General features: G+C 70.5%; 47 protein-coding genes and 1 pseudogene (1 of these 48 cut by a window edge). 22 read left to right on the forward strand and 26 right to left on the reverse strand.

The window, feature by feature from the left end:
- A pseudogene (locus ACZ6S0_RS37790) lies at positions 1-220 on the reverse strand (RNA-guided endonuclease TnpB family protein); the annotation flags it as partial.
- Between the two features lie 254 nt (positions 221-474).
- On the opposite strand from ACZ6S0_RS37790, the gene ACZ6S0_RS37795 reads away from it, so the two are divergent.
- From ACZ6S0_RS37795 to ACZ6S0_RS37805, 3 genes are read left to right on the forward strand one after another with little or no spacing between them, the layout of a single operon-like run.
- Positions 475-1152: a DUF998 domain-containing protein gene (locus tag ACZ6S0_RS37795; RefSeq protein WP_465924133.1), complete on the forward strand. Its 678-nt coding sequence runs from the start codon at positions 475-477 to the stop codon at positions 1150-1152.
- A 56-nt stretch (positions 1153-1208) separates the two neighbouring features.
- The gene (locus tag ACZ6S0_RS37800; RefSeq protein WP_465924134.1) at positions 1209-3515 is read left to right on the forward strand and encodes a sensor histidine kinase; all 2307 of its coding nucleotides are present in this window, start codon (positions 1209-1211) and stop codon (positions 3513-3515) included.
- Positions 3512-3886: a DUF742 domain-containing protein gene (locus tag ACZ6S0_RS37805; RefSeq protein ID WP_465924135.1), complete on the forward strand. Its 375-nt coding sequence runs from the start codon at positions 3512-3514 to the stop codon at positions 3884-3886. Before ACZ6S0_RS37800 ends, ACZ6S0_RS37805 begins: the two co-directional genes overlap by 4 nt.
- Before the next feature lie 34 nt (positions 3887-3920).
- Here ACZ6S0_RS37805 and ACZ6S0_RS37810 read toward each other — a convergent pair whose 3' ends face one another.
- The 6 genes from ACZ6S0_RS37810 to ACZ6S0_RS37835 form a co-directional block, all read right to left on the reverse strand.
- Complete coding sequence (locus tag ACZ6S0_RS37810; RefSeq protein ID WP_465924136.1) at positions 3921-4493, reverse strand: GTP-binding protein; 573 nt, start codon at positions 4491-4493, stop codon at positions 3921-3923.
- Complete coding sequence (locus ACZ6S0_RS37815; protein WP_344884856.1) at positions 4474-4836, reverse strand: DUF742 domain-containing protein; 363 nt, start codon at positions 4834-4836, stop codon at positions 4474-4476. Before ACZ6S0_RS37815 ends, ACZ6S0_RS37810 begins: the two co-directional genes overlap by 20 nt.
- Positions 4833-5240 carry a roadblock/LC7 domain-containing protein gene (locus tag ACZ6S0_RS37820; RefSeq protein WP_344884859.1) on the reverse strand — a complete coding sequence of 136 codons (408 nt, stop codon included), beginning with the start codon at positions 5238-5240 and terminating at the stop codon, positions 4833-4835. Before ACZ6S0_RS37820 ends, ACZ6S0_RS37815 begins: the two co-directional genes overlap by 4 nt.
- Positions 5241-5253: 13 nt before the next feature.
- Positions 5254-7347, reverse strand: coding sequence for a sensor histidine kinase (locus tag ACZ6S0_RS37825; protein WP_465924137.1), 2094 nt, complete (start codon positions 7345-7347; stop codon positions 5254-5256).
- A gap of 164 nt (positions 7348-7511) precedes the next feature.
- Entirely contained in the window at positions 7512-8396 is an 885-nt protein-coding gene (locus tag ACZ6S0_RS37830) for a PrsW family intramembrane metalloprotease (protein ID WP_465924138.1), read from the reverse strand.
- A gap of 8 nt (positions 8397-8404) precedes the next feature.
- Complete coding sequence (locus tag ACZ6S0_RS37835; protein WP_465924139.1) at positions 8405-10021, reverse strand: NAD(P)-binding protein; 1617 nt, start codon at positions 10019-10021, stop codon at positions 8405-8407.
- 257 nt (positions 10022-10278) lie between these two features.
- Between ACZ6S0_RS37835 and ACZ6S0_RS37840 the strand changes: the two genes are divergently transcribed.
- The gene (locus ACZ6S0_RS37840) at positions 10279-10956 is read left to right on the forward strand and encodes a hypothetical protein (protein ID WP_465924140.1); all 678 of its coding nucleotides are present in this window, start codon (positions 10279-10281) and stop codon (positions 10954-10956) included.
- An 18-nt stretch (positions 10957-10974) separates the two neighbouring features.
- On the opposite strand, the gene ACZ6S0_RS37845 is transcribed toward ACZ6S0_RS37840, so the two are convergent.
- Complete coding sequence (locus tag ACZ6S0_RS37845) at positions 10975-13011, reverse strand: glycosyltransferase family protein (RefSeq protein ID WP_465924141.1); 2037 nt, start codon at positions 13009-13011, stop codon at positions 10975-10977.
- 54 nt (positions 13012-13065) lie between these two features.
- Entirely contained in the window at positions 13066-14196 is a 1131-nt protein-coding gene (gene wecB / locus ACZ6S0_RS37850) for a non-hydrolyzing UDP-N-acetylglucosamine 2-epimerase (protein WP_465924142.1), read from the reverse strand.
- 55 nt (positions 14197-14251) lie between these two features.
- Here wecB and ACZ6S0_RS37855 point away from each other — a divergent pair, with 55 nt between their 5' ends.
- The 7 genes from ACZ6S0_RS37855 to hisC all read left to right on the forward strand — a co-directional run bounded on the left by ACZ6S0_RS37855 (position 14252) and on the right by hisC (position 23998).
- On the forward strand, positions 14252-15922 hold the full coding sequence (locus ACZ6S0_RS37855; RefSeq protein WP_465924143.1) for a glycosyltransferase family 4 protein: 1671 nt from the start codon (positions 14252-14254) through the stop codon (positions 15920-15922).
- 118 nt (positions 15923-16040) lie between these two features.
- Positions 16041-17303 (forward strand): nucleotide sugar dehydrogenase, encoded by a 1263-nt coding sequence (locus ACZ6S0_RS37860; protein ID WP_465924144.1) that lies wholly within the window; start codon positions 16041-16043, stop codon positions 17301-17303.
- Between the two features lie 19 nt (positions 17304-17322).
- Positions 17323-18411 (forward strand): glycosyltransferase, encoded by a 1089-nt coding sequence (locus ACZ6S0_RS37865; protein ID WP_465924145.1) that lies wholly within the window; start codon positions 17323-17325, stop codon positions 18409-18411.
- Positions 18412-18439: 28 nt separating this feature from the next.
- The gene (locus ACZ6S0_RS37870; protein ID WP_465924146.1) at positions 18440-20230 is read left to right on the forward strand and encodes a DUF4434 domain-containing protein; all 1791 of its coding nucleotides are present in this window, start codon (positions 18440-18442) and stop codon (positions 20228-20230) included.
- An 83-nt stretch (positions 20231-20313) separates the two neighbouring features.
- Positions 20314-20979 carry an NUDIX hydrolase gene (locus ACZ6S0_RS37875; RefSeq protein WP_465924147.1) on the forward strand — a complete coding sequence of 222 codons (666 nt, stop codon included), beginning with the start codon at positions 20314-20316 and terminating at the stop codon, positions 20977-20979.
- 186 nt (positions 20980-21165) lie between these two features.
- A complete protein-coding gene (locus tag ACZ6S0_RS37880) occupies positions 21166-22881 on the forward strand; it encodes a serine/threonine-protein kinase (protein WP_465924148.1) in 1716 nt (571 codons plus the stop codon).
- Between the two features lie 58 nt (positions 22882-22939).
- The gene (gene hisC, locus ACZ6S0_RS37885; RefSeq protein WP_465924149.1) at positions 22940-23998 is read left to right on the forward strand and encodes a histidinol-phosphate transaminase; all 1059 of its coding nucleotides are present in this window, start codon (positions 22940-22942) and stop codon (positions 23996-23998) included.
- 59 nt (positions 23999-24057) lie between these two features.
- Here hisC and ACZ6S0_RS37890 read toward each other — a convergent pair whose 3' ends face one another.
- The 5 genes from ACZ6S0_RS37890 to purD all read right to left on the reverse strand — a co-directional run bounded on the left by ACZ6S0_RS37890 (position 24058) and on the right by purD (position 30462).
- On the reverse strand, positions 24058-24999 hold the full coding sequence (locus ACZ6S0_RS37890; RefSeq protein WP_465924150.1) for an EamA family transporter: 942 nt from the start codon (positions 24997-24999) through the stop codon (positions 24058-24060).
- Positions 25000-25580: 581 nt separating this feature from the next.
- Positions 25581-26870, reverse strand: a complete 1290-nt coding sequence (locus tag ACZ6S0_RS37895; RefSeq protein ID WP_344884905.1) for a GTP cyclohydrolase IIa — start codon at positions 26868-26870, stop codon at positions 25581-25583.
- 201 nt (positions 26871-27071) lie between these two features.
- Positions 27072-28337, reverse strand: a complete 1266-nt coding sequence (murA, locus tag ACZ6S0_RS37900; RefSeq protein ID WP_344884908.1) for a UDP-N-acetylglucosamine 1-carboxyvinyltransferase — start codon at positions 28335-28337, stop codon at positions 27072-27074.
- A 77-nt stretch (positions 28338-28414) separates the two neighbouring features.
- Complete coding sequence (locus ACZ6S0_RS37905; protein WP_465924151.1) at positions 28415-29251, reverse strand: phosphoribosylaminoimidazolesuccinocarboxamide synthase; 837 nt, start codon at positions 29249-29251, stop codon at positions 28415-28417.
- Complete coding sequence (gene purD, locus ACZ6S0_RS37910; protein WP_465924152.1) at positions 29248-30462, reverse strand: phosphoribosylamine--glycine ligase; 1215 nt, start codon at positions 30460-30462, stop codon at positions 29248-29250. The genes ACZ6S0_RS37905 and purD overlap by 4 nt, the downstream gene beginning before the upstream one ends.
- Positions 30463-30897: 435 nt before the next feature.
- Between purD and corA the strand changes: the two genes are divergently transcribed.
- Positions 30898-31929, forward strand: a complete 1032-nt coding sequence (gene corA, locus ACZ6S0_RS37915) for a magnesium/cobalt transporter CorA (RefSeq protein WP_465924153.1) — start codon at positions 30898-30900, stop codon at positions 31927-31929.
- 38 nt (positions 31930-31967) lie between these two features.
- Here the strand turns inward: corA and ACZ6S0_RS37920 are convergent, their stop codons facing one another.
- Positions 31968-32885, reverse strand: a complete 918-nt coding sequence (locus ACZ6S0_RS37920) for a glycerophosphodiester phosphodiesterase family protein (RefSeq protein WP_465924154.1) — start codon at positions 32883-32885, stop codon at positions 31968-31970.
- A gap of 109 nt (positions 32886-32994) precedes the next feature.
- On the opposite strand from ACZ6S0_RS37920, the gene ACZ6S0_RS37925 reads away from it, so the two are divergent.
- Complete coding sequence (locus ACZ6S0_RS37925) at positions 32995-33645, forward strand: GNAT family N-acetyltransferase (protein ID WP_465924155.1); 651 nt, start codon at positions 32995-32997, stop codon at positions 33643-33645.
- 7 nt (positions 33646-33652) lie between these two features.
- On the opposite strand, the gene ACZ6S0_RS37930 is transcribed toward ACZ6S0_RS37925, so the two are convergent.
- The 3 genes from ACZ6S0_RS37930 to fbaA all read right to left on the reverse strand — a co-directional run bounded on the left by ACZ6S0_RS37930 (position 33653) and on the right by fbaA (position 36504).
- Positions 33653-34936 carry an adenylosuccinate synthase gene (locus ACZ6S0_RS37930; RefSeq protein ID WP_465924156.1) on the reverse strand — a complete coding sequence of 428 codons (1284 nt, stop codon included), beginning with the start codon at positions 34934-34936 and terminating at the stop codon, positions 33653-33655.
- A 100-nt stretch (positions 34937-35036) separates the two neighbouring features.
- Positions 35037-35447, reverse strand: coding sequence for a DUF3151 domain-containing protein (locus tag ACZ6S0_RS37935; protein ID WP_465924157.1), 411 nt, complete (start codon positions 35445-35447; stop codon positions 35037-35039).
- Positions 35448-35481: 34 nt separating this feature from the next.
- On the reverse strand, positions 35482-36504 hold the full coding sequence (gene fbaA / locus ACZ6S0_RS37940; RefSeq protein WP_465924158.1) for a class II fructose-bisphosphate aldolase: 1023 nt from the start codon (positions 36502-36504) through the stop codon (positions 35482-35484).
- A gap of 127 nt (positions 36505-36631) precedes the next feature.
- Between fbaA and ACZ6S0_RS37945 the strand changes: the two genes are divergently transcribed.
- Together ACZ6S0_RS37945 and ACZ6S0_RS37950 are read left to right on the forward strand one after the other, a co-directional pair.
- Complete coding sequence (locus tag ACZ6S0_RS37945; protein ID WP_465924159.1) at positions 36632-37345, forward strand: DedA family protein; 714 nt, start codon at positions 36632-36634, stop codon at positions 37343-37345.
- A gap of 83 nt (positions 37346-37428) precedes the next feature.
- Positions 37429-37854: a hypothetical protein gene (locus tag ACZ6S0_RS37950; protein WP_465924160.1), complete on the forward strand. Its 426-nt coding sequence runs from the start codon at positions 37429-37431 to the stop codon at positions 37852-37854.
- Positions 37855-37883: 29 nt separating this feature from the next.
- On the opposite strand, the gene pyrE is transcribed toward ACZ6S0_RS37950, so the two are convergent.
- Together pyrE and ACZ6S0_RS37960 are read right to left on the reverse strand one after the other, a co-directional pair.
- The gene (pyrE, locus tag ACZ6S0_RS37955; RefSeq protein ID WP_465924161.1) at positions 37884-38417 is read right to left on the reverse strand and encodes an orotate phosphoribosyltransferase; all 534 of its coding nucleotides are present in this window, start codon (positions 38415-38417) and stop codon (positions 37884-37886) included.
- Between the two features lie 42 nt (positions 38418-38459).
- Positions 38460-39155, reverse strand: a complete 696-nt coding sequence (locus tag ACZ6S0_RS37960) for a hypothetical protein (RefSeq protein ID WP_465924162.1) — start codon at positions 39153-39155, stop codon at positions 38460-38462.
- Between the two features lie 107 nt (positions 39156-39262).
- On the opposite strand from ACZ6S0_RS37960, the gene ACZ6S0_RS37965 reads away from it, so the two are divergent.
- Both ACZ6S0_RS37965 and ACZ6S0_RS37970 read left to right on the forward strand, forming a co-directional pair.
- On the forward strand, positions 39263-41605 hold the full coding sequence (locus tag ACZ6S0_RS37965) for a sigma-70 family RNA polymerase sigma factor (RefSeq protein ID WP_465924163.1): 2343 nt from the start codon (positions 39263-39265) through the stop codon (positions 41603-41605).
- Between the two features lie 186 nt (positions 41606-41791).
- A complete protein-coding gene (locus tag ACZ6S0_RS37970; RefSeq protein ID WP_465924286.1) occupies positions 41792-43132 on the forward strand; it encodes an NYN domain-containing protein in 1341 nt (446 codons plus the stop codon).
- 196 nt (positions 43133-43328) lie between these two features.
- Here ACZ6S0_RS37970 and ACZ6S0_RS37975 read toward each other — a convergent pair whose 3' ends face one another.
- The 3 genes from ACZ6S0_RS37975 to ACZ6S0_RS37985 form a co-directional block, all read right to left on the reverse strand.
- Complete coding sequence (locus ACZ6S0_RS37975; protein WP_344884954.1) at positions 43329-43958, reverse strand: response regulator; 630 nt, start codon at positions 43956-43958, stop codon at positions 43329-43331.
- A gap of 3 nt (positions 43959-43961) precedes the next feature.
- Entirely contained in the window at positions 43962-48152 is a 4191-nt protein-coding gene (locus ACZ6S0_RS37980) for a HAMP domain-containing protein (protein WP_465924164.1), read from the reverse strand.
- An 81-nt stretch (positions 48153-48233) separates the two neighbouring features.
- Positions 48234-48587 carry a hypothetical protein gene (locus tag ACZ6S0_RS37985; RefSeq protein ID WP_465924165.1) on the reverse strand — a complete coding sequence of 118 codons (354 nt, stop codon included), beginning with the start codon at positions 48585-48587 and terminating at the stop codon, positions 48234-48236.
- A 36-nt stretch (positions 48588-48623) separates the two neighbouring features.
- Here ACZ6S0_RS37985 and ACZ6S0_RS37990 point away from each other — a divergent pair, with 36 nt between their 5' ends.
- Positions 48624-49814, forward strand: coding sequence for a PP2C family protein-serine/threonine phosphatase (locus tag ACZ6S0_RS37990; RefSeq protein WP_465924166.1), 1191 nt, complete (start codon positions 48624-48626; stop codon positions 49812-49814).
- 185 nt (positions 49815-49999) lie between these two features.
- Here the strand turns inward: ACZ6S0_RS37990 and ACZ6S0_RS37995 are convergent, their stop codons facing one another.
- From ACZ6S0_RS37995 to rho, 3 genes are all read right to left on the reverse strand, one after another.
- On the reverse strand, positions 50000-51766 hold the full coding sequence (locus ACZ6S0_RS37995) for a S9 family peptidase (protein WP_465924167.1): 1767 nt from the start codon (positions 51764-51766) through the stop codon (positions 50000-50002).
- 156 nt (positions 51767-51922) lie between these two features.
- Positions 51923-52948, reverse strand: a complete 1026-nt coding sequence (locus ACZ6S0_RS38000; protein ID WP_465924168.1) for a putative RNA methyltransferase — start codon at positions 52946-52948, stop codon at positions 51923-51925.
- A 59-nt stretch (positions 52949-53007) separates the two neighbouring features.
- Positions 53008-54150, reverse strand: a complete 1143-nt coding sequence (rho, locus tag ACZ6S0_RS38005) for a transcription termination factor Rho (RefSeq protein ID WP_465924169.1) — start codon at positions 54148-54150, stop codon at positions 53008-53010.
- 426 nt (positions 54151-54576) lie between these two features.
- On the opposite strand from rho, the gene ACZ6S0_RS38010 reads away from it, so the two are divergent.
- From ACZ6S0_RS38010 to ACZ6S0_RS38025, 4 genes are all read left to right on the forward strand, one after another.
- The gene (locus ACZ6S0_RS38010; protein ID WP_465924170.1) at positions 54577-54720 is read left to right on the forward strand and encodes a hypothetical protein; all 144 of its coding nucleotides are present in this window, start codon (positions 54577-54579) and stop codon (positions 54718-54720) included.
- Between the two features lie 116 nt (positions 54721-54836).
- A complete protein-coding gene (locus ACZ6S0_RS38015; RefSeq protein WP_465924171.1) occupies positions 54837-55577 on the forward strand; it encodes an MBL fold metallo-hydrolase in 741 nt (246 codons plus the stop codon).
- 26 nt (positions 55578-55603) lie between these two features.
- Positions 55604-56497: a TolB family protein gene (locus tag ACZ6S0_RS38020; protein ID WP_465924172.1), complete on the forward strand. Its 894-nt coding sequence runs from the start codon at positions 55604-55606 to the stop codon at positions 56495-56497.
- 7 nt (positions 56498-56504) lie between these two features.
- On the forward strand, positions 56505-56845 hold the 5' portion of the coding sequence (locus tag ACZ6S0_RS38025; protein ID WP_465924173.1) for an NUDIX domain-containing protein. It continues 145 nt past the right edge of the window; 341 of the gene's 486 nt are visible here — the first part of the coding sequence; its start codon is at positions 56505-56507; its stop codon lies beyond the right edge, outside the window.

Genomic DNA, 56845 nt, shown 5'->3' on the forward strand with positions numbered 1-56845 from the left:
CGACCTTCTTGATGACGTGCTGGGCGGGCTGCGCCGACAGGCCCATGTTCTTCAGCTCGCCATAGGTGTGCACCCGAAGGTCGTAGTTGCGGAACACCTTCGTCTCCCACGCGATCCGGGAGACCAGGTTCGCCGCTTCGTTGCACAGGCGCAGCGTGTCCGCCAGCGCCGCTTCCTGGGCGGGCGTGGGGAAAAGCCGCACCTGCACAACGAATTTCACGCTGCGAACTTTACTATTACTAGAACAAACGTGCGGCACCGTAAGTGATTCCTCCCGGACCTGAAGGACCGGGGTTCCTCGCCCGCTGCCGCTGAACCCGCTCGCGCGCCCCTGAGCACCCCGGCTCCTGGGGCGCGGGACCCCAAGGGTTACGGCCCCAGGGTCGGTAGGGGACGGGGGTCAGGGTCGGGTCAGGGACGTATCGGGGCAGGCGCCGGATGCCGGGCACCCCGCGCGACGGCGAGAGTATCCCCATGACCGCGGCAGCCAAGAGGCTCTCCCCCTACATCGCCTGCGCGTCGATCCTGTTCGCAGTGATCGCCGTGGTGGTGGGCCAGCTCGACCCTGACCCTCACCTCGATCCCCTGAACATCACCGTCAGCGAGTACGCCGTGTCCGACCGCGGGGGCGTCACGGAGGTCGCGATGGCGGTGCTCGGGATCGGTTCGCTGGCGTTGCTGGCGGGGCTGCGGGCCGCGGGGGCGCCCGTGCGGGGCTGGCCGGAGCGGTTGCTGATGGTGTGGTCGGGCGCCCTGGTGGTGGCCGCGGTGGTCCCGACCACGCCCATCGGTCACGACCTCGACCTCGCGGGCCAGATCCACCGGTACGTCTCGATCGCCGCCTTCGTCAGCCTGCCCGCGGCCGGTGCGCTGATGGTCCCGCGACTGGCCGCGGACGCGGACTGGAAGCCCGTGGCGCGGGTCGTCGAGTGGGTGGCGCTGGCCGGGGGGTTCGGGCTGCTGGCGATCACGTACGTGGCGCTGCCGGGCGACCGGGTGCTGATCGGGCTCGTCGAGCGGGTGCTGCTGGGCGCCGAGGTGGCGCTGCTGTCGGTGCTGGCGGCCTGGCTGGTACGGCTGGCCTGGCGGCGGAGCACCCCAGAAGCCGCAAATTTCCCGACATATCACAGATTTATCGCTAGTCGATCTTAAAACCATCTGTTTCGGTGCTATTCTCTCCCGCGATCTTCTATCCGGGAGCAGGTACCATGGCATCGGGCAGATCCATCAGATTCAAGATCTCGACCCTGCTCGTCATCCCTTTGGCCTCCCTGATCGCACTCTGGGGCTTCGCCGCGAGCACCACCACGGGTGAGGCTCTCAACCTGCTCAAGGTCGAGACCATCTGGACCGGCATCATCAACAATGCCGACGCGCTGATCTCCGACCTGCAGACCGAGCGCCTGGCCTCGGCCGAGCGGCTCGCCGGCACCGCGAAGGACTCCGGCGCCCTGGCCAAGGCGCGCGACGAGGTCGACGCCGACAACCAGACGCTGCGCAGGCACGCGACGTCCGAGGAGACCCGGGCGGTGCTCACCGCCGACATGGAGTCCCAGCTTCAGACGGTCTTCGAGGCGATCGACCGGCTGAAGGACATCCGGCGCAAGGTGGACGAGGGCCAGCTCACCCCCGGCGGCCTGGTCACCGAGTATGCCAAGATCCCCGACGAGATCCACCTCCTGTACTCCCGGCTGGTGGTCAGCACCGACCTGGATCTGTCACTCCAGGCGCAGGGCCTGATCGCCGCCGACGAGGTACGCGAGCTGCTGGCCCGCGAGCACGCCATCGTCATCGCCTCCAACGGCCGGGCGGACATGCGTGACATGCACCTGCTGGCCGGCATCGACGGCTCCAGGACGTACCTGTTCCCCAAGGCCCTGGCCAACCTCGACACCGAGCTGCGGGCCCCGTTCGAGAAGCTGTACTACTCGCCCCGCTACGTCACCATGGAGAACCTCCTGGAGGCGTACATCAGCGGGCGGCCGCTGGACCTGGACCTCTGGCACGGCATCGCCGACCAGGTGCAGAAGGAGTACCGCGAGGCCGTCTGGAGCACCGGCGACAAGCTGCTGGCCAGGATGGAGCCCGCGGGCACGGCGGTCATCGTGCAGGCCGCGGTCACCGGGGTGCTCGGCCTGGTCGCGGTCGTGTTCTCCGTCGTCGTCTCGATCCGGGTCGGCCGCCGGCTCACCCGCGAGATGGGGGCGCTGCGCCGTACCGCGCTCGACCTGGCCGAGATCCGGCTGCCCGACGTCGTCGCCAAGCTGCGCAGGGGCGAGAGCGTGGACATCGCGGCCGAGGCGCCGCCCATCACCGTCGGCCGGCGCTCGACGAGCGAGGTCGGCGACCTCGCCGCGGCGTTCGACAGCGTGCAGCGCACGGCCGTGGACGCGGCCGTCGGGCAGGCCAGGCTGCGCGAGGGCGTCTCGGAGGCGCTGCGCAACCTGGCCCGGCGCAGCCAGTCGCTGTTGCAGCGCCAGCTCAGGCTGCTCGACGAGATGCAGCACCAGACCGAGGAGCCCGAGGCGCTGGAGCGGCTGTTCAAGCTCGACCACCTGACCACCCGCATGCGCCGCCACGCCGAGGGCCTGGTGCTGCTCTCGGGCGGCTCCGCGGGCCGCAGGTGGCGCGCCGCCATCCCGGTCGAGGACGTGCTCAGCGGCGCCGCGGCCCAGGTCGAGGAGTACACCCGGGTCCGCGTCTACCCGATGCCCGAGTGCGGCGTGTCGGGCTCGGCGGTGGCCGACCTCATGCACCTGTTCGCCGAGCTGATCGAGAACGCGACCACCTTCTCCTCGCCGGGCAACGAGGTCTCCGTGCGCGGCGAGATGGTCGGCAAGGGCTTCGCCGTCGAGATCGAGGACCGCGGCCTGGGCATGGACGAGTCCACGCGCAGGGCACTCAACGAGCGCCTGGCCAGCCCGCCGGACTTCGACCCCGCGCAGACCGAACGGCTGGGCCTGGCGGTGATCGGCATGCTCGCCGGCAGGCACGACGTCAAGGTCACGCTCAAGCCCTCCCCGTACGGGGGCACGACCGCCATCGTGCTCGTGCCGGCCTCGCTGATCGAGCCCATGACGGCCCCGATGCAGGTGGTGGAGTTCGAGTCCGTCTCCGTCTCGGTCATGCGGACGGACCGGGAGGAGAGCACGGAGCCCGGCGAGCTGCCGCGCCGGGTCCGTACCAGCAGGCGGGCCGCCAACGGCGACGGTCGCGGCGGCGCGACGGGTCCCGCGGCCCTGCCGCAGCAGGCGGGCCCCATGGACGAAGCGGCGCCACGGCAACTGCCGCGCCCCGAGCGGCCGACCGCCCTGCCGCACCGCGAGCGGTCCACGGGCCTGCCGCAACGAGACAGGAAGAGCGCTCTGCCGCAGACGCTCCAGCAGGCGCCGACCCCCGCCTCACCGGTCGAGGAGCGTTCACCAGAGGAGACCAGGGCGCTGCTCTCCTCGCTCCAGTCCGGCTGGCAGCGCGGTCGGCAGGACAGTGATCAGGATGGGGGATCTCAATCGTGAGTCGCGAGCACGAGTGGGTCGACGAGGAGGCCGGGCCCGTCGTGCGGCCGTACGCGGTCGCGCGCGGACGCACCAGGTCCGCCTCCTCAGAGGTCGACCTGCTGGCGACCGTCGTCCCGACGGGGGTGCCCGCCCCGGCCAAGGCCGAGCTGGGCGCTCAGCACCGGCGGCTGCTGACCGGCCTGGCGGGGCAGGGCAGGCCGGTCGCCGAGCTGGCCGCGGAGCTCGGCCTGCCCGTCGGCGTCGTACGCGTGCTGCTGGGAGACCTGCTGGAGCACGGCCTGGTGACGGTGCGCCCGCCGCGGGACAAGGCCGCCGCCCCGTCGGAGAGCCTGCTCCGCGAGGTGATCAACGGCCTGCGAGCGCTTTGACCCGTGCCCTTTTCAGCTCTGACCCGTGACGCGGTCAGTTCGCGGAGGTGAGCGTCCTGAGGGAGTGCTCGACCAGCGTGATCATGACCTCCTTGGCCGACGTGCGCCGCCGCACGTCGCAGAGCATGACCGGCACGTCGTCGTCCAGGTCGAGCGCGACGCGCACGTCGTCGACGCTGTGCCGCTCCGCGCCGTCGAAGCAGTTGACGGCCACCACGAACGGCGTGCCGCGCTGCTCGAAGTAGTCGACGGACGGGAAGCAGTCGGTCAGCCGCCGGGTGTCGGCGATCACGACCGCGCCCAGCGCGCCGTAGGACAGCTCGTCCCACATGAACCAGAACCGCTCCTGCCCCGGCGTGCCGAACAGGTAGACGACCAGCCCCTCGCGGATCGTGATGCGGCCGAAGTCCATCGCCACGGTGGTGGTGGTCTTGGACTCGACCCCGTCGGTGTCGTCGACGCCGATGCCGCGGTCGGAGAGCACCTCTTCCGTGCGCAGCGGCTTGATCTCGCTGATCGCCCCGACCAGGGTGGTCTTGCCGACGCCGAACCCCCCCGCGATCAAGATCTTGAGCGCGACGGGGTCCTCAGAGAGCACGGAGTCCATTGATCACTTCCTTGAGAATGCGCTCATTCGACCGCGACCCTCCGGCGGAGGGCGACGTCACCGAGATGAGGCCGTGGTCACGCATGTCACCGAGCAGCACCCGGACGACACCGACGGGCAGGTCGAGCTCGACGGCGAGGTCGGCCACCGAGATCGGACTACGGGCTGCCCGCAGGATGAGTTGTTGTTCCGGCCCCGATCCGTCACCGGGCTCGCCGATGGCGCGCACGGAGGCCACGAGGTCGAACGCGTCTCCGGAGGAACGCGTGCGACCGCGGATCAGAGCATAAGGCCGGACGACGGGTCCCGCCTCCTCATCGAACCACTGCGGGCTATCGCTCATGACGCCCCAGCGCGCGGATTGGTGGAGATGTGCTGGCCCACCCGCTTGACCAGCATCGCCATCTCGTAGGCGATCTGGCCGACGTCCACGTTCGCCTCGGCGATCACGGCCAGGCAGGTGCCTTGGCCCGCCGCGGTGACGAACAGGAACGCCGACTCCATCTCCACAATGGTCTGGCGTACGTCGCCGCCGCCGAAATGACGGCCGGTGCCGCGCGCCAGGCTCTGGAACCCGGCCGCCACCGCGGAAAGGTGCTCGGCGTCCTCCCTGCTCAGTCCTTTGGAATAGCCCACCGCCAGGCCGTCGGTCGACAAGATGACCGCCTGGCGCACCGCCGAGACCCTGCCGGCAAGGTCGTCCAGCAGCCAGTTCAGCTCACCGGTGTTGGTGGTCGGCGCACTCATGCATCCCCCTTAATCATGGCCCCTCCTCAGAGGCTTCTTCTCGGGCGCGTTTCGTTCCCCGCTGGAACGCGGAGAACAGGTCGCGTACCTCGTGGGGAGAGCGTTCGGCCTGTGACTCCGGCTCAGGGGGCGTTTCCTTGAGCTGCGGGGCCAGGCTGGCCTGGCGCACTCGCCTGGGCAGCCCCGCGTGGGTGCCCGAGGTCACGACCGCGAGCGCCTTCTTCCGCGTACGGCCGGGCAGCGCGGCCTGGCCGTCACCGCCGACCGGTTCCTGCGCGCTCGGCTCGTTCACGATCGAACGCGGCGCCAGCACGATGGCCGTGGTGCCCCCGAAGGGCGAGCGGCGCAGCAGCACCCTGATCCCGTGCCGCTCGGCCAGCTTGGCCACCACGAACATCCCCAGCCGGTCGCTGTCGGCCAGGTCGAACTCGGGGGGCGCGGCCAGCAGCGCGTTCAGCCGCGCGTAGTCGGTGGCCGACAGCCCCAGCCCCTTGTCCTCGACCTCGATCGCGTAGCCGTTGCTCACCAGGTCGCCGCGCACCATCACGTGGGTGTCCGGCGGCGAGTAGATGGTGGCGTTCTCGACCAGCTCGGCGACCAGGTGGGTGAGGTCGGCTGCGGCGGTGCCGTCGATCGCGCTGACCGGCATCGACTCCACGGTGACCCTGGTGTAGTCCTCGACCTCGGAGACCGCGGCCCGGACGATGTCGATCACGGGCACCGGCTTGCGCCAGGAGCGTCCTGGGGCGGCGCCGGACAGGACGATCAGGCTCTCGGCGTGCCGCCGCATGCGGGTGGTCAGGTGGTCCAGGCGGAAGAGCTCCTCCAGCCTGTCGGGGTCGTGCGTGCGGCGCTGCATGCCGTCCAGCAGCGCGAGCTGGCGGTGCAGCAGGCCCTGCTTGCGCCGGGCGAGGTTGAGGAAGACCTGGCCGACCCCGCGGCGCAGCGCGGTCTGGCCCACCGCGGCCCGCACAGCGGTGCGCTGCACGGAACCGAAGGCCCTGGCCACGTCGATGATCTCAGCGGAACCGCTCACCCTGATCGCCCTGGCCTCCTTCCGCACGTCGACGTCCTCGCCCCTGCGCAGCCGCGCCACGAGGTCGGGCAGGCGCTCCTGCGACAGCTCGACCGCGGCGGTACGCAGCCCGGCCAGCTCCGCGGCCAGGCGACGACCGAAGCGTACTGAGATGATGATCGACGCGAGCACGGCGATCAAACCGAGGCCGCCCGCGACGGCGATCTCGATCACGGTGGAGGCGGCGGCCTCGGCCGCGCGGGCGGCCAGGGTGGCGGAGGAGTTCGCGCCGAGTTCGTCGAGGCGGGTGGTCAGCCTGTCGACGGTCTCGCGCCAGGCGGCGGCGTCGGGGGGCGGCGCGCCGGTCTTGACGACGCGCGCCTCCATGGTGGCGAAGGTGAGGAACGGCTCGGTGGCGAAGACCTGCTCGTACGGCCTGCGCAGCGCCACTTCGAGCCCGGCCAGGCCGCGCGAGTGCAGGAACTTCCTGGAGGCCGCGTACTCGGTGAAGGCGGTCGCCTCCGGGGCGGTGAACCGCCCGTCGGCCAGGCCGCCGACGACCAGGGCGTGCTCTCTGGCGATGTGCTCCCTGGCCATGCCGATGGCCTGCAACGACGACGCCTGCTGGAAGATCGACAGGTCGGCGACGGGCACCAGGTGGTCGTAGACCGTGAAGAGCGAGTCGATGACGCTGTTGTACTCGTTGAGGCCGGCCAGGCGGGAGGTCAGGCCGTTGTCGATGTTCGCCCTGATCGTGCCGAGGCGGTCAAGAGCGGTGTCGAGGACCTCGAGCGGCAGCCGCAGCTCGCCGTCGACGGCTCCGCCCGCGTCGGCGACGGACTGCCTGAACTCGGCGACGGATCGGTCGGTACGCGCGCGCTGGCCGCCGAGCGCTCCGGAGAGATCACGCTCGGTGAGCGCCTCGGCGGAGCGGACGCGTTCGGCCTGAAGCTGTAATCCCAGGTCGGTGGAGGTGATGCCGAGAGTGCGGTAAAGGGCGTCCGCGCGAAGTAGTGACTGGGCGTCGCCCATGGTGAGGTTGAGGACGAAACCCCAGAGCGCGCTCAGAGACAGGAGGGGTAGCAGTAACAATAGGAAGATCTTGAACCGAATTGACCGGTTTTGCGAGCCCATGTCCCAACCTCGAGTCGGGGGCATTTCCACACCTTGTGTAAATACACCTCCGGAAGATCGCACAGGAGACTAGCACCGTTTATGGTTCCGGCGCAGTGGGAGGAAGGCGTTCATTACCGTGATTATTGGGGCATGGTCTGGCGCTCGCGCCGGGCGGAGGCGAGGGTGCCGTACAGCCACGCGAGCGCGACCAGCGAGATCACGAGGAGTCCCGCCCAGTTCAGCAGCGTGTACACGTGCACCTGCCAGGCCGACACGTGCGGCACCCGGCCGATGCGCAGCAGCTCGAACTGCCAGGGCTTGCCGGTCAGCACCAGCGTGATGGCGATGGCGATGGCGCTCATCGAGTCCCACAGCGCGTGCAGCACCGAGACGCCCAGGTACGTCAGCACGACCGGAGCGGTGAGCCTCCCGCGCGCGGCGAACAGTGCGCCACCGGCGATCGCGGTCCACAGGCCGTGCCCGACCGGCGTCAGGATGCCGCGCAGCACCTCGGTCTCCACGACCTGGCCCAGCGACAGCCCGTCGGCGGTGAACAGCGCGTTGAAGGCGTAGCCCGCGCTCTCGAAGGCGGCGAAGCCGAAGCCGACGGTCGCGCCGAGCACCACGCCGTCCTTGGTCGAGCGCCGCGCCAGCCGCCTGGTGACGAACATCAGGGCGGCCAGCTTGACGCCCTCCTCGATCAGGCCGACGAGCAGGTACATCAGGATCGAGGGCCGGATCAGCCAGCTCTCCAGCAGCGAGGCGCCGAGCACGCCCAGCACGCCGCCCACCACGAACGCCTGGAACAGCGTCTCGACCGTCACGTCCGGCGAGCGGTCCCGGCCGTACGCCCAGACCACGAACGTGACCGGCACCAGGAAGCTGCCGAACAGCACCACCGTCGGCACGAGATTGGAGTTCCCGGTCCATCCGGTGACGGCGACCGTGGCCAGCCAGAGCACCAGCCCGGTCAGGAAGATCCGCAACCACAGCGACTTGAGCGGCGTCCTCACGGGCGTCCGCATCGGCGGCTTCATCGCGACAGCTCCTCCACTGCTCGCACGGCGGCGGCGACGGCGGCCTCCCCGCGGGCCACGGGCTCCGACGCGGATCCGGCGCACGGGCCCGCGTCGGAGCCCGCGATGGCGATCCGCCCGAACGGCCCGCGCGCGGCCTCGGCGGGGAACGGCCCGTCGGGGTAGAACGGGTGCCACGGGCGGCAGTACTCCGGCGCGAGCGCGTGACCCCACCGGTGGACGGTGATGGCCGCGATGTCCCCGCCCGGGTCGAAGCCGACGGGGCCGAGCAGCCGGGCGAGCTGGTCGCGGACCGACCGCTCCAGCGTCTCGTACGGGGTGCGGAACAACTCCCGCCGACCCGCCGCCGAGCCCTCGCCCGGCCCCAGCTCGGACCGGCACGGCGTGGCCAGCAGCCGCACCCCGCCGGGCGGCGTGAACTCGCACCAGCTCCAGTACGCGCCCGTCCACCGCACCCGGCGCACGCCCAGCCGCCGCCAGGCGCCCGCGTCCCGCAACCGCACGGTCGCCGACACCAGCGGCACCCGTACGGCCTCGCGCAGCGCCCGCCGCCGCGCCTCGGGCAGTGCGGGCAGGAGGTACGGGACGACCGCGTTCCAGCAGGCGAGGATCACCGCTCCGGCCTCGACGGTCCGCACCCGGTGGCCGTCGAAGTAGCCGACGCTCGCCGAGCCGGCCCCGTCGCGTACCGACACCACGGGGCTGGAGGGCCGCAGGCGCACGCGTTCGTCCGGCGCGGGAGCCGGGGCCTCGGGGGCGGGGCCGTGCCACTCCCGCCGGACGGTGGGGGAGTTGTACCGCGACGGCTCGTCCCGGCCGAGCCCCAGTCCGCCGAACCCCGGATACCCGGTGCCCCAGGCGTCGATCGCGCCGAACGCCCGGGTGTCGTAGCCCCACTCGGGACACGACATGGTCCGGCAGAACCGCTCGGCGTCCGGATGCGTCCCGCACACCTCGCGCAGGAACTCCGAGTACGTCAGCCCCGCCAGCCGCTCCTGCCTGCCCTCGGCCGAGAGCCCGGGAAACCAGTCGGGCGCGTCGCCGTACAGCGTCAGCAGGTCCCGGCGCGCCTGGGCGGCGATCGGCAGCCGGTCGATCCAGCCGGGGGAGTAGAGCCCGACCAGCGTGTCCGCGCCGAAGCTCTCCGCGTCGCACATCACGGCGTCGGGAGCCGTCCCGCGCCGCAGCGGCCCCGTCCCCGCGTCCCGCCGCTCGCCGCGCCCGCCGTGCTCCTCGCCGTGCTCGCCGTCGCGGTTGTCGAGGACGAGCACGCTCGCCCGGGGACGGCGGCGCAGCCACTCGGCCGCCGCGCCCAGCCCGCCGCGCCCCCCGCCGACCACCACCAGGTCGAAACGCTCCCCGGTCGGCACGGGAGGGCCGGCGTGCTCCCAGAAACGCCCGTCCCGCAGCGCGTGCGGCACGCTGAGCGCCTCTCCGGTGTCCCCGCGGACGGTGAAGGGCGCGGCGCGATCCTGCGCCTCCTGGACGGCCTCGCGGGCCGGTTCCGCGGCCGCCCCGCCCGGCGCGAGCACGCATCCCACGGCGATGCCGTCGAAGAGGTCTCTGCGGGAAATGGGGAGATCCATCCCGAGATCGCGTGCGGTCAAGCTCATGGCGCGATCATCATCAGCCCGGAGAAAAGCCGCACAGCGCCGCGCAGCGCCCGGTGAACATTTTGCGGGCCCTAGGGCGGCTGATGCCGGTTTGGGGCACATATCGCGAGGTGAGAAGGCAGCGGCCGGTGCAATGCGGATGAAGCGGAAATCCCTCGCGAAATCTCTTAATTCCTTGAATAGCGACGTTGCGCGGCCCTCGGCATTCCCTTTCCTCTAGCGTTTGAACAATGCCGCTGAAGTCAAATGGAGAACCCATGCGTAAGGCCGTTTCCGGCATATTTCTCAGCACCCTGGTCATCGCCGGATGCTCATCAGCGGAGGAGAGCCCGGCGCCCGCCGCGGCCTCGACGCCCGTGACGCCGTCGGGGTCCGACACCGCCCGCCTGCGTGCCGCCCTGCTGCCGGTGCCCAAGGGCATGACCGTCGCGTACGGGCCGGAGCTGGGCGCGTTCGGCACGCTCAAGTCCACCCAGCAGGGCCTGGCCGCGGTCCGCCAGGCCAAGCTGCAACATCCCGAGTGCGCGGGCGCCGCCCAGCTCGACGCCGCCAAGCCGGAGGTCGCCAAGTCGCCCGCCGCGGTGATCGCCTTCTCGGCGGCCCGCGGCTCGATCACGCAGGCGGTCGTGTCGCTGCCCACGGCGGCCTTCCCCGCGCCGCTGCCGAAGCAGTGCGCCGCGTACACGGCCGACGTCGGAGGGACGAAGGTCACGTACAAGACGCGCGCGCTGGAGATGCCTGCCAAGGGCGACCAGTCGAGCGCCTACCTCACCACGGCGGCGGGCGACAAGAAGAACGCGCAGATCGGCTCGGTCATGATCAGGCGGGGGACGCTGATCATGAGCATGCTCGTGGTCGGCGAGCGGGTCAAGCCGCAGGGCCTCTACCAGCTCGCCGCCCTCGCCGACCAGAACCTGGCCAGGGTGAGCGGATAGCCCCCGCCGGATCCCGCGTCAGATGAGCACGTGGTCGTCGGGGCGGCCGACGAAGGCGAACTGGGCGTTCCTGGTCAGCTTGATGTGGTCGGCCTGCCAGGTGTGCATCGAGGTGTCGGCGCTGCGCCAGTAGACGAAGTTGAACCGGTCGGCCGAGTAGATCTTGACGCGGTCCTCCTTCAGCCGCCGTACGAGATGGGTGTCCTCACCTCGGGTGATGTCGGCGAACGGGTACGAGTGGAACAGGTCCGCCTTGCCGAGGAACGTGCCGCCCTGCACCAGCCACGAGTACCGGTGCTCCAGGCCGGGCAGCCGGAGCATCGTGGTGTTGCCGCCCTCGAAGTACGCGTAGTGGGCGCCCTTGCCGGTCAGCTCGGCGTCGGTGTAGTCGAACGCCCGCACCAGGTCCGACAGGTAGTGCTCGCCGTAGAGGTTGTCGTCGTCCATCTTGGCGATCAGCTCGCCCTCGGCGGCGGCGATGCCCATGTTCATGCACGCCCCCAGCGTCATCGAGGCGTCGGCGGGCAGCACCACGACGTCGATGAGGCCCGCCATCCGCGCCTTGTCGGCCACCACGACCGGGTCGATGTCGAGGCCGTGCAGCACCATGACGAGCTGCAGCGGCCGGTGGAGCTGCTTGGCCACCGAGGAGATGGCGTGCTCGATCTGCGAGGCGCGGTTGGTGGGCAGCACGACCGAGATCGAGCGCGACCGCGCCGGCACGCGGTGCCCGAGGTTCTGCAGGATCTGGTCGACCCGGTGCGAGAACAGGTGCTTGTCGAACACCTCCCGCATCGCCAGGTGTCCCATCCGCGCCCGCAGCTCGGGGCTGTTGATCAGGTGCAGCACCTGGTTGTACGACTCGATCGGCTCCCGCGCGATGGGCACGAGGTCGCCGAAGGTCTCCTCGACGGCCCGCGACCACCCCGACACCACGGGGGTCGCGCACGCCGACAGCTCGAAGACCCGCCGCGCGCACATGGTCGGCGAGTCCAGCACGGAGTTGACGTTGAGGAAGACCTTGTACATCCGGTACGCGGCCAGCATCTGGTCGTAGGGCAGTTCGCCGACGATGTGCGGGCGGTACTTCTCCGGCCAGGCGTACTTCTCGTCCACCTCGCCGTTGCGCGCGAAGATGTGCAGGCCCAGCTCCCTGACCGGGTCGATCACGGTCTCCATCTGCTCGCGGCGCTCGGGGTGCTTGTCGCGGAAGTACATCCCGGCGAAGACCACGTCGTGCAGGCGGCCCTTGTTCTGCTGGATCGGGTTGTGCACGCGTGGCTGGGCGGCGAACTGCAGCACGTCCACCCGGTCGTGTCCCAGAATTTCCCGATATTTCGGCACCATGTCACCGTCGCAGGTGAACACGTAGTCGAACAGCTTGGCCGTGTCGATGAAGAAGTCGAAGTTCGGCGGGTCCTCCTTGTTCCAGAAGACCGTGGGGATGCCCTCCTGCCTGCACCAGGCCACCAGGTCGCGCAGCGGCTCCTTGGGGGCGTTGGTGCCGGTCATCTGGTAGCGCCAGCGGCCCTGGTTCCCGTGCCAGGCCGACTCGCAGAACAGCAGGTCGGGCCGCTTGTCCGCGAAGATCTCCGGCCAGTCCTTGAGCCCGAACTCGATCTGGTCCCACTCGTAGCGGAAGGCCATCCTGGAGAAGTCGTCGAGGATCACCGCGACCTTCAGCTCCGGCCGGTTCACCGGGCCGCCCGGCCACTTGACCGCCGGCACCTCGACCAGCGGCGGCCGGTGGTTCGCCGTCTCGATCGCCTCGGTGACGGGGGCGGGCGGCTTGGGCGCCTTCTCCCTCGACCTGACCGCCTCGACGATCTTCCCCGGGCTCTTCGCGCCCAGGGCCTCGCCCAGCTTGAACGCGCGCTTGGCCTGGGTGGCCTCCAGCTTCCACGTCGCGTACGCGGCCTTGGCCTCGGCTATCTCCAGCCGTCGGCGCAGCTCCCTGACCTCCGTCTCGAAGCGCTCGACGAGCTTGCGCTCCTCCGGCAGCCAGTTGACGGGGCCGAGCCGCTGGTAGGTGGGCTCGTCGGGGGTTTCGGCCATGGTGGTACGCCTATCGCTCAGCGGAGGTCTGTCATAGTACGGCGGTTTCTGCCGCTATTCCTGGCGTTTGCCGTGAGAGGCGGGAGCGAGGTTGTCCCCCTTGAGCCAGGCGGCGATCACCGTGGCGATGCGCGGCCCCGACTTCCCGTCCCACAGAACCGGCGGCTCGCCGGCCGGCGTGGCGGCGCCGTCGGCCAGCGCCTTCTCCGCCATCGCCGGCAGCAGGGCGGGCGTGACCAGGCGGTTCGTGCCGTGGGTGATCGTGATCGGCCGCTCGGTGTTCGGCCTGACGGTCAGGCAGGGGACCTCCAGCATGGTCGTCTCCTCCTGGACGCCGCCGGAGTCGGTGACGACCAGCGCGGCCCCGCGTACGAGTGAGAGGAAGTCCACATAGCCCAGCGGGTCGATCACCCGGACCGAGTCGCCGTCGACCAGGCCGGCCTCGGCCAGGCGGGCCCTGCCGCGCGGGTGGACCGGCACCACGAGCGGGATCTGCCGTGAGACCGCCAGCACCGCGTCCACCAGCTCTTTCGCGGCCTCGGGGGTGTCCACGTTCGCCGGGCGGTGCAGGGTGCCCACCGCGTAGCGCTCGGGCAGGCCGAACCGGGCCACCACCGGCGCCGGGTCCAGCTTCGGCAGCGCGGAGAACAGGCTGTCGATCATGGGGTTGCCCACCAGGTGCACCTTGGACGGGTGCACGCCCTCGTTCGCCAGGAACGCCAGCGCCTCCGGAGAGGTGGCGAAGAGCAGGTCGGCGAGCGCGTCGGTGACGACCCGGTTGACCTCCTCCGGCATGCCCCGGTCGAACGAGCGCAGCCCGGCCTCCACGTGCGCCGTCGGAACGCCCAGCTTGGCGCAGACCAGGATCGCGGCCAGCGTGGAGTTGACGTCGCCGTAGACCACCACCAGGTCGGGGTCCTGCTCCTGGACGACCTCCTCCAGGCCGACCAGCAGCGCCGCCGTCTGCTTGGCGTGGCTGCCGGAGCCGACACCGAGGTTCGCCACCGGCTCAGGCAGGCCGAGGTCGGCGAAGAAGACGTCCGACATCAGCGCGTCGTAGTGCTGACCTGTGTGGATGATGCCCTGCCGCACGCCGAGCCCGCCGAGTGCCCGCACCACCGGGGCCGCTTTCACGAAATTGGGACGAGCACCCAATACGTGCAGGACCAGGGGGTTCTCCCTCATTGACCTCGCCTTTCATAGCGGAAGGGAAAAACGCTGCCTATGGTACGGTCCCACCGTGGCATCCGACGCCAGTCGTCAAGACTCCCCCAAGGTTTCCGCCAAGTCCGCCCGTGCCGGCGTCGGTGGACTTCTCAAGGGCTTCGTCCAGCATCCGATCATCGTTTCCCGGGTGGTCATGACGAAGGTCAAGTCCGACCCGGTCCGCGTGGCCCAGGCCGCCGCCGAGTCGCTGCCGCCCAGGCTCCGCCCGATCGTGGGCGGCGTCGCATGGCCGGCCGCCCGCAGGGCGCGGCGCATCGTGCGCAAGTTCGGCATGCGCGTGGTCAAGGGCCCGTGGAACGAAGCCAAGGAACACTGGAACGAGGGCCGGATCAGCGAGGCCGCCGCCCTGCTCGAGGCCCACACCAAATATCCGTTCGTCAAGCGCAGGGCCGCCTACTACCGGGGCGAGCTGGCCGCGATCAGCCCAGACCCGATCCCGCCCGGCCCCAAGGTGACCCTCCTCGACCGGGTCGACAACCGGGTGCTGCACGTGGTCACGAACGCGCTGCCGTACACGCAGGCCGGCTACACCGTCCGCACCCACCGCATCGTCACCGCCCAGAAGGCCGCCGGGATCGACCCGCACGTGGTCACGAGCTGGGGCTGGCCGATGCTGCAGGGGCACGCCGACGCCGAGCCGTACGAGGAGCTCGACGGCATCCCCTACCACCGGCTGCTGCCCGACCGGCACGGCGAGATGCCGTTCGAGACGCAGGGGCGCATCACCAGGGCCGCCGACCGGGTCACCAAGCTCGTGACCGAGCTGTGCCCGCAGCTCCTGCACGCCGCCACCGACCACCGCAACGGCTCGATCGCCCACGCCGTGCGCGACAGGACGGGCACGCCGTTCGTCTACGAGGTGCGCGGCTTCCTGGAGGAGACCTGGGCCTCGCGCGACCCCGTCCGGGTCGGCAGCGAGCGGCACGTGCTCCAGCGCGAGCGCGAGGCGTTCCTGATGCGCGAGGCCGACGCGGTCGTCACGCTGGCCGAGACGATGGCCACCGAGATCGTCGAGCGCGGCGTGCCCAGGGAGAAGATCCACCTGGCCCCCAACGCCGTGGACGACTCGCTGCTCTCGGTCCAGTACGACGGCGCCTCGTTCCGTCGCCAGTACGGCATCGCCGACGGCGAGATCGTGGTCGGCTCGGTGTCGAGCATCGTGGCCTACGAGGGCTTCGCCACCCTGCTGCGGGCCGCCGCGCTGCTGCGTGACGCCCGCACTCCCGTACGCGTGCTCATCGTGGGCGACGGCACCGAGCGCGACAACCTCTTGGAGCTGGTCGAGGAGCTGGGCCTGGCGGACGCCGTGCTGCCCGGCCGGGTCGGCCCCGACGAGGCGTTGCAGGCGCAGGACGCCATCGACATCTTCGCCTGCCCGCGCGAGGACTTGCGGGTATGCCGACTTGTTACCCCATTGAAACCCGTCGAGGCGATGGCGCTCGGAAAGCCCGTCGTGCTGAGCGATCTACCTGCGCTGTCCGAGCTGGTGGGCTCCGACGGCGCCGGGCTGCTGGTGCCGCCGGGCGATCCGGAGGCGCTGGCCAGGGCGATCGCCGGGCTCAGTGGAGACCCGGCCAGACGTGCGGCGATGGGCGAGGCGGGACGGGCGGAAGTGTCCGCCAAGCGCACGTGGAGCCGTGTTGCCGAGACTTATCGGGCTCTATACCGGTCTCTCGGGAAATGATGACCATGGTGATGGGTGTCTCTTGTGACGGGTTCGCTCGCATTAGGCGTGAGCCAGGTGGACTTGAGATAACCTTTGCGACCATGAAGTGTTGTTTCCGGCTTTCAAAGGCACGGCCGTGACAGAGATCGACCTGGCTGTCATCGGGCTGGGCTACGTCGGCATGCCGCTCGCCAAAGAGGCGGTCGGCGCCGGCCTGCGCGTCGTCGGCCTCGACGTCGACCCCGAGAAGGTGGCCGCGCTCAACGCCGGGCAGTCCTACATCGACGACCTGACCGACGCCGACCTCGAGAGCATGCTGGCCAACGGGTTCAGCGCCACGCTCGACGAGACCGTGCTGGCCAGGAGCAACACGATCGTCATCTGCGTGCCCACGCCCCTGGACGAGGACCACCGACCCGACCTCTCCGCCGTCGAGGGCGCGACCAAGGCCGTCTCCCGCAACCTCACCGAGGGCACGCTCGTCGTGCTCGAGTCCACCACGTGGCCCGGCACCACCGACGAGGTGGCCCGGCCGATCCTGGAGGTCTCGGGGCTGGTCGCGGGTGAGGGATTCCACCTGGCCTTCTCGCCCGAGCGCATCGACCCGGGCAACGCCAAGTACGGCATGCGCAACACCCCGAAGGTCGTGGGCGGCTACACGCCGACCTGCCGCGACCGGGCGACGGCGTTCTACGGCCAGTTCATCGAGCAGGTGGTGCCGGTCAGCGGCACCCGCGAGGCCGAGATGGCCAAGCTGCTGGAGAACACCTACCGGCACGTCAACATCGCCCTCGTCAACGAGATGGCGATCTTCTGTGACGAGCTGGGGATCGACCTGTGGGAGTCGATCGAGGCGGCCGCCACCAAGCCGTTCGGCTTCCAGAAGTTCCTGCCGGGGCCGGGGGTGGGCGGGCACTGCATCCCGGTCGACCCGTCGTACCTGTCGTACACGGTGCGCAAGCTGGGTTACCCGTTCCGGTTCGTGGAGCTGGCCCAGGAGATCAACGAGCGGATGCCGTCGTACGTGGTGGCTCGCGTGCAGCGCCTGCTCAACAAGCACAAGAAGGCTGTGAACGGCGCCAAGGTGGTCCTGCTCGGCGTCACCTACAAGCCGGACATCGCTGACGAACGGGAGACTCCGGCCCTTCCGGTGGCGCGTGCGCTGCTGGAGCTGGGGGCCGAGCTGTCCTTCGCGGACCCGTACGTCAAGGAGTGGTCGGTCGACGGCACCCCGGTGCCGCGTGAGGAGGATCTCGCCGAGGCCGTGATCAACGCGGACGTGACGTTGCTGCTGCAGCAGCACTCCGCGTTCGACCTCGGGCTGATCGAGTCGAAGGCCCGGCTCGTGCTGGACACCCGCGGCGTCCTCGCCGAGGGTGAACGCGTCAAGCGGCTGTAGCGACGGAGGGCTGCGCGCAGTGCACGTGCTCGTCATGACGGTGGTGCATAACCCCGAGGACGCGAGGATTCTGCATAGGCAGATCCGGGCCCTTGTGGACGCTGGTCATGAGGTCACGTATGCCGCGTCGTTCACCGCGCACGGCGTCGTCCCCAGACCGTGGGTCACCGGGGTGGATCTGCCGCGCGCGGCGCAGCGCAAGCGGGTGGCGGGCGTGCTGGCCGCCCGCCGGTTGTTCAAGCGCATGCGCGACAAGGTCGACCTCGTCCTCATCCACGACCCCGAGCTGCTGTTCGCCGTGTGGGGCGTCCGCAACCGGCCGCCGGTCGTGTGGGACGTGCACGAGGACACCCCCGCCACGCTCTCGCTCAAGCCCTGGCTGCCGTCGCCGCTGCGACCGCCCGTGCGGTTCCTGGCCCGGATGCTGGAGGGCACCGCCGAGCGGTACCTGCACCTGCTGCTGGCCGAGACGGCGTACGCGGGGCGGTTCAAGCACGCCCACCTGATCGTGCCGAACGAGACCTGGGTGCCCGACTCCGTGACGCCGCCGGGCGACGACCGGGTGGTCTACCTCGGGTGGCTGTCCAGGGCGCGGGGCGTGTTCGAGGCGGTCGAGGTGGCCAAGCTGCTGCAGCCGTACCGGGTGGCGGTGGAGCTGATCGGGTACGCCGACCCGCAGAGCCGTCCGATGCTCAACCAGGCCGTCACCGAGGGTCTGCTGGAGTGGCGCGACTTCATGCCCAACGACGAGGCGCTCAAGCGGCTCGACGGGGCGCTGGCGGGCCTGTCACTGCTGCACGACGAGCCGAACTACCGGCACTCGATGCCGACGAAGATCGTGGAGTACATGGCGCACGGCATCCCCGTCATCACGACGCCGTCGCCGCGCGCGGTCGAGTTGGTCGAGCGCTACGACAGCGGCGTGGTGGTCCCCTGGGAGGATCCCAAGGCGGTCGCGCAGGCCGTGCTGACCCTGCGGGACGACGTACGCGAGCGGCGGGCGCAGGGCGCACGGGGGTACGCGGCGGCCCGCGCGAACCACCACTGGCCGAACTCCGCAAGGCGGTTCGTCACACAACTGGAGTCCTGGGCCGGGGTCAAGCCGTAACCACGAGGGCGGGAAAGGTTTCCTGAACGTGCGCTGGCTCTTCCTGGTCGTGGGTGCCGCCATCCTGGCCGCCGTCGCGGCCGTGATCATCGTGCTGCCCTCCGGCGAGCCCGAACCCACGGCGGCCAGGTCGGCGACGCCCAAGCCGTCGAGCACCGAGCCGACGCCGAAGGTGAGCGAGTTCTCCGACCCCTGTGGAACGTTCGACACCGGGGAGACCGCCCCGTACGCCGTCTCCGGCTACTGGATCACCCCCAAGTCGAACCCCTGCACCTGGCGCAAGCAACTGCAGGAGATCCACCGCGTCGGCGGCGACACGATCATCAGGATCGGCTACGGCCTGCAGTTCCGCACCGTCTCCGACTCCGGCGAGGTGCTGGCCAAGGACGGCACGGTCGACTCGCTCTACAAGGCGTGCAAGGAAGACGGCCTGACCTGCTACGAGGCCGCTGAGCGGGACTTACGGGCGGCCAACCCGGGCAATCGGATCGGCCGCACGTACGTCTACCGGACCGACGAGTCGTTCGGGCCCGACCTGTTCCGGTGCCCTCAGATGGAGCACCCGATCGCGGTCGGCGAGCGAATCTACTTCCGGCTCATCACCCAGGCTGACGGCTCCGACGACGCCACCTGTGACTTCAGCGGCAAGGCCGCGTCGTACGACATGATCCTGGTGGCCGGTTCGAGCAACGACAGCCTGCGCGAGTTGCTCGGCCTGGCCGACCAGTTCGGCATGCGCGTCTTCCCTGCGCTGCCGCTCGCCCCGCGCGACTCGAAGACGCCGATCAGGGCCGAGACGCGCCACCTCGGCACGCTCACCACCCTGACCAGGCGCATCCTTCAGGACTACGGTGTGCGGTTCGCCGGGCGCGACTCGCTCGGCGGCGTGTACCAGCCGTTCGAGGTCCAGATGTCGGACACCCTGGCCACGAACCCGACCTTGGCGGTCTACGCCGACCAGCACACGATCGTCGAGCAGGAGCTGGGCAAGCCGATCCTGATCAGCCCCTACCTGGACGCGCGCAAGAGGGTGGCCTTCGGGCAGACGCCCGCACAGGTGGCCGAGGGCTTCAAGGCGCTGGTGAAGACCGGCGTCGGCATCATCGCGCCGCAGGACAGCCGGGGGACGGGCAAGGTCGGGCTGTTCTGGCCCGACGAGCGTGACAGCGAGGTGGACGAGCGGCTGCGGCCGGTGGTGGGCGAGTCGACGTACGACACGGCGTACCACGGGTCGACGCGCGACTACTACCGCGAGATGGCCGCGGCCCGGCAGGAGATGATCGACTCCGGTTACCGCGTGCAGCTCTGGGCGAACGTGGAGGCGTTCGAGCCGTCGGGCGAGCGGCCGTGCGCACCGCAGGGGACGCGGGGCAAGACGGACAAGGAGCGGTTGGACCAGGCGATCACGATGGCCGGCCGGTACGTCCAGAAGATCGTCTCCTACATGTGGAGCGACTTCATGACCTGTGGCGATCCGTCGCTCGAGAAGGAGATTCTCGCGGACTGGCGGCGGCCGATCGCGGTGGACGCGATCCGGCGCCCGCGCGACATCCAGGACGGCCTGGAAGTACGCGGCTACAACCTCAAGGGCGCCACCATCTCCGTCGAATGGTCGGGGGGAACCAAGGAGATGGCGGTCGCGGACGTGGGCTGGCTGGACGAGGACCCGTTCCAGGAGGAGCTGCCGGACGGGATGGCCACGGCGTGGGTGCCGTTCGACTGGTCGCAGGTGCCGGCGGGGGAGTGGGTGAAGATCGGCGTCAAGGTGCCCTCGGGGCAGACGGCGACGGAGCCCCTGCACGTACGCATCCTCACGTAGCCGTGGCATACGTGTACATGGGCGTATACCGGCGTTGACGTACGGTTCGCTGCTGACGTACGACTGCGTGTAACGTGCCTGCCATGGTCCCGAGCATCCCGGTCAGTGTCGACCTGGTCGTGCTCACTGTGCGTAACCAGGCGTTGAGCGCTCTTGTATGGCGTCGCGACAATCCGCCGTTCCTGCGCCGCTGGTCGCTTCCCGGCGGTTTCATCCACCTCGACGAAGACCTGCCGGCCGCCGCCCACCGCATCCTCTCCGAACGGGCCGGCCTGCCCGGTGCTCCGGTGCACCTGGAGCAGCTCCAGACGTACGGCTATCCCGACCGCGACCCCCGCCAGCGCGTGCTGAGCGTCGCCTACCTCGGGCTCGCCCCCGACCTGCCGGCCTCGGAGAAGGCCCACATGAGCTGGCAGTCGATCGGCTCGCTCACCGTCATGGCCTTCGACCACCGGCGCATCATGCTCGACGGCATCGAGCGGGCGCGCGGCAAGCTGGAGTACACCCCGCTCGGGGCGGCCTTCTGCCCGCCGGAGTTCACGGTGGCAGACCTGCGCCGCGTCTACGAGATCGTCTGGGGCCGTGTCCTCGATCCGCGAAACTTCCACCGCAAGGTCACCAAGGCCGAGGGCTTCCTGCTGGAGACGGGCGGCACGACGACGAGAGACGGGGGCCGCCCCGCCAAGCTCTACCGCAGGGGCCCCGCCGAGCTGCTCCACCCCCCGATGCTCCGCAGCCTCAAGGAGTGACCCCGGCCCTGGTCCACCGACGGGCCGGGATGAGCGGTCTCGAAGAGTGACTCCGTTTCACGAATCCGTGACTCTTGTCCGGGTTCGCGCCTAATATCTGATCTATCTGAAATGCCGGTGCTCCGCCGGAGCCGAGGACAGGAGACGACGGATGCCAGGAGACCAGCAGACGCGTCTGCAAGCACGGTGACGTTGCTCGCGGGCCGCTACCACCTGCTGACCCAGCTCGGCCGGGGCGGCATGGGCACGGTCTGGCGGGCGATGGACGAGCTGCTCCAGCAGGAGGTGGCCGTCAAGGAAGTACGGCTCCCGCCCGACCTCGACGAGGCCGAGCGCGCTGAGCTGGCCGGGCGTACGATGCGCGAGGCGCGGGCGGCGGCGGCCTTACGCGCGCACCCGTCCATCGTGACCGTGCACGACGTGGTCCTCGACGACGGCCGCCCATGGATCGTCATGGAGTTGGTCCGCGGCCGTTCGCTCGACGGGGTCATCCGCGACGACGGGCCGCTGCCGCCGCCCAGGGTCGCCGAGATCGGGCTGCGCATGATCGACGCCCTCGCCGCGGCGCACGCGTCGGGCATCCTGCACCGCGACGTCAAGCCCGCCAACGTCATGCTCACCGACGACGGGCGGGTGCTGCTGACCGACTTCGGCATCGCGACCATCGCGGGCGACGCCGCGATCACCCAGACGGGGCTGCTGACCGGTTCCCCCGGCTACATCGCCCCTGAGCGGCTGCGCGGCGAGGACGACGGCCCGCCGGCGGACCTGTGGTCGCTCGGCGCCACGCTGTACGCGGCGGTGGAGGGCAGCCCGCCGTTCGCCCGGCACAACGAGGCCGCCGTGCTGGCGGCCGTGCTCATGCAGGAGCCCGCCCCGTACCGGCTGGCCGGGCCGCTCGCGCCCGTGCTGGCCGCGATCCTGGACAAGGATCCGGCGACCCGCTGCTCGCCCGCGGAGGCGGTCGCGCGGTTGGCGGTCGTCGCACAGGGCGGCCACGCGACGGGCGCGACGGGCGCGACGGGCGCGACGGGCGCGACCGGCGCGCCCCTCGGACCGTTCGTGAGCGGCGCCGCGCTCCAGCAGTCCGCGAGTGGTGCGGCGTTCCAGCAGCCCGTGAGTGGTGCGGCGTTCCAGCAGGCCGCGAGCGGTGCGGCGCTCCGGCAGCCCGTGCCCGTGACCGGTGCGCCGCTCGGACCGGCGCACACCGCGCCGGGGTGGAGACGACGCCGCCGCACCAAGGTCATCACGGGATCCGCCCTCGCGCTCGTGCTGGTCGTGGCGGCCGGGGTGGTGGTCGTGCCCCGCCTGTTCCCGAACGTCGTCCGCCTGATCGGCTACGCGATCGCCCCGCCCAGCGTCTACACCCCGTCGCCGATGTTCACCGGACTGCCGGCCCAGCCGTCGCCCGGACAGCCGCTCATCGGCGAGTTCGAGGCGTGCGACCTGCTGACCAACACACAGGTGCGCTCGCTCTTCGGCCACTCGCTGAAACGCCGGTGGCTGTTGGAAGGGAGCTGCACCTGGAGCGGCACGGACTACGTGATGGTGACCCTGACGACGTTCCGGTCGCCGAGCGCGTCGATCACCACCATGTCGCACAAGTTCACCGTCGACTACATGAAGGACGAGCCCAAGCGCAATCCCGGGACCAAGGTGCGCGAGGGCCCCGACGTGGGCGACGACGGCGGCGCCTACAGCCACACCCGTGAGATGGGCAAGGCGCTCTACGGTTTCGCGCTGTACGAGACGAAGGTCGCCTTCCCGATGTCGAACGTCTCCGTGTCGATCGACGTCCGCTCGCGGCGGTCCGGGTACGGCACCGCCGACAAGATCGCCCAGCTCGTCGAGGCGGCACTGAACAAGCGCCGCCAGCCGGCCGGGATCACCGGGACCGGGTGACCGGCGCGCGGCGGGACCGGGTGATGCTTCGCCGCGCGACGCCTCTTATGGTGAGGGCATGCCTCGTTTCCGCCAGATTCTCGACACCATGACCGCCTACTCGCCGGGCAAGGCGGTCGCCGCTCCCGACGGGCGGTCGTACAAGCTGTCCTCCAACGAGTCCCCCTACGACCCGCTCCCCTCCGTGGTCGAGGCCATCGCCGAGGGCGCGCGGCAGATCAACCGCTACCCCGACCCCGGCTCAGTTAAGCTGACCGAGGCCATCGCCGAGCGCTTCGGCGTGCCCGTCGGGCACATCGCGCTCGGCGCCGGGTCGGTCACCGTGGCGCAGCAGCTCTTCGAGACGGTGGGCGAGCCGGGCGCCGAGGTCGTGTACGCGTGGCGGTCGTTCGAGGCGTATCCGCTGCTGGCCGACCTGGCCGGGGTGAAGTCGGTCACGGTGCCGCTGGCGGGCGAGGACCACGACCTGGACGGCATGGCCGAGGCGATCAACGACCGGACCCGCCTGGTGTTCGTGTGCACCCCCAACAACCCCACGGGCACCGCCATCCATCGGGGCGCGCTGGAGGCGTTCCTCGACCGGGTGCCGGAGCACGTGCTGGTGGTGCTGGACGAGGCGTACCACGAATACGTACGCGACGAGGACGTCCCCGACGGCCTCACCCTCTACCGCGACCGCACGAACGTCGCCGTCCTGCGGACCTTCTCCAAGGCGTACGGGCTGGCGGGCCTGCGCGTCGGCTACCTGATCGCGCAGGAGCCGGTCGCCACGACCGTGCGCAAGACGATCGTCCCGTTCGCCGTCAACCACCTCGCCCAGGTCGCCGCGATCGCCTCGCTGCAGGCCGAGGACGAGTTGCTGGAGCGGGTCGAGCGGGTGGTCAAGGAGCGCACCCGGGTGCGCGAGGCGCTGATCGCGCAGGGCTGGACGGTGCCGCCCACCGAGGCGAACTTCGTCTGGCTCCGGCTCGGCGAGCGCACCCTCGACTTCGCCGCCGCCTGCGCCACGGAGGGTGTGGCCGTGCGGCCGTTCGCGCCGGAGGGCGTACGCGTGTCGATCGGCTCGCCCGAGGCCAACGACGCCTTCCTCGCCTGCGCCGCCGCCTTCCCCCACTAGCGAGCGGGGCGCTCGCATCCCTCCGGCCCGCGCGCCGGGGGGACTCGCGGGCGACGGGGTCAGGTGGCCCCGACCTCCTCGGGGACGGGCACCCGGTACTTCGCGCGCCGTTCGGTCGACACCACGAGGGCGACGCCCACCAGGATCACCAGGCCGCCGAGCACGATCTGCACCGTCACGTGCTCGTTCACCACGAGCACGCCCAGGATCACGGCGACGACGGGGTTGACGTAGGCGTACGTCGAGACCAGCGAGATCGGCGCGTTGCCCAGCAGCCACGTGTACGCGGTGAACCCGACCAGCGACCCCACCAGCACCAGGTAGGCGATCGCCGCCCACGAGCGCCCGGACACGGCGGCGAAGTCGAGTCGCTCCCCGACGGACGCGCCGACCACGGCCAGCCCCGCGCCGCCGACCAGCATCTCGATCGCGCTGGCCGTCCACACGTTGGCGGGCATGGGGATGCGTCCCGACAGGAACGAGCCGACCGACCACGACAGCGACGCGAGCAGGATCACCACGATGCCCGTCGTGCCGGCCGCCTCGCCGCCGCCGTTCAGCGACAACGCCGCCACCCCGCCGAACCCGACCAGCACCCCGGTCACCGTCAGCACCGCCGGCCGGTCTCTGGCCACGATCCTGAACACCACCAGCCACAGCGGCACGGACGCCACGAGCAGCGCGGCCAGGCCGCTGGAGATGTGCTGCTCGGCCACCGCGACCATGCCGTTTCCGCCGGTCAGCAGCAGGAGCCCGACCAGCGCCGCGCCGCCGAACTGGCGCAGGGACATCCGGAACGGCGCCAGACCCTTCCTGATCAGCAGGAAACCGGCGAGCAGCAAGGCGGCCGTCACGAACCGGAGCGCGCCGTGGAGCAGCGGCGGCATGGTCTCGATGGTGATCTTGATGCCGAGATAGGTCGAGCCCCACACCACGTAGACGATCGCCAAGGCGCTCCAGACCATGAGGGGGGAACGACCGTCAGTAGCGTTTGCGCTCATGGGTCATGACTGTACAGGTGAGGCCCGACAAAAGGCCCACGAGTATCAGACGTTGGACTATGGCGGGATTTGAGCGACATGTAGGCCCACCGCTCGCCGTCGCGCCCGCCGCTCGGCGGTCACGCTGACGGCGTCGGCGCCCGGCGCCGCATCAGGGAGACCGCTCACCGGTGGAACGCGCTCTCACGGCCCTCACAGCCCCGCGCAGCCCCATGCTGGCCCTCGGACACATGAGTCATTTCCCCAACGCCCCGGCAAGCTGCCCGAAACCCATCAGATCTCTACCACCAGCCCACAGCGTTGCTCGAAACAGCGTGGAACCCACCAGAACCATTCATCAAGAACGCCGTCACCTCAACGCACCCATGCGGAGAACCGGCGCCGGAAGAATTTGGTGCCCCCGTCCGAATCCCATCGATCGGGGGCGTCCGTGAACATACCCTCATCTACACGGGTCAACCAATTAGTTCACAAGAGTCAACGCGCAAGTTCGCGAACCTGACACCTTCCGTCAATGCCGAAGCCACGCCGAGGTGGCCCGCCGCGTGGACAGCGGCGGGCCTCCCCGGAAAAACGCCAGGTCAGCGGGGGCCCAGCTTCTCCACGATCAGCCGGTAGAGCTGCCGGGGCCGCCCGGGCTGCGGCGTACGGTTAGGCGGAAGCGGCCACGCGAGTCCCTCGTCAACCAACGTGCGCAGCAACCGCCGGGCCGTACGAGGCGTGACCCCCAGCATCTTGCCCGCGCCCTCGGCGTCGACCACCGTGTCTCCGCCTTCGAGCTTGGCCGCCAGCCTGGCCAGTACCTCCACCCCCTTCGGCTTCAGTGAGTTGGCCCCGGTCGGTGGCATCCGCGGGGCCGGGATGAGTGCCCGCCCCTCGCGGTCCACCGCGAAGCCCTGTGCCTGCTTGCCCGCCTGCGTGCGGGCCAGCGCGGCTCTCGCGTGTGACTCGGCGTCGTGCGTCGTTCGCCCCATTCCCACGCCGACCTCGACCGCCAGCCCCAACTCGTCCCTGATCCTGGCCGCGAACGGCAACACCCTGAACCCGTCGGTGGCCGCCGCGATCGAGCCCCTGGTGGCGGTCACCAGGTAGCTGTGATCGTCGATGGGCCAGACGGTGGCGTTGATCCGGTTCGCCTCCTGGACCAAGAGCCGGTGCAGCGACAGTCGCAACTCGTCGCGCCAGTAGCGGGGCGCGGCGCGGCGCACGGGTTCGCGCAGCGTCGGCACCTCCACCAGTACGACGGTGAGTTGCGACTCCTCCAGCCGGTGGTGCGCTCCGAGCAGCGCCGCGGTGTGCAGCGCCGTACGGACCGCCGCCGACGTCGGCCTGATCCTGATGACCGGCACGCCCGCGGTGTGCAGGCGTTCGGCCACCGCGGGCAGGCATGTCAGCGCTCCCGTGGTCGTGCCCTGCCGGGCCAGGCGTTCGTGGAAGGCCGCGATCGTGCCGGTGGCACCCGGCTCGTCGCGGTTGTGCACGTCCGCGGCGGGGATGCCGAGATCCGTGTACGCCTCCTCCACATCCGCCCTGCTGACCACGTCGATGCTGACCCTCTGTGGATCCAACCGGGTGTCGAGCGCCGCTTTCGCCAGCGCCGCCACCAGTGCTGCTCCGCCGAGTTGCACGTACGTCGCGGGCATCGTCAGCACGCCAGAACGCCTGGCCAGGTCATAGGGGACCGGGCTGGCGAACAGACATGCGTCGACACCGGGACCGAGCCGCGTCACCTTGTCGGGCGCCTCCTGCTCATCGCGGTAAGCGGCCGCGACCAGGCGACACGGCAGCGGTGCCGCTGCGTGACCCATCAGCATGACTCGCTCGACCAGGTCGTGGGGTCCGACCACGCCGATGGTGAGGTCCGGTGTCATAGCGCCCGGGCGTGACACTCGGGGAGTTTCTTCGGCCCTCTCGACCAATGTTCGTCCCATCCTGCCGTCCGTTGCAGTGTTCTCTTTTGGAACGATCGCTCGCGGGGGCCGTAATGTCACGCCCGACTTTTCCGGAAAGCCGTTCTGGTTGACCGTCCGACAAGATGTCTTAGCAGCTCAACGAGGTATTTCTCGGGTCTTTTAGTGGTCAGAAATCTCTCGTGTAATGTCCGCGCCGAGCGCACGCATTCGCGCCGCGAGATGCGCGTGGCCGCGGTCGATGAGGTATCCCGAGTCGATCACGGTCTCGCCCTCGGCGGCCAGGCCGGCGAGGACGAGCGCGATCCCGGAGCGCAGATCGTGGGCCGTCACCTGAGTGCCCGTCAGCGGGGTGCGGCCGCGGACGATCGCCCGGCTGCCGTCGACCTCCACGTTCGCGCCCATCTTGTTCAGCTCTCCGGCCAGGGCGAACCGGCCGTCGAAGATGCGCTCGTGGATGTAGCTGGTGCCCTCGGCCAGGGCGGCGACGGTCATCATCGGCGACTGCAGGTCGGTGGCGAAGCCCGGATAGGTGTCGGTGATGATGTTGATCGGCCGCAGCGGGCCCTCGCGGCGTACGTGCAGCACGGCGCCCTGCCGGTGGAACTCGACGCCCATCTGCTCCAGCTTGTAGCGCACCACGCCCAGGTCGAGGCCGGTGCCGACGAGGCTCAGCTCGCCCCCGGTGAGCGCCGCGGCCATCGCGAAGACGCCCGCGTCGAGCCGGTCGGGCATCACGGTGTGCTCGACCGCGTGCAGCTCGTCGACGCCCTCCACGGTGATGAACCCGGTGCCGCCGCCGCTGATGCGCGCGCCCATCTTGGTGAGCATGTCGATGACGTCGAGCACCTCGGGCTCCAGGGCCGCGTTCTCGATCACGGTGGTGCCCTTGGCCAGGGCGGCGGCCATGATGAGGTTTTCTGTGCCGGTGTGGGAGGGGGTGTCGAGGTAGAGGGTGGCGCCGGTCAGCCCGGACGCCTTGACGTGGATGACGGTCTCGCCCTCGTCCACGATCGCGCCCAGGCGCTTGTAGCCCAGGTAGTGGAAGTCGAGGTTGCGGCTGCCGAGGTTGCAGCCCCCGACGCCCTCCACGATCGCCTCGCCGAGGCGGTGCAGCAGGGCGGGGGTGAACAGCACCGATCCGCGGAAGCGCCGGGCGATCTCGGCGGGCAGGACGGGGCTGTTCACCCTGGAGGCGTCGATGACCAGCGTGCGCTCGGACTCGTGCAGCTCGACGTACGCGCCGATCGCCTCGGCCAGCTCGACCGCGCGGCGGACGTCTTCGATGATCGGCACGTTGCGCAGGACGGTGCGGCCCTTCGCGGCGAGCAGAGCCGCACCGATCATGGGAAGCACGGCGTTCTTCGCGCCCTGGATGAACGCGGTTCCACGCAGTGCGTTGCCACCGCGTACGCGGTAACGGACCATTCGTGCGGCTCCTTGGAATCAACGGTGGGGCTCGATCGGGCCAACAGTAGTCGCTAACACCAGATGACCCAGCCGAATCATCCGCTAAAGGGAACCCCCGTGACGCGCTCATATGCTTCTAGGTATCGCTGCCTGGTGCGCTCGACCACGTGGTCGGGGAGCCTGGGTGGGGGGTTTCCGGAGGATTTGTCCCATCCAGATTCGGGCGATAGCAGCCAATCGCGTACATATTGCTTGTCAAAAGAAAGCTGCGAACGGCCGGGCTGCCATTCGTCGGCCGGCCAGAAGCGCGAGGAGTCGGACGTCAGCACCTCGTCGCCCAACGTCAGCACGCCGTCGGAGTCCCAGCCCAGCTCGATCTTCGTGTCGGCGACGATGATGCCTCGCCCGGCGGCCAGGTCCGCGCCGCGCCGGTAGACGGCGAGCGTGATCTCCCTGAGCCGCTCGGCGGTCTCCGCGCCGACCTCCGCCACGACCTGCTCGTACGAGATCGGCTCGTCGTGCTGCCCCGCCGGCGCCTTCGAGGACGGCGTGAAGATCGGCTCGGGCAGCCGCGAACCGTCCTCGAGCCCCTCCGGCAGCGGCACGCCGGAGACGGCGCCGGTGGCGCGATATTCGTTCAGCCCGCCGCCCGTCAGGTAGCCCCTGGCCACGCACTCGACCTGGACCATCCGCAGCGGCCTGACCACCACGCTGCGCAGGTCGTCGCCGCGCGCCGCGACGTGGTTGGGCACGACGTCCTTGAGCTGGTCGAACCACCACAGCGACATCTGCGTGAGTATGGCCCCCTTGTCGGGGATGTCGGGCTCCAGGACGTAGTCGAAGGCGGAGATCCGGTCGGAGGCCACCATCAGCAGCAGGCCGTCGCCGGTCTCGTAGAGGTCGCGTACCTTGCCGGAGTGCACGTGCTTCATCGGGCGATGTCCGTTCGGTGGTGGGAGCCGCGCAGGCCGATCCGGCCGACGAGGTCGTAGGCGGCCCGGCGCGCGCTCTCCTGGTCGGGCCCGTGGCCCACCACGTCGAGCACCCGCCCGCCGGCCGACACCACGTCGTCGCCCGACCGCCTGGTGCCGGCGTGGATCACGTAGGCGTGCTCGGTCTCCTCGGGCCCGGTGATCACGTCGCCCTTCACGGGAGCCTCCGGATAGCCCTCGGAGGCGATCACCACGGTCACGGCGGAGCCCTCCTTGAAGACCGGGTCGAGCCCCAGTTCGCCGGTCGCGCACGCCATGAGCAGCCCGCCCAGCGGCGTCTCCAGCCGGTCGAGCAGCACCTGTGCCTCCGGGTCGCCGAAGCGCGCGTTGAACTCGACCACCTTCGGCCCCTTCGTGGTCAGCGCCAGCCCCACGTAGAGCACCCCCTGGTACGGCAGCCCGCGCCGGGTCAGCTCCCCGATCGTGGGATGCACGACCTCCCGCATGACCTGCTCGGTCAGCCCGTCGGGTGCCCACGTCAGCGGCGTGTAGGCGCCCATGCCGCCGGTGTTGGGACCCTCGTCGCCGTCGTGGGCGCGCTTGAAGTCCTGGGCGAGTTGCAGCGGCACGGCCGTGCTGCCGTCGCACAGCGCGAACAGCGACACCTCGGGCCCGTCGAGGAACTCCTCGATCACCACCCGCTCGCAGGACAGCGCGTGCGCCAGCGCCTGGGCGCGGTCGCCGGTGACGACGACGCCCTTGCCCGCCGCCAGGCCGTCGTCCTTGACCACGTAGGGGGCGCCGAACTCGTCGAGCGCCGCCGCGGCCTCCTCCTCGGTGACGCACGTCCTCGACCGTGCGGTGGGCACGTCGGCGGCCTGCATGACCTCCTTGGCGAACGCCTTGGAGCCCTCGATCATGGCGGCGTCGCGGGACGGCCCGAAGCAGGCGAAGCCCGCCTCGCGCACCGCGTCGCTCACCCCCGCCACCAGCGGCGCCTCCGGCCCGACCACGACCAGGTCGACCCGTAGCCGCTCGGCCAGCGCGGCCACCTGCCCGGGGTCGAGCGGGTTGACGGGGTGAACGGTCGCGACCCGCTCGATGCCAGGATTGCCTGGCGCGCAGTGGAGGTCGGTGACCTGGGGATCGAGGCTGAGCGAACGACACAGGGCGTGCTCACGCCCTCCGGAACCAATGACTAGAACGCGCACGCGGTCCATTGTCGCAGGCCCCCCGGCGTGTGCAGGCTCCGGTGGCCAGGACGGCGGATGCCGGAACAGGCGGCAGACTTTTGTGGAGTTCTACGGGAGCCGTCGGGCGCTGACCGAGTATCGTCGGATAGGTTCACCCGCCTGTGGTAAGTTAGGGCGGCTTTGCGGCGTCTCTAGTGATTGGAGGTGGTCCGGGATGAAACCTGGTGATCCCAGCAGTACGTGCTCCGACACGTACAGCCTGCGTACCCCCGACCACTCCAATCCGGCAGCCTGATCGTGCCTCCGCGCTTTTGTGTTGATTGAGGTGACTTCTTCGCGCGTGGAGTGCGCCCGGTCGGGCGGAAAGGGACTCCCATGCGCTCGTCCACCCTTTTCCGTCGTATCAACCGACACCCCGTACCCTCGCGCGCCCCGCGCCAGCTCGTGAAGCCGGTGCGTGAGGTGCACGTGCCCCCGGGTGACTCCGTCGTCGAGTTCGGCGCCTACGTCCAGGGCAAGAAGGTCTCCGCCGCCGGCATCGTCGAGGCGGTCGACCTCGTACGCGAGCACAACAAGAGCGCCGACGGCGCCAACGCCTTCGTCTGGGTGGGGTTGCACGAGCCGGCCGCCCCCGAGGTCGAGTGGCTCTCCGAGGTCTTCGGCCTGCACCCGCTGGCCGTCGAGGACGCCGTCAAGGCGCACCAGCGGCCCAAGGTCGAGCGGTTCGGCGAGTCGCTGTTCATGGTGCTCAAGACCGTCGCCTACCTCGACCACGACGAGCTGACCGCCACCAGTGAGATCATCGCGACCGGCGAGATCATGGTGTTCCTCGGCGTGGACTTCGTGGTGACGGTGCGGCACGGCGAGCACTGCCCGCTCACCATCGTCCGCGAGCGCCTCGAGGACAAGCCGAAGCTGATGAACCGCGGGCCCGCTGGTGTCCTGCACGCGATCTCCGACCACGTGGTCGACCAGTACCTGCAGGTGGCCGACCTCATGCAGCTCGAGCTGGAAGAGGTCGAGGCCACGGTGTTCGCGGACGTCAGCTCCCGCGACATCAACCGGATCTACCAGCTCAAGCGCGAGATGCTGGAGATGAAGCGGGCCGTCATGCCGTTGCAGTCGCCCATGGCGGCGCTGCCCCAGCGGCGGGTCATCCCCTCGGAGATGCGCGAATACTTCCGCGACGTCGGCGACCACCTGTCGCGCGTGTGCGAGCAGGTGGACTCGTCCAACGAGCTGTGCAGCTCGATCCTGCAGGCCGCGCTCGCCCGCTCGAACGCCCTGGCCAACGAGGACATGCGCAAGATCTCCTCGTGGGTGGCCATCCTGGCGGTGCCCACGATGATCGCCGGGGTCTACGGCATGAACTTCGACTTCATGCCGGAGACCAAGCAGGTGTGGGGCTACCCGGCGGTCCTCGCCCTGATGATCACCGTCTGCGTGCTGCTGCACCGCGGCTTCCGCCGCAACGGCTGGCTCTAGCCCGCCCGCGCTCCTAAAGCGTCTCGTCGTGAGGCCGCTCAGACGCCGACCGGCCTGAGCGGGCTCACGGGCTCGGGCAGGTCGAGGCCCCGCTCGCGCCACACCTCCCGCATCCGGTCGGGGTAGTCGGTGACGATCCCGGCCACCCCCAGGTCCAGCATCCGGCCCGCCAGGGCGGGCTCGTTGACGGTCCACACCACCACGTCGAGCCCGGCCGCCGTGGCCTGTGCCATCAGCGACTCGTCCACCATTGCGTGCTCGGGCGAGAGCGTGGTGGCCCCGGCCGCGCGCGCGGCGGCGGGCACGTCGGCGTCGATCCCGGTGTCGACGCCGTCGTTCCAGTGCAGGGTGTCCAGCTCGATGAGCGCGAAGCGGCGGGTGCCCGGGGCCAGCTCGGCGGCGTGCGTGATGACGCGCCAGTCGAAGCTGAGGATGGCGGCGTTGCCGAGCCGGCCGTGCCGGTCCAGCTCTTCGACGACCAGCTCGGTGAAGAGCCGGGGATCGGCGGTCAGCTCCGGCCTGGTCGGGTCGGACTTCAGCTCGATGTGCAGGCGTACGCTCTCGGCCTCGTACGCGTTCACCAGGCCGAGCACCGCGCCGAGCGTCGGCATGCGGGTCTCGGGCATGGGCACCTGGGTCGGCGCGAAGGGGTCGTCGGGGTGGCGCGGCAGGCGTACGCCGACGTCGAGCATGCGGAGCTGCGCCAGCGTCAGGGTGTTGATCGCCTTGCCGACGTAGGGGAAGAGCGGGTCGCCCGCGTGCACCGGTCGCCGGTCGGCGCTCGTGACGGCGGAGACCGTGAGGTCGTGCGTGAGCACGAGGCGGCGGTCGGCGGTGAGCGCGACGTCGAGCTCGAGTGCGTGGACGCCCAGCTCCATCGTGCGGCTCATACCGGGCAGGGTGTTTTCCGGCCAGAGGCCCCGTGCCCCCCGGTGACCATGAATCTCAACGCGCACAACCGGGACACTACCTGGCGCGGGGCGCCTCTAGGCAGTGCCACGCCGTGTCCTTTTTATCCTGCTACGCGCCGTCGTGTGGTTCTGGGCAGACAATAGGCTGTTCTCCATGATGGAGGTTCTCAAAACAGCCCATTACCCGACAGTTCGGGCATGGGTTGAAGGGTGGGTCATCTCCCGCAACGCCCCCCGGCCCGTACGCGAGCCGTGGGGCCTGCGCGTGGACGTCGGCCTGCCCGGCCACGTCGCCCGTCACGTCGTCTCCGCCCCGACGCCCGAGGTCCTCCGCCGCCTGACCGCCAGGCTCACCACCCCGGGCACCTGGCTCAAGCTCTGCGCACCGGCCGAGGCCGTCGTCCCGCTGCTGCCGACCCGCTGGGCCGTGCAGGACCCGGAGTTCATGATGACCGCGTCCCTGCTCGGCCGCACCCCGCCGGCGGCGCCGCCCGGCTACACGCCGGCCGTCACCACCAGGGCGGGCGTCACGGTGGTCCGGCTGCTGACCGCGGCGGGTGAGGTGGCCGCGCGGGGACAGTTCGCGGTCGCGGGCACGACGGCGGTCGTGGACCAGGTGGAGACGGCGGGCGACCACCGCCGCCGCGGCCTCGGCACCGTCGTCATGACGACGATCGCCGCCACGGCCGCCTCGATGGGGGCGCGCACGGGCGTCCTGGTCGCCACCGCCCAGGGCCGGGCCCTGTACGAGACGGTCGGCTGGACGCTGCACACCCCCATGACGGCGGCCGTACTCCAGCAGTGAGGGGCGGTCAGACCAGCGGGCGCACCACGATGGTCTGGTCGCGCCCAGGGCCCACCCCGATGGCCGAGATCGGCGCCCCGCTCATCTCCTCCAGGGTCCGCACGTACGCCTGCGCGTTCGGCGGCAGGTCCTCGAACGACTTGGCGCTGGTGATGTCCTCCTGCCAGCCGGGGAACTCCTCGTAGATCGGCTTGGCGTGGTGGAAGTCGGTCTGCGTCATGGGGATCTCGTCGTGCCGCACCCCGTCCACGTCGTAGGCCACGCACACCGGGATCCGCTCCAGCCCGGACAGCACGTCGAGCTTGGTCAGGAAGTAGTCGGTGACGCCGTTGACGCGGGTGGCGTAGCGGGCGATCACCGCGTCGAACCAGCCGCAGCGGCGGTTGCGGCCGGTCGTGACGCCGTACTCGCCGCCGGTCTGGCGCAGCCACTCGCCCATCTCGTCCGTCAGCTCGGTCGGGAACGGGCCCGAGCCGACCCGCGTGGTGTACGCCTTCAGAATGCCGATGATCTTGGTGAGCCGGTTCGGCGGGATGCCGGCGCCGGCGCACGCCCCGCCCGCCGTGGGCGAGGAGGAGGTGACGAACGGGTACGTGCCGTGGTCGATGTCGAGCAGCGTGCCCTGCCCGCCCTCCAGCAGCACGAACTTCTCCTCGTCCAGCGCCTTCGACAGCACCAGCGAGGTGTCGGCGATGTGCGGCTTGAGCCGCTCGGCGTAGGCGAGGTACTCATCGAGCACCGCCGCCGGGTCGATGCCGCGCCGGTTGTAGACCTTGGTCAGCACCTGGTTCTTCTCGGTCAGCGCGACCTCGATCTTCTTCTCCAGGATGCCCGGGTCGAGCAGGTCCTGGACGCGCACGCCCATACGGGCGATCTTGTCGCCGTACGCCGGGCCGATGCCGCGGCCGGTGGTGCCGATCCTGGCCTTGCCCAGGTAGCGTTCGGTCACCTTGTCGAGCGCCTTGTGGTGCGGCATGATCAGGTGCGCGTTCGACGAGATCAGCAGCCGCTCCGCGGAGATGCCCCGCTCGGCCAGCCCGTCGATCTCGCCGAGCAGCACACCCGGGTCGATCACCACGCCGTTGCCGATGACCGGCACCACCTCCGGCGACAGGATCCCGGTCGGCAGCAGATGCAGCGCGTATTTCTGGTCACCGATGACCACGGTGTGACCCGCGTTGTTGCCGCCCTGATAACGGACGACATAGTCGACGTCGCCACCGAGCAGGTCGGTGGCCTTGCCCTTGCCCTCATCGCCCCACTGGGCACCAACGAGAACGGCAGCCGGCATGGTTCAGTCTCCCGAGCACACAAACGAAAACCCCTGGCGCAAGCGCGACAGGGGCTCTTGCGTGGAGAGACTACCCGAACGTGTCTATTCGTCCCAAGGGTTAACCCTTGGTCAGCGCGTCGTAACCGGTTTCCGAACTGTCCTTGAGGAACTGCAGGCACCGCTCGGCCTCGTCCTTCTCGCCGATGGACTGGGCGGCCCTGGACAGCGCGTACAGGCAGCGCAGGAAGCCCTGGTTCGGCTCGTGCTCCCAGGGCACGGGCCCGTGTCCCTTCCAGCCGTTGCGACGGAGCTGGTCGAGCCCGCGGTGGTAGCCCGTACGGGCGAAGGCGTAGGACGTCACGGCGTGCCCCTGGGCGAAGTACTCCTCCGCCAGCACGGCCCACGCCCCCGGGTAGGCGGGGAATCGGGCTGCCACGTCGGAGGCCTTGGCGCCGGATTCCAGCGCCTGCCTGGCCTCGGGCAGATCCGGCAGGTGAGTCGGGGGCGGCCCGGCGAGAAGGTTATCCATAGGACAAGTCATACCCGCCGAGCCGCACACGTGGCTAGGAGATCTTCGTTCCGGCGCTCTTGAGGCTCTGGCACGCCTCCACGACGCGGGCCGCCATCCCCGCCTCGGCCGTCTTGCCGTACGAGCGCGGGTCGTAGACCTTCTTGTTGCCGACGTCGCCGTCCACCTTGAGCACGCCGTCGTAGTTCTTGAACATGTGGTCGGCGATCGGCCGGGTGAAGGCGTACTGGGTGTCGGTGTCGACGTTCATCTTGACGACGCCGTAGGAGATGGCCTCGTGGATCTCCTCGAGCAGCGAGCCGGAGCCGCCGTGGAAGACCAGGTCGAACGGCTTGTCCTGGCCGTATTTCGCGCCCACCGCGTCCTGGATCTCCTTCAGCACGCCCGGCCGCAGCTTGACGTGGCCCGGCTTGTAGACGCCGTGCACGTTGCCGAACGTGGCGGCCAGCATGTAGCGGCCCCTGTCGCCGATGCCCACGGCCTCGGCGGTGGCCAGCGCGTCCTCGGCCGTCGTGTAGAGCTTCTCGTTGATCTCGCCGACGACGCCGTCCTCCTCGCCGCCGACCACGCCGATCTCCATCTCCATGATGATCCGCGCCCTGGCGCACTTCTCCAGGAGCTCCTTGGCGATCTCCAGGTTCTCCTCGAGCGGCACGGCCGAGCCGTCCCACATGTGCGACTGGAAGAGCGGGTCGAGGCCCTTGGCGACCCGCTCCAGCGAGATGTCGAGCAGCGGCCGCATGAAGCCGTCGAGCTTGTCCTTCGGGCAGTGGTCGGTGTGCAACGCGATCGTGACGGGATATCCGGCCGCCACCACCCTCGCGTACTCCGCCAGCGCCGTGGCGCCGGTGACCATGTCCTTGACCGTGGCGCCCGAGAGGAACTCCGCGCCGCCGGTGGAGACCTGCACGATGCCGTCGCTCTCGGCCTCGGCGAAGCCACGCAGGGCGGCGTTCAGCGTCTGCGAGGAGGTCACATTGATCGCGGGGTAGGCGAATCCGCCGGCCTTGGCCCGGTCGATCATCTCAGCGTAGACCTCTGGAGTCGCAATAGGCATGTTTCATCTCCCTGAGAAGTTACGTCTTCGCGCCAGGCCCAGTATCTCGGGTCACTACCCGCTGGGGTAGAGACAACGCGTGCTCAATGGTCCCGTCGCGCATCTCCGCTCCAGGTAGGCTCTCCGGGTGGACTGGCTTTGGAATCTCCTCGACCCGACGTGGTGGCTCACGATTCTCGGTGCTTTCGCCACCATCGGCGTTCTCGCGATCATCTTCGCGGAGACGGGTCTGTTGCTCGGGTTCTTCCTGCCCGGTGACTCGCTGCTGGTGGCCGCGGGGATTTTCAGCTCGGCGTCGGTGGCCGGGGGAATGGGCATCGAACCGCTCTCGTTCCCCGTGCTGTTGATCGGCACGCCGTTGTGCGCGATCGGCGGGGCCCAGCTCGGCCATTTCCTCGGGGCGCGATTCGGCCGCAGGCTCTTCGACAAACCCGACTCGCGGTTGTTCAAGAGAGAGCACGTGGTCAGGGCCGAGGAGTTCTTCGAGAAGTTCGGTCCCGCCAAAGCGGTGATTCTGGCGAGGTTCGTGCCGATCGTCCGTACGTTCATGAATCCCGTCGCGGGCGTGCTCGAGATGACCCCCAAGCGTTTCCTGCTGTGGAACGTCGTCGGCGGCCTCGTCTGGGTCGAGAGCCTCCTCCTGCTCGGCCATTTCCTCGGCGGCCAGGTCGACCCCAAGCAGATCGACAGGTACATCCTGCCGGGCGTCTTCCTGATCGTGCTGATCTCGCTGATCCCCATCTTCGTCGAGGCGATCAAGCACCGCCGGTCCGGCAAGCGGCTCCCCGAGCCCAACGGCAAGCACCACCGCGTGCCGTCGAGCTGGGACGGCCAGTCCTGACGCGGAGCTGACCCCGCGGTCACGGGAACGGCGAAGCGCCAACGGGTACGCTGCCCCCTGTGGGACGCCACAGGTCAGCTCCGATGGGGTTCGGCCGACTTGCGCTCGCCGTCGTGGCCGCAGGGGCCGTGGTGACGCTCCTGGTCATCGGTGGCCGCGCGCTGATCGGCCCGCTCGGCGCGGCCGAGCGTGAGCCCGTCCCCACCCCCACCGCCGCGTCCACGGCAGGGTCCACAGCGGGGTCCACAGGGGAGGCCACGGCGCAGGCGCCGACCGTACGCATCGAGTGCCTCGCCGAGACCTGCCCTCTCGTCACGGTCCGCGTGCCGGGCGGCGACGTGCTGCAGTACCGCGAGATGAGCAGGGGCGAGGAGGTCAGCTACTTCGAGCCGGAACTCGACGTCGTGCTCAGCGACGCCGGCACCGTACGCGTCACCGAGAACGGCGAGCCGCGCCCCCAGGGCGAGCACGGCGCCCGCGAAGCCTTCACCGCACGCGCCCCCGGCTGACCACCCCGCGCACGCTTGCCGCCGCGCCTTTACAGCCCGAGGTCCCGCTGCGTGTACGCGGTGCGGTATTCGAGGCCCTCGGCGACGAGCCGCTCCGTGGCGCCCCGGTCGACGATGGTCGCCACGGCCACCACCTCGGCCCCCGCCTCGCGCAGCGCCTCCACGGCCGTCAGGGGTGAGGAGCCCGTGGTGGAGGTGTCCTCGACCACCAGCACCCGGCGGCCCTTGACCTCCGGTCCCTCGATCCGCCGCTGCATGCCGTGCGCCTTCTGCGTCTTGCGCACCACGAACGCGTCCAGCACCCGCCCGCGCGCCGCCGCCGCGTGCACCATCGCGACGGCCACCGGGTCGGCCCCCAGCGTGAGCCCGCCCACCGCCTCGTAGTCGAGGTCGGCCGTCAGGTCCAGCATCACGCTGCCGACGAGCGGCGCGGCCACGCCGTCGAGCGTGATCCGCCGCAGGTCGAAGTAGAAGTCGGCCTCCTTGCCCGAGGACAGGATGACCTTGCCGTGGATGATGGCCTTCAGCTTGATCTCGGCCAGCAGGGTGTCGTGATCCGTCATGGTCCCAAGCTTAGGGCCGCCCCGGGTCCGGGCCTCTGGGCGTCACGGGTCCTGGCCCAGCGTCCTGAGCAGGGCCAGGGCCTGCCCGTACGCCCTGGGCAGCGGGCGCACCCGTACCCGTGGCCGGTGCCCGTACAGGATGTTCGCGGACCGCAGCCGCGCCATTCTGGGCGGCAGCCGTTCGTCCATCCTGGTCACCGCGCCCACCCGGACCGGCCCCAGCAGCGCCAGCGTCTCGTCCCCGGGGAATGCCCCGCGCAGCGCGGTGGCCAGGTTGAGCACCGCCGCCAGCCGATCGGTCAGGTCCTCGGCCGGCGGCGAGGGCTCGGCCACCACCAGGCCCATCCCCGCGACCGTCCCCCGGTAGAGCTGCGCCAGCCTGGTACGCAGGTACGCCGCCGTGCCCAGCCCCGTCAGCGGATCCACGCAGTGCAGCTCCCCGATCGGCGCGAAGCTGTGCTCGGCCCACCCCGCCGCGAACGAGCGCAGCGCCGCGAACGGCGGCCCGCCCGCCCCCGCCACGGCGAACAGCGCCGCCAGGTCGTTCATGCCCTCCGCGACACCGACCCCCGCCCCCGCCCGCGCGGAACCCAGCGCCCAGCACGCCTGCGCCAGGTCGCAGCCGCCGCTCACCGCCTTGGCCACCACGTCCACCTCGGGCGTCCACCAGTCGTCGGCGAGCGACCAGCCCGCCGCCAAACTCCTGCCGCGCCAGCGCGACAGCACGTCCCTCTCCATCGGTCCTCCATCGGAACTCCCCGCAGTAAAGACGCGGGCGCGGTTTAGTCATGACGGTGAATGCGGAATGATTGCGCCTGGCAACCCCGCGTAATCGTGAGGTCACTATGGGTGTCGAATCTCCGCAAAGCGATGCAGACCTGCTTCAGGCCGTCAGAGGGGGCAATGCGGCTGCCTACGGGGAGCTCTACGAGCGCCACGTCGCCGCGGCCCGCGCGCTCGCCCGGCAACTCGCCAGGGGAGCGGAGGTCGAGGACGTGGTGGCGGAGTCGTTCACCAAGATCCTCGATCTGGTGGGCAGGGGCGGCGGGCCCGACTCCGGCTTCCGCACCTACCTGCTCACCGTCGTGCGGCGCACGGTCTACGACCGCTCCAGGGTCGAGAGCCGCCAGGTGACCACGGGCGAGATCGAGCTGTACGACCCGGGGGCGCCCTTCGTCGATCCCGCGCTCGTCGGGCTGGAGAAGTCGCTGATCGCCAGGGCCTACCTGTCGCTGCCCGAGCGCTGGCGGGCGGTGCTCTGGCACACCGAGGTCGAGCGGGCCAAGCCGGCCGACGTGGCGCCGCTGCTGGGGCTGTCGGCCAACGGCGTGGCCGCGCTGGCCTACCGGGCGAGGGAGGGGCTGCGGCAGGCGTACCTGCAGATGCACCTGGGCGTCGCGCCGCAGCACGAGTGCCGTCCCGTGCTGGGCAAGATGGGCGCCTACGTACGCGGCGGGCTGGCCAGGCGCGACTCCAAAGAGGTGGACGAGCACGTCAGCACGTGCGAGGAGTGCCACGGGGTGCTGCTCGAACTGACCGACGTCAACCGAGGGCTGCGGGTCATGGTGGGGCCGCTGATAGCGGGGCCGCTGTTCGGCGGCTACGCGGCGGCGCTGGCCAAGGCGGCGGCCGGGGGCAGCGGCGCGGGCGGGGCGCTGCGGGTGTTCGGCCGGTTGCGGCGGGTGCCCCGGCAGCAGCAGGCGGTCGTGGCCGGCGGCACGGCGGTGGCGGTGGCCGCGACGGTGGCGTTCCTGCTGGTCTCCGACGAGCAGCCGATCAGGACACCGCCGCCCGTGGCCTCGCCGGTCACGCAACCGCCCGCCTCGTCGGCTCCGGAGCCCGTGCCGGTGCCGGTGCCGAGTCAGCCGCCGGCGCAGGCGCCGCCGGTCCACACGGACGAACCGGGCAAGGCGAAGCTGCGGGCCACGATCGACGCGCTCGGCGCCCTCGTACGCGCCCGGCCCGGCATCGTCGCCGTCCGCCTGCGCAACTACGGCGAGGGCCCCAGCGAGAAGCTGGCCGCGCTCGTGGACCTGCCGCCCGGCGTGACCCTCGTCCCGACCGTACGGAACGGTCCGGGCGCCGCCGTCCACGCGCCCGTGGGCACGGTCGACGGCTGGTCCTGCCGCCCCACGAAGAGCGGGGCGCGGTGCGCGCGGGAGCCGCTGGAGGCGGGGCAGGGCACGGCGGTGTTCCTGCGGGTGCTGGTGGCCGACGAGGCGCCGCAGGGCGCGGGCCCGGCCGTCCGTGTCGCGTCGGGGGCGCTGCGGGTGCGGGCGCGGGCCGAGCAGGGCGTACGCACGACGGGCGCACCCGCCAGGTTCGCCACCGACGGGAAGGTGGTGGTCAGGGCCGTCGGCAACGCCCTGCTGAGCTGCCCGGAGGAGCGGGCGGGCTGCCAGGAGGCCAGGCGCCGACAGGGCGCGCAGCGCGACAACGACCTGTGGCCGATGACCGCCCTCGACCAGGACGGCCGGCCCGAGACCGAGTCCTCCAGCGGGGCCGCGCTGTCCCTGCCGAAGGGCAGCGAGGTCGTGTGGGCGGGGCTCTACTGGTCGGCGGCCACCGAGAAGGCCGGGCCGATCAAGCTCAGGCCGCCGGGGCGGCGCGAATACCTGACCGTCCAGCCCAGCCAGGTGACGGTGCGCGAGCTGCCGCTGGGCCCCGCCTACCAGGCGTTCGCCGACGTGAGCGACCTGGTCGGCGACGTACGCAGGAACGGCACCTGGTGGGCCGCCGACGCGCCCATGGAGGAGGGGGTCTCGCGCCATGCCGGGTGGAGCCTGGTGCTGATCGTCACCGATCCGTCCGAGCCGTACAGCCAGGCCGTGGTGCTCGACACGGCGGCCGTGGTCGGCGGCCGGTCGCGGCGGGTGTGGGTCCCGCTGGGCGGTCTGAGCCCGGCCGCCGCTCCCGCCAGGGCCGAGCTGGTCACCTGGGAGGGCGACGCCGACCTCGGGGGCGACAAGGTCTCGCTCGGGTCGGGCGCGCTCACCCCGGCCGGCGGCGACCGCGAGCATTCGAACGTCTTCGACGGGTCGTCCAACGGCGTGGCCGAGCTGACGTTCGGCGTCGACGTCGACACGGTCAGCGCGGAGCTGGGGGTCGATCCGGGGCTGACGATCGTGACGGACAAGGACGTCGTCCTGTTCGGGGCGGTCGCGCTGAGCGTACGGGCCCGATCGTGACGACAAACAGGACAAAATGGTACGGTCTGCCTGAACAGTCGGGCATGACGCCGAGCGGTTGCCGAATCGTCGGGATTAACCCCCGAGCGATCACCTGCTTTCATTACCCTGAGAGAGGGCCGCCGAGTCCGGTCTCTGACGGTGCAGAGCCAGCAAGGTCGGACCACCAGGAAAGGGGCGGTGTCAGTGGATCGCTGTGCGCTGTTCGTGGACGCTGGCTATCTGCTGGCTGATGGAGCGATGGCCGTGCACGGCACGCGTCATCGCGAGGCGGTTTCCTGGGACTATCCAGGGTTGCTGCAGCTCATGACCGGCCTGTCACGCGAACGCACCGGCCTGCCGCTGCTGCGGTGCTACTGGTACGAAGCGACGGTCGAGGGCCGCCGCACGCCGGAGCACGACGCGCTGGCCGACATACCGGGCCTCAAACTCCGGCTGTCCCGCATCAGGCCGGGCCGCCGCGAGGGCGTCGACGCGCAGGTCCACCGCGACCTGATGACCCTCGCGCGCAACAACGCCATCTGCGACGCGGTCGTGGTCAGCGGCGACGAGGACCTGGCGCAGGTCGTGTGCGACGCCCAGGACCTCGGCATCAGGGTGAGCGTCATCCACATCGCGACCGACGGCGGCTGGGCCGTCGCGCGGTCGCTGCGGCAGGAGTGCGACGACCTGGTGGAGCTGGGGGCGGTCCACCTGCGGCCGTACGTCAACCTGGTGACCGGCGTCGCCGAATCCTCCAACGGGCATCACCACCAGCCCATCAGCAACGGGCAGGCCGCCCACTCGCTGACCCCCGCGCAGCCGTCCCTGCCGCCCACCGCCCTGCCTACCGCCCTGCCCAACTCGCTGCCCGCGTCGTTGCCGCCGACTCCCGCCGCCGGGGGCGGGCACGCGGCCGGGCCGCCGTCCGGGCCGAACAGCCTGCCGTCGCCCGCCACCGGCGGACACTCGCAGAACGGGTCGTCCCCGAACGGGCCCGCGCTCAACGGGCCCGTCCTGAACGGGCCCGCGTTGAACGGGCCCGCCTCGGGGCGCGGCCAGTCGTCCACGCCGCCGGCGCTGCCGACGTACCCCGGCTACCAGCCCGAGCCGCAGCCCCCGGCCCAGCCGCCGCCCGCCGCCCCGGTCACCGGGCCCATCCAGGCGCAGCCTCCGTCGAGCCCGAACCTGGGCCAGTTCGCCGCGCCGCCGAGCGGGTCCTACCAGCCTTCGCAGCTCGGGCCGTACACGGGGCCGCAGGCCGCCCCGGTCTCGCCGCCCCCCGCCGCCACGGCGGGCGCCACGACGCTGGCCGACGCCGTCAAGGCCGCCCACCGCGAGGGCCACGACTTCGGCGAGTCGGTGGCCCGCGACGCCCCCGCACTGTGGCTGGAGGCGGTGCTCGCCAGGAAGCCCCGCATGCCGTCGGATCTGGAGGCCCGGCTGCTCCAGGGCTCTTCGCTGCCGATCGACTTCCTGCTCCACGACGAGGTACGCCACGCCCTGCGCCGCGGCTTCTGGGACGCTTTGGAACGCGCCCGCCACTGACCCCCAGCCTCTCACCACCACCTCGTAGCCTCTTCCATCGAGGCCCCTCCTCCGGCCGCCGCGGCCGTCGAGCCTTCCACCCGCTGAGCCTTCCACCCCACGCCGCCCAGCCGCCGCGTCGGCCTGCCCAGGGCATCCCGGTCACGCCGCGCGGGGACCGTCCCGGCAAGGCCACCCTCGCAGGACCGGCGTCAGGTCAGGAGAGCGCGTCGAAGCCCGCGCGCAGGTGGGTGACGCGGTCGGTCAGGTCGGCCAGGGGGACGGCCAGCGCCGGATCCTGCGACTTGCGGGCCAGCTCTCTGACCCGCGCCAGCTCGTCCTCGACCGCCGTCAGCCGCCGCGACAGCTCCGGCAGCACCGACGCGTGGTCGCCGGCCCCGGGCGGCAGCTCACCGGTGAGCCGGTCACGCAGCATCGACGCCTGCTCGGCCAGGCGTTTGTTCATGTTGTACAGCTCCGCGAACACCGACACCTTCGCCCGCAGCACCCACGGGTCGAACGGCTTGGTCAGATAGTCCACCGCGCCCGCCGCGTAGCCGCGGAAGGCGTAGTCGGGCGCGCTGTCGACCACGGTCAGGAAGATGATCGGGATGTTGCGCGTACGCTCACGCCGCTTGATGTGGGCGGCCGTCTCGAACCCATCCATGCCGGGCATCCGCACGTCCAGCAGGATGAGCGCGAACTCGGTGTTGAGCAGCGCCTTGAGCGCCTCCTCGCCCGACCGGGCGCGCACCGGCACCAGGTCGAGCGAGCTGAGGATGGCTTCGAGGGCGATCAGATTTTCCTCGCGGTCATCGACGAGGAGAATCTTGGCACGATCCGGCATCGATCACGACCCTCCGGCTGGTGGGGCTGACGAGTCGGACGCGGAGCCCCGCCCGCGGCTGAGCCAGCCGCGCAGGCGTTCGAGCAGGCGGTCCACGTCGACCGGCTTGGGCACGTAGTCGGAGGCGCCGGACGCGATGCTCTTCTCCCTGTCGCCCCGCATGACCTTGGCGGTCAGCGCGATGATCGGCAGGTCGGCGAACTGGGGCATGCGACGGATGGCCGACGTCGTGGCCCAGCCGTCCATCTCCGGCATCATGATGTCCATCAGCACGAGCGCGACATCCTCGTTCCGTTCGAGCTGTTCGATACCCTCCCGCCCGTTTTCAGCGTAGACGACCGTGGAGCCATGGCGTTCCAGCACGCTCGTCAGCGCGAAGACGTTGCGGATGTCGTCGTCCACGATCAGGATCTTGGCGCCGTTGAGCGGGTCGTCGCCCTGCCACTGGCTGGGCGTCTCGACCGGCGGCTCGACCAGCTCGGGCATCGGCAGGTCGAGCGGCATCGGCGGCTCGGGCGCGGTGGCGGCCGGGTGTTCGTCCGACGGCTGGGTCATGAGCTGGCGGCGCGTCGCCACCCCGCCGTCGGTCGCGGCCAGCGGGCCGGTGTAGGAGGCCGGCAGGTAGAGCGTGAACGAGCTGCCCCTGCCCAGCTCGCTGTCCACGTGGATCTCGCCGCCGAGCAGCCGGGCGATGTCGCGGCAGATGGCCAGGCCGAGGCCGGTGCCGCCGTATTTCCTGCTCGTGGTGCCGTCGGCCTGGCGGAACGCCTCGAAGATGACGTCGCGCTTGTCGGGCGCGATGCCGATGCCGGTGTCGATCACCTGGAACGCCAGCAGGTCGTCGGCGCCGTGCAGGGTGTCGTCGTCGAAGTCGACCCCGGCGGGCGGCGTCGAGACCCGCAGCTTCACCTCGCCGCGCGGCGTGAACTTCACCGCGTTGGACAGCAGGTTGCGCAGCACCTGCTGCAGGCGCTGCTCGTCGGCCCGCAGCTCCTGCGGCACGTCGGGCTCGACCTCGACGGTGAACGCCAGCCCCTTGTCCTGCGCCAGCGGCGCGAACGCGGCCTCCAGCAGGTCGACCATCTTCGGCAGCGACACCTGGATCGGGTGGATGTCCATCCGGCCCGCCTCGACCTTCGACAGGTCGAGCATGTCGTTGATGAGCTGGAGCAGCGCCGAGCCCGCGCTGTGGATCGTCCGGGCGAACTCGACCTGCTGCGAGGTCAGGTTGCCCTCGGCGTTCTCGGTCAGCAGCTTGGCCAGCACCAGCAGGCTGTTGAGCGGGGTGCGCAGCTCGTGCGACATGTTCGCGAGGAACTCGGACTTGTAGCGCGAGGACACCGCGAGCTGCTCGGCGCGCTCCTCCAGCGTGCGGCGGGCCTGCTCGATCTGGAAGTTCTGGATCTCGATCGCGCGGTTCTGCTTGGCCAGCAGCGCCGCCTTGTCCTCCAGCTCGGCGTTGGACCTGCGCAGCTCCTCCTGCTGGCGCTGCAGCTCGTCGGAGCGCTCCTGCAGCTCGCGGGTGAGCCGCTGCGACTCGGTCAGCAGGTCTTCTGTGCGGGAGTTGGCGATGATCGTGTTCATCGTGACGCCGATGGTCTCGACGAGCTGGGTCAGGAAGTCGAGGTGCACCTCCCCGAACGGCGTGAACGAGGCCAGCTCGAGCACACCGAGCACCCGGTTCTCGAACAGGATCGGCAGCACCACGATCTGCGCCGGCGTGGAGCGGCTGAGCCCGCTGTCGATGGTGATGAACTGCGGCGGCACGTCGTCGAGCACGATGTGCCGGCCCTCGGCCGCCGCCTGCCCGACGATGCCCTCGCCGATCGCGAAGCGCGGGCGCGGCCCCCGGTCGGGGCGTACGCCGTAGCCGCCGATCAGGATCAGCTCGTGGTCGCCCTCGGGGTCGATGCTGTAGAAGGCGCCGTAGCGGGCCGACACCAGCGGGGTCAGCTCGCTCATCGTCAGCTTGGCCACTTCCAGCAGGTCGCGGTGGCCCTGCATGAGCCGGGAGATGCGGGCCAGGTTCGACTTGAGCCAGTCTTGCTCCTGGTTGGCCTGCGTGGTCTCGCGCAGGCTGCTCACCATCGAGTTGATGTTGTCCTTCAGCTCGGCCAGCTCGCCCTGCGCCTCGATGGCGATGGAGCGGGTCAGGTCGCCGCGCGCCACGGCGCTGGTCACGGTCGCGATGGCGCGGATCTGCGTGGTGAGGCTGCCCGCCAGCTCGTTGACGCTCTCGGTGAGCCGCTTCCACGTGCCCTCGACGCCCTCGACCCGGGCCTGACCGCCGAGCTGGCCGTCGGAGCCCACCTCGCGGGCGACTCGGGTGACCTCGGAGGCGAAGGACGAGAGCTGGTCGACCATCCGGTTGACGGTGGTCTTGAGCGCCAGGATCTCGCCCTGCGCGTTCACGTCGATCTTGCGGGTCAGGTCGCCGTTGGCGACCGCGGTGGTCACCTCGGCGATGTTGCGTACCTGGTAGGTCAGGTTGTTGGCCATGGAGTTGACGTTGTCGGTGAGGTCCTTCCAGACACCCGACACGCCCTTCACCCTCGCCTGGCCGCCGAGCTGCCCCTGCGTGCCGACCTCGCGGGCGACTCGGGTCACCTCGTCGGCGAAGGACGAGAGCTGGTCGACCATCGTGTTGAGGGTGTCCTTCAGTTGAAGGATCTCGCCCTGCGCGTCAACGGTGATCTTCTTCGACAGGTTGCCCTGGGCCACCGCGGACGACACGGCCGCGATCTGGCGCACCTGCGAGGTCAGGTTGTTGGCCATCGAGTTGACGTTGTCGGTGAGGTCCTTCCAGACCCCCGACACCCCGCGCACCTGCGCCTGGCCGCCGAGTTGGCCCTCGGTGCCGACCTCGCGGGCGACCCTGGTCACCTCGGAGGCGAACGAGGAGAGCTGCTCGACCATCGTGTTCATGGTCGACTTCAGCTCGAGGATCTCGCCCTGGGCGTCGACGTCGATCTTGCGGGTGAGGTCGCCGTTGGCCACGGCCGTGGTGACCTGGGCGATGTTGCGTACCTGGTAGGTGAGGTTGTTGGCCATGGAGTTGACGTTGTCGGTGAGGTCCTTCCAGACGCCCGACACGCCCTTCACCTCGGCCCGGCCGCCCAGCTTGCCCTCGGTGCCCACTTCGCGGGCGACTCGGGTGACCTCGTCGGCGAAGGACGAGAGCTGGTCGACCATCGTGTTGAGGGTGTCCTTCAGTTGGAGGATCTCGCCCTGCGCGTCAACGGTGATCTTCTTTGACAAATTGCCCTGGGCCACCGCCGTCGCCACGGTCGCGATGCTGCGTACCTGCGAGGTGAGGTTGTTGGCCATGAAGTTGACGTTGTCGGTGAGGTCTTTCCAGACGCCCGACACGCCGGTCACCTGCGCCTGGCCGCCGAGCTGCCCCTCGGTGCCGACCTCGCGGGCGACCCGGGTGACCTCTTCCGCGAAGCCGGAGAGCTGGTCGACCATCGTGTTGACGGTGTTCTTCAGCTCGAACATCTCGCCCACGGCGTCGACCGTCACCTTGCGGCTCAGGTCGCCCTTGGCCACCGCGGTGGTCACCACCGCGATGTCGCGCACCTGCGCCGCCACGCGGGAGGACATCGTGTTGACGGCCTCGGTGAGGTCGCGCCAGCTTCCCGACATGCCGCGCAGGTTGGCGCTGCCGCCCAGCCTGCCTTCGGTGCCCGCCTCGCGGGCGACCCTCGTGACCTCGGAGTTGAACAGCGCGAGCTGGTCGACCATGCCGTTGATGGCCTTGCCCAGCCGCCGCACCTCGCCGCGCGCCGAGCGGTCGAGGTCGATGCGGCGCGACAGGTCGCCCTTGGCGACCGCGTCGATGACGTCGGCGGCCCCGCTGACCGGGCTCACCAGGGCGTCGATCAGGATGTTGACCGACTCGACGCTCTCCGCCCACGCGCCGACCCCCGGCCCTGGCGTCAGCCGCTCCCCGAAGCGGCCTTCCTTGACGACTTCCTTGCGTACGCGGACCAGCTCGTTCGCCAGGTGCTCGCGACGGTCGGCCACCTCGTTCAACAGCAGCCGCACCTCGCTGAGGATGCCGGGCGGCGCGTGGGGCACCCGACGCCGGAAGTCGCCGTCACGCCAAGAGAAGAGAGTCTCCAGGATGGGAACGAGATCCGACTCGGTGTACGTCCTCTCCTCGGGGCTTGGCGCGGCCTGGGCCGTGGTCATGGGGCCTCCTTCACTCGCGGCTGCCTCCGGCGAGTGATTCAAGTCTGTCACGATGAGTAGCTCGTAGTCCTGTCCTTGGATTTACCCCAAGTCAGCGGGAAGTGTGGTAGGCACGTTGGGATGACTGCTTCTCCCCATGCGGTGCTCGCTGCGACGTTCGCGCCGGGCGATACCGCTGTGACGGCTGCGATGAGGTTCACGCGCGAGGTGATGACCGCGTGGGCCACCGGTGGTCTGCTCCACGCCGCCGAGCAGGCCGCCGGAGATCTCGCCGAGCAGGTCGCTGACGAGCCGTTTGAGGTGATTTGGAAGCATTTTGGGGACGCAGTCCAGGTGGAGTTGCGCCAGCGGTACCTCTCCCAGGGCGATCCAAAAGCTCCTTCCGTGAACGTCGAAGAGTGGGGAGTCACCTTCGCGGGCGATTCCCGTGTCCATTGGGCTAGGCTCACGCTACCTGGCTCCCCCGATCGGGTGGCAGCCGAATGGCTGGAGGAGAGCAGCAGAGGGCCGCACTGGCTGGGGTTCCTGGCCGACGCGAGCGACCTGCTCGCGGGCACCCTCGACCCCGACATGGTGCCGGCGATCATCGCCCAGGTCGTGGTGCCCCGGCTGTCGAGCTGGTGCGCCGTCTACACGTCCGACCACTCCGGCCCGCCGCGCCTGGTCTACCTCTGGCACGCCGACGAGGCCAGGATCGACGGCCTGCGCGAGCAGCTCACCGGGATGGACGTCGGCGCCGCCGACACCCGCGTCACCTCCACCATCCACCTGGCCGAGTCGCAGGTGCTGGCCGTGCCGCTGATGGCCAGGGGCCGCAGCCTGGGCATGATGTGCCTGGGCCGGGCCGACCGCTTCCCCGACGAGGTCATCCAGTTCGCCGAGGACATCGGCAGACGTGCCGCGCTGGCCATGGACAACGCCCGCCTCTACGCCCAGCAGGCCGCCGCCAACCGCGCGCTCCAGCGCAGCCTGCTCCCGCCCCACGAGCCCGAGGTCCCCGGCCTCGACTACGGCGTCATCTACGAGCCCGCGGGCGAGGCCAACGAGGTCGGCGGCGACTTCTACGACCTGTTCAAGGCGGGCGACGACTCGTGGCGGTTCGCGATCGGCGACGTCTGCGGCACCGGCCCCGAGGCCGCCGCCGTGACCGGCCTGGCCCGCCACACGCTGCGCCTGCTGGCCAGGGAGGGCTACGGCGTGGCGGCCGTGCTCGGCCGGCTCAACCAGGCGATCTTGGAGGAGGGCGAGCGGGCGAGGTTCCTCACGCTGCTGCACGGCGACATCACGCACGTCACCGGCGGCCTGGAGGTGCGCCTGGTGTCGGCCGGGCACCCCGAGGCGCTGCGGCTCAAGCCCAACGGCAAGGTCGAGGCCGTGACCACGCCGCAGTCGCTGCTCGGCGTCTTCCACGAGGTCTTCTTCGAGGCAGACACCATCCGCCTCGACCACGGCGACGTGCTGCTGGCCGTGACCGACGGGGTGACCGAGCGCCGTTCGGGCGGGCGGCTGCTGGACGACGACGGCGGCCTGGCCAAGCTGCTGGCCGAGTGCGCGGGGCTGTCGGCCAGGGCCGTGGCCGAGCGCATCCGCCGTGGCGCGGCCGACTTCGCCTCCGAGCCGAGCGCCGACGACCTGGCGATCCTCGTGTTGCGGGCCCGCTAGGCGGGGCGCGCGGGCGCGCTCGGACACGGCGGACGTCACGATCGTCGGTGGTGCCGTCGAGGGCTCACGGGGGTGCTCGTCAAGGCGCGTCTTTCCGGCCGGGTACAGGTGGCCGGAATGGTGACAGCCGAACGGGCTGACGGTCAAGAGCGTTCGTCAGGGAAATTCTTACAGGTTGTCAACCCTCAGGGTGAACCCACGTGCTTGCGCGCGAAGTCGAGCTGGAGCGTCGTCTGCGTGATGCGTTCGGAGACCACGAGCGGGCCGCTGACGGCGTCGTAGGTGTAGACCTCGTGCTCGCGGCCGTGCTCGGCCAGCATGGCCACGTACTTCTCGATCTGGCGCAGCGGTGAGCGCGTGTCGTTCTCGCCGGCGAGGATCAGCACCGGGCTCTTGATCTGGTCGACGTACGTGATCGGGGAGCTGGCCGCGTACCGGTCGGGCTGCTCGTCGGGGGAGCCGCCGAGCAGCGCGCGATGGTAGGCGCGCAGGCTCTCCGCCTCGTCCTCGTACGAGGTGCGGTGGCAGGCGATCGGCACCGCGGCGATGCCGCACGCCCACAGGCCGGGCTGGGTGCCGAGGCCCAGGAGCGTGAGGTAGCCGCCCCACGCCGCGCCCGCCAGCACGGTCCTGACCGGGTCGACCATGCCCTGGTCGACCACCCACTGCCGGACGGCCGCCACGTCGGCCAGCTCGATGTGCCCCACCTCGTCGTGCAGGGCGTTGCGCCAGGCCGAGCCGTAACCGGTCGAGCCCCGGTAGTTGACCCGGACCACCGCGAACCCGGCGTCCACCCAGGCCGCGACCTCCGGCGAGAAGGCGTCGCGGTCGTGCGCCGCCGGGCCGCCGTGCAGCAGGAACACCGCCGGGTGCGGGGTCGTGCCCACCTCGGGCTTGGAGACCAGCGCGTGGATGCGGCCGCCCTCGCCCTCGACGTCGATGTCCTGAACGGGGACGCTCGGCGGGGCGGGCGGGCCGCCCGAGTTGACCACGACCTGGCCGCTGCTCGACCGGACGATCGGCGGGTGGGAGGCGCTCGACCAGGCGTACTCGACATGGCCGCCGGGCCGGGGCGCGGCCTCCTCGATCACCCCGTGGGGCGTGTCGATGAGGGTCAGGCCGCCGCCGGCGAGGTCGTAGCGGTGCAGGAAGCTGCGGGCGCGGTCGTCGCGCAGGATGAGCAGGGCGCGGCCGTCGTCGTACCACTCGGCGGCTAAGTCCCCCGAGTCGCGCAGCCAGATCTCGCGCTGCTCGCCGGTGGCCGGGTCCCAGACGATGGGCTCGTGCCGCCGGCGGCGCTCGTGCAGGGCCAGCAGGCGGCGGTCGCCCACGACGGGGGCGAAGCTGAGGCCGGTAACGCCCTTGCCGGGGCCGTCATACAGCTCGCCCACCGTGTTGCCGTTCTGGCGGACGACGCGCAGCGCGGGGTGCCGGAAGTCGCCGTACTCGCCGTGGTTGATCGCGACGAGGGAGCCGTCGAGCGACATGTCGGCCACCCAGGCGGCCTCCGTGTGCTCGTACAGGGTCTCGGTGGGTTCGCCGGGGCGGACGAGGTGGATGCGGAACTTGCCCTCGCTGGCGAGGCTGAGCGCCGCGACGCCGGTCGTGGACAGCGAGATGCCGCCCGGCTGGCCCGGCGGCAGGTCGGGCGCGACCAGCTCGGCCGGGCCGCCCGTGAAGCGCTGGCGCCACCATCCGCCGAACTCGTCGCCGTCGGTGTCGGCGAACCAGTAGATCCACTGGCCGCCGGGGTCGATCGCGGCGAACGCGGTGCCCTTGGGCCGGTCGGTGACCTGGCGGGTGGCTCCCGTCACCCGGTCCCAGGCGTAGACCTCCCACTTGCCGGTCGCGTTGGAGCGGTAGATGGTGCGGTTCGGGGCCTGGCGCGCCCAGGACGGCAGCGTCGTGCGCGACGCCCGGAACCTGGCCTGCCAGCGTTCCTCCGCCTTCATCCCGCGCGCCCCCTCCCTTTGATGTCCCGCTTGATGTCCCGCGCCTCCTGGCCCGGGATGTCGTCCAGTATTGCGCCTGCGCCGGGGAAATGCTCCGAGAATGTGGGGGAATTTCGGGCTAAATACCCCATCAGTAACACCAGCCGCACTTGTCCGTCAAGGAACAGAGCTTGATCGAGACGTCGGCTCGTAGATAGATAGGTGAAACGCCGCGTGCGTTACTACTTTTTGCTGCCTTTTCGCGACGTTTCGGGAGACAAACGTGGCAATTCGCTCATCCAGCGTAGTTGCCTCGTTATGCCATGCATTCGGGCCCATCCCGACGACCTCCGCGATGTCGTCATGTCCCAGCTCCATTTCGAACGCGATCGAGCGCCGCTCGGACTCCGTGAACCCCTCCAGGCTGCGGGCCACCCGGCGCTCCTTCTCCTCGTCCACGGAGAGCAGCCCCAGCTCCTCGACCAGCGGACTCAGGTGCTCGGGAGCGGGGGTGACGACCACCGCCACGCCTCCAGGCCGCAGGATCCGCCGGAACTCGGGGCCGTTCCTGGGCGCGAACACGTCGATCACCACGTCGGCCACCCCGCTCCTGATCGGCAGCGGTCGCCACACGTCGGCCACGAACGCCCCTGCCCTGGGATGCACCCGCGCCGCCCGGCGCACAGCGTGCTTCGACACATCGAACGCCATCCCGATGCCATCGTTCACCGCGTTGAGCGCGGCCACCAGATAATGCCCGGTGCCCGCGCCGGCGTCGACGATCAGCGCGGCCCTGCCCTCCGCGTCACGACCCTCGACGATTCCCGGCTCCCGCCCGGGAATTCGTGATCCCGCGCCGCAACCGGTTTCCAGTCCCGCCCCACGGTACGCCCTCAACTCGCCGCCGTCATTGGTTTCGGTAGAGGACTCATGTTTTCCTGGAACGATCTGAGCCCCCACGGCGTCGGCCACGGCGTCGGCCAGTGGCGCGTAGTGGCCCCGGTCGAGGAAGGCGGCCCGCGCGGCCACCATGGCGGGGCTGTCGGCGGTGCCGGGAGGCCGGGATCCGACGAGCAGGCTCACGTATCCCTGCTTGGCCACGTCGAAGGAGTGCCCGTTCGCGCACCGCAGCGCGGTTTCGTCCAGCCGCACGTCGGCTCGGCAGACGGGGCAGATGAGGAACTCGACGATGTCGGCCAGCATGCGGCCATTCTCGTGCACCGGCGTACGACCGGTGCGGGCGGCCCGATCGGGCGGCCCGGTCACGCGGCCTTCGCCTCCATGAGGAACGCGGCGTTGGAGGGGGTGGAGCGAAGCCTGTCCACGAGCACCTGCAGACCCTGCTGCTTCTCCAGCGTCGTGAGCATGCGGCGCAGCCGCCAGACCACCTGCCGCTCGTCGGCGTGCAGCAGGATCTCCTCGCGCCGGGTGCCCGACGCGTCGAGGTCGACGGCGGGGAACAGCCGGCGCTCGGCCAGTTCGCGGGTCAGGTGCACTTCCATGTTCCCCGTGCCCTTGAACTCCTCGTACAGGCTGTTGTCCATCCGCGAGCCCGTGTCCACGAGCGCGGTGGCGATGATGGTGAGCGAGCCGCCGCCCTCCACGTTGCGGGCGGCGCCGAAGAACCGCTTGGGCGGGTAGAGCGCGCCGGCGTCGATGCCGCCCGTGAGCACGCGCCCGCCGCTCGGCGCCGTGTTGCTGTACGCCCGCCCCAGCCGCGTCAGCGAGTCGAGCAGCAGCACCACGTCGCGGCCCGACTCCACGAGCCGCTTGGCGCGCTCGACGGCCAGCTCCGCGACGGCGGTGTGGTCGCGGTCGGGGTGGTCGAAGGTCGAGGAGAAGACCTCGCCCGCGACGTTGGCGCGCATCTCGGTGACCTCCTCGGGCCGCTCGCCCACCAGCACCACCATGAGGTGCACCTCGGGGTGGTTGCGGGCGATCCCGGCGGCCAGCGCCTGGAGGACCATGGTCTTGCCGGCCTTGGGCGGCGCCACGATGAGTCCGCGCTGCCCCTTGCCGATGGGCGCGAACAGGTCGATGACGCGGGTGCTGAGCGACTCGGTCTCGATGTTGAGCCGCTCGGCCGGATGTACGGGCGTGAGGTCGCCGAAGTGCGGCCGCCCGCGCCATTCGGCCGAGCCGTTGACCGACTCGACGCCGACCAGCTTGTTCCCGGCGAACGACGCGACCACGTGGTCACCGGTACGCAGGCCGTGGTGGCGTACCTGGTCGGGCGGCAGGCGTACGTCGCCGGGGGCGGGCAGGTGTTCCGCCCGGATGAACGCGGACTTGTCGCGTACGTCCACGAGGCCGCTGACCTGGCGGACGGCGGCGCGCTGTTCCTGAGGAACGGTGGCACGCTGAGGAACGGCGGCACGGTGTTCCTGAATGGTTTGCACAGACATGGTGAGCCCCTTGAGGGAAATGCGCCGGACCGGCGAAGGCCGGGCGCGGGTGACGAAAGAGGGCCGGGCCGCTCACTCGCGAGTCCTCGCGAAGAAGTGAGAGGTGTGGCCTCGGAAGAGGTGGATCTGCGGAGCTGACGCTCAACGCTTGGTGGGAAGATACCACACGATCCGACCTATGAAACGCCTAGCCCTCTTGGACTATTCCCGGGTTGTTCTCGTGTCTTTGCCCGCGCGGGAGGGTGCAGGGGTGACAATGTTCTTCTCGGCACCGTACTGCGAGGAAAATTACCGCGCCCGGTCCGTCGAGCGACACACAACCCCCATCGGCGCAGCGTCGTCGTGTCAAGTGGCATGCAGGGCCCCTGCAACTCGGTGAGGGTTCCATAGGGACGTACAGAGAAAGACTCCTTGGGGGAGCACCGAATGAAGACCGTCAACCACTGCCCGCGGTGCCACCACGAGCTGGACGAGGGCCCGATCATGTACCGGTGCGCGCACTGCTGCCGCGCCGTCTACGCCGCCGACCTCGAGAACGAGTACGTTCCGCGGCAGCCGGTCGCCGCCTGACCGCCTCCCCGTCCCCGCCCTCCTCGCCGCCCTGCCTGCCCGCCTGCCCGCCGTCCGTGGGCCTTCCTGCCGTCCGTGGGCCGAGGTGCGTGGTGCGGAGGGCCTAGGCTGGCGGGGTGCCGCATCAACCGATCAGGGTGTCCGGCGTCGAGGTGACGCCGCTGTGCGACGCCGTCGGGCCCATGGGCCCGGCGATCCGCCGCCCGCCGGCCGAGATGTTCGCCGGCTCCGGGCTCCGCGACGAGCCCTGGATCCTGCACTTCCACTGTTACCTGATCCGCGACGCCGCCGACCGGCTGACCCTGGTCGACACCGGCATCGGCGGCGTGGACTCGCCGGCGTCGAGCTGGGCGCCCGTGCCGGGGACGCTGACGGGCGAGCTGGCCGCCGCGGGCGTCACTCCCGCCGAGATCGGCACCGTCGTCCTCACCCACCTGCACAGCGACCACGCCTCGGGCGCGGTGGCCGACGGCAGGCCGGTGTTCGGCAACGCCCGCCACGTGCTCCAGCGGGCCGAGCTGGACGCCGCCGGCGGCCCGATGCTCGACGAGGTCGTCGCCGTGATCAAGGATCACCTCCACGTCGTCGAGGGTGACGCGGAGGTGGCCCCCGGCGTCCACGTACGCTTCGCGCCCGGGCACACCCCTGGTCACCAGATCGCCAGGGTCGGCGAGCTGGCCATGACCGGCGACCTGGTCCTGCACCCGGTGCAGCTCGACGATCCGGCCATCCGCTACGTCTACGACGACGACCAGGAGGCCGCCGCGCGGACCAGGACCGAGGTGCTGGCCGCGCTCAGGGCCGAACGCGCGATTCTGGCAACGGCCCACTTCAGCGAGCCGTTCCTGCGTCTGTGATCCCGGTTGGGGCAACATGGCCTTCCATGAGGATTCGTGTTGCGACCGGTGTCGCGCTCGGCGTCGTCCTGGCCGTGCCGCCGGCGGTGTCCGCCGCGTCGACCAGGCCGACCCAGAAGGCGACGCCCGCGCTGTCCGGCGCCGCCGTCTATGCCAGCGGCTCCGGCGACCGGCTCAGCAGGTACGCGGACGGCGAGTGGAGCACGCTCGTCAAGTCGGAGGCCATGGCCCAGTACACCGTCTCGCCCGACGGCCAGAAGGTGGCCTGGGTGTCGTCGGGCGGCCGGCTGCAGATCAGGCAGGGCGGCCGGACCATGACGCTCGTGAGCGGCCTGCAGGCCGGCACACCGTGTCTCACCCCGGTCTGGTCCGCCGACTCGGCGAAGGTGGCCTACCCGCAGAGCGGCGGCACGATCATGTCCGTCAAGGCCGACGGCACGGGCGCGCCGCACCGGCTGGGCACGTCGCCGGGCGTGTGTCACCTGGCCTGGTCGGCGGACGGCCGCTACCTGGCGGGCTACACCGGCGAGGCCAACGCCCTCCACCGGCTCGACACCAGGACCGCCGAGTCGGCCCCCGCCAAGGGCGTCAAGTGGATCACCCACGTGCAGAGCCTGTCGCCGAACGGTCGCCACGCCATCGTCGAGTTCCCGCAGCAGCCCGGCGCGCTGGGCGACGGCACCTGGCCCACCGCGTTCAAGCCGGTCGTCCTGGACATGGTGACGGGCAAGAGGCGTACGCCCGCGGTCAAGGGGCGGCTGCTGGGCGCGCTCTACCTGGCCGACGGGCGCATGGTCGTACGCGTCGCGGGAGAGGAGCACAACACGCTGGTCGTGCTCGGCACCGACGGGAAGGAGCTCCAGCGCGTCGCCGAGCCCGCCAGGGCGAAGAAGCAGGCGCTGCTGCAGGTTCTGCCATAGTGCCGGGGTGAACGATGATTTCTGGGCCACGGTCAACCGGGTGATCGCGGGGGCGGCGGCGTACATCACGGACGAGCGCGGCCGGGTGCTGCTGGTCGATCCCAACTACCGGGAGCACTGGTCGTTCCCCGGCGGCGTGATCGACGCGGGCGAGCATCCCGCGCAGGCGTGTGCCAGGGAGGTCGCCGAGGAGGTCGGGCTCACGGTCGAGGTCGGCAGGCTGCTGACCGTCGCCTGGGTCGACCCGCAGCCGGCCGTGCCCCATCCGGTGGTCAACTTCGTCTTCGACTGCGGCGTGATCTCGTCGGGCACCCCCATCACGCTGCAGACGGAGGAGCTCGACGACTA

The organism is Nonomuraea sp. NPDC051298, assembly GCF_055586305.1.

Excerpts from the sequence above, each read along its gene's own strand:
- ACZ6S0_RS37820 (WP_344884859.1), bottom strand. The coding sequence starts at position 5,240 with ATGAGTGCGCCGACCACCAACACCGGTGAGCTGAACTGGCTGCTGGAC.
- ACZ6S0_RS37845 (WP_465924141.1), bottom strand. The coding sequence starts at position 13,011 with ATGGCCGAAACCCCCGACGAGCCCACCTACCAGCGGCTCGGCCCCGTC.
- wecB (WP_465924142.1), bottom strand. The coding sequence starts at position 14,196 with ATGAGGGAGAACCCCCTGGTCCTGCACGTATTGGGTGCTCGTCCCAAT.
- ACZ6S0_RS37795 (WP_465924133.1), top strand. The coding sequence starts at position 475 with ATGACCGCGGCAGCCAAGAGGCTCTCCCCCTACATCGCCTGCGCGTCG.
- ACZ6S0_RS38010 (WP_465924170.1), top strand. The coding sequence starts at position 54,577 with ATGAAGACCGTCAACCACTGCCCGCGGTGCCACCACGAGCTGGACGAG.
- ACZ6S0_RS37975 (WP_344884954.1), bottom strand. The coding sequence starts at position 43,958 with ATGCCGGATCGTGCCAAGATTCTCCTCGTCGATGACCGCGAGGAAAAT.
- hisC (WP_465924149.1), top strand. The coding sequence starts at position 22,940 with ATGCCTCGTTTCCGCCAGATTCTCGACACCATGACCGCCTACTCGCCG.
- ACZ6S0_RS37985 (WP_465924165.1), bottom strand. The coding sequence starts at position 48,587 with ATGGACACGGGAATCGCCCGCGAAGGTGACTCCCCACTCTTCGACGTT.
- ACZ6S0_RS37995 (WP_465924167.1), bottom strand. The coding sequence starts at position 51,766 with ATGAAGGCGGAGGAACGCTGGCAGGCCAGGTTCCGGGCGTCGCGCACG.
- ACZ6S0_RS37895 (WP_344884905.1), bottom strand. The coding sequence starts at position 26,870 with ATGACACCGGACCTCACCATCGGCGTGGTCGGACCCCACGACCTGGTC.
- pyrE (WP_465924161.1), bottom strand. The coding sequence starts at position 38,417 with ATGACGGATCACGACACCCTGCTGGCCGAGATCAAGCTGAAGGCCATC.
- ACZ6S0_RS37930 (WP_465924156.1), bottom strand. The coding sequence starts at position 34,936 with ATGCCGGCTGCCGTTCTCGTTGGTGCCCAGTGGGGCGATGAGGGCAAG.
- rho (WP_465924169.1), bottom strand. The coding sequence starts at position 54,150 with ATGTCTGTGCAAACCATTCAGGAACACCGTGCCGCCGTTCCTCAGCGT.
- ACZ6S0_RS37960 (WP_465924162.1), bottom strand. The coding sequence starts at position 39,155 with ATGGAGAGGGACGTGCTGTCGCGCTGGCGCGGCAGGAGTTTGGCGGCG.
- ACZ6S0_RS37840 (WP_465924140.1), top strand. The coding sequence starts at position 10,279 with ATGCGTAAGGCCGTTTCCGGCATATTTCTCAGCACCCTGGTCATCGCC.
- ACZ6S0_RS37835 (WP_465924139.1), bottom strand. The coding sequence starts at position 10,021 with ATGAGCTTGACCGCACGCGATCTCGGGATGGATCTCCCCATTTCCCGC.
- ACZ6S0_RS37905 (WP_465924151.1), bottom strand. The coding sequence starts at position 29,251 with ATGAAGCACGTGCACTCCGGCAAGGTACGCGACCTCTACGAGACCGGC.
- ACZ6S0_RS37950 (WP_465924160.1), top strand. The coding sequence starts at position 37,429 with ATGGGGTTCGGCCGACTTGCGCTCGCCGTCGTGGCCGCAGGGGCCGTG.
- murA (WP_344884908.1), bottom strand. The coding sequence starts at position 28,337 with ATGGTCCGTTACCGCGTACGCGGTGGCAACGCACTGCGTGGAACCGCG.
- ACZ6S0_RS37935 (WP_465924157.1), bottom strand. The coding sequence starts at position 35,447 with ATGGATAACCTTCTCGCCGGGCCGCCCCCGACTCACCTGCCGGATCTG.
- ACZ6S0_RS37890 (WP_465924150.1), bottom strand. The coding sequence starts at position 24,999 with ATGAGCGCAAACGCTACTGACGGTCGTTCCCCCCTCATGGTCTGGAGC.
- ACZ6S0_RS38020 (WP_465924172.1), top strand. The coding sequence starts at position 55,604 with ATGAGGATTCGTGTTGCGACCGGTGTCGCGCTCGGCGTCGTCCTGGCC.
- ACZ6S0_RS37810 (WP_465924136.1), bottom strand. The coding sequence starts at position 4,493 with ATGGACTCCGTGCTCTCTGAGGACCCCGTCGCGCTCAAGATCTTGATC.
- ACZ6S0_RS37875 (WP_465924147.1), top strand. The coding sequence starts at position 20,314 with ATGGTCCCGAGCATCCCGGTCAGTGTCGACCTGGTCGTGCTCACTGTG.
- ACZ6S0_RS37830 (WP_465924138.1), bottom strand. The coding sequence starts at position 8,396 with ATGCGGACGCCCGTGAGGACGCCGCTCAAGTCGCTGTGGTTGCGGATC.
- ACZ6S0_RS37800 (WP_465924134.1), top strand. The coding sequence starts at position 1,209 with ATGGCATCGGGCAGATCCATCAGATTCAAGATCTCGACCCTGCTCGTC.
- ACZ6S0_RS37925 (WP_465924155.1), top strand. The coding sequence starts at position 32,995 with ATGATGGAGGTTCTCAAAACAGCCCATTACCCGACAGTTCGGGCATGG.
- ACZ6S0_RS38000 (WP_465924168.1), bottom strand. The coding sequence starts at position 52,948 with ATGCTGGCCGACATCGTCGAGTTCCTCATCTGCCCCGTCTGCCGAGCC.
- ACZ6S0_RS37965 (WP_465924163.1), top strand. The coding sequence starts at position 39,263 with ATGGGTGTCGAATCTCCGCAAAGCGATGCAGACCTGCTTCAGGCCGTC.
- ACZ6S0_RS37980 (WP_465924164.1), bottom strand. The coding sequence starts at position 48,152 with ATGACCACGGCCCAGGCCGCGCCAAGCCCCGAGGAGAGGACGTACACC.
- fbaA (WP_465924158.1), bottom strand. The coding sequence starts at position 36,504 with ATGCCTATTGCGACTCCAGAGGTCTACGCTGAGATGATCGACCGGGCC.
- ACZ6S0_RS37815 (WP_344884856.1), bottom strand. The coding sequence starts at position 4,836 with ATGAGCGATAGCCCGCAGTGGTTCGATGAGGAGGCGGGACCCGTCGTC.